This is a genomic window from Aureimonas sp. SA4125 (genome assembly GCF_019973775.1).
GTDB lineage: Bacteria > Pseudomonadota > Alphaproteobacteria > Rhizobiales > Rhizobiaceae > Plantimonas.
On record NZ_AP025032.1, the window covers coordinates 4,378,307 to 4,422,500 of the forward strand.

The following is a 44,194-nucleotide window of genomic DNA, read 5'->3' on the forward strand; positions in this document are numbered from 1 at the left end:
GACGTCGACGCTAGTATCGGCGTTCGGTGCTCCAGACTTGTCGGTCTTGTCGCCACTCATCGAGCGCCTGCCGATCTCGTCAAAACGCGTGCGGGCGGCTGCCGCCAGCAAGTCCGCGATGCGCCGCGCGTCTGCCGCGGGACGGGCCCCGATGCCGAGCCGCACGAGCGGAGAGCCGCGCCCACCGCCGAGCGTCTTTGGAATGCGGATCTGGAAAAGATAGCTCGTCCCGGTCCGGACGAGATGAGGCCCCGCCCCGCGGGGACGGTCGCCCGTCCGATTCGATCCGGCGCTGGCGACCTCTGCGGGATGGTCCGCGAACGATACACCACGCGATACACGGGACGATACACCACCCAATTCACGGTCGAAACTTTCCATTCCCAGACACCCGCTTGGGGCGCTCCGAGCCTAGAATACCGGAAAACATGGGGTTTGGAATTGGCGGAGTGTGCCAGTCAACTGGCGGAGAAGGGGGGATTCGAACCCCCGATACGGTTGCCCGTATGCCGCATTTCGAGTGCGGTGCATTCGACCACTCTGCCACCTCTCCGGGGCGGACCATATCGTGGAAAGTGCGGGGCATGTCCAGACGTTTCGTGTGTCGGAGCATGCCTTTTTTGGCGGCGGCGATGAGATCGGGGCTCTGGGAAGGCTGGAAATGGCGGCGGGTCGGGTGGACCGTCGCCATGGAAGCACCCCGGAGACAGCCGCGCCTGGGACATGGCCGGCATTCGGATCCTCTGCGCGCAGGCTGCGAGCGACACGCGGTTACACCCTGCAACTGACCCGCAGGAACCGGCGGCCGAGCCGCGCCAGCTTGACGCAGCGGGACGCCTGGGCTATGGACGCGCCCGATGGGAACAGCCTCGCTGTGCCCGTTCTGGCCGCCCCGATGACGCCTGGCGTCGACGGTTTCGCCATTCAGCCGAAAAACAACAAGAAGACGGCCCGGGAAATTCCGAGAGTCGGTCTAAGAAGGAATGACCATGTTCGCAGTGATCAAGACAGGCGGCAAGCAGTACCGCGTCGTCGCCAACGACGAATTCGAGATCGAGCGCCTGCCCGGCGAAGCCGGCGACAGCCTGACCTTCACCGAGGTGCTGATGCTCGGCACGACGATCGGCGCGCCCTTCGTGGCCGGCGCCAGCGTCACCGCCGAGATCGTCGAGCAGACCCGCGGCCCGAAGGTGATCTCGTTCAAGAAGCGTCGCCGGCAGAATTCCAAGCGCACCCGCGGCCACCGCCAGGACCTGACGCTGATTCGCATCGGCGAGATCCTCGGCGAGGGCCAGACAGCCTCGGAAAAGCCGGCAAAGGCCGCCAAGGTCGAGAAGACCGAGGCCGAAGTCGCCGAAGACAAGGCTGCGGCGAAGGCCGCCAAGGACGAGGCGAAGGCCGCCAAGGCGGAAGCCAAGGCCGAGGCGCCGACGAAGAAGGCACCGGCCAAGCCGCGCGCCAAGAAGACCGAGACCGTCGCCGACGCCGAATAGCGCCGCCGTCACGGCGCCCCGCACGTCGCCGGAAAGCCGGCAGCGTCGGAAAGGCCGGCAGAGCGAATTGGGTGGGGTTGCCGATAGGCCGAGACATTTCGGCCGGCATCCTGCTAAAATGTTAGAGATTGAGAGAGCCGAAGCGTCCGTTGGGATGGCGAGGCTCCAGGAGAGAACATCATGGCTCATAAGAAAGCAGGCGGCTCGTCCCGCAACGGTCGCGACTCGGCCGGTCAGCGCCTCGGCGTGAAGAAGTCGGGCGGCCAGGCCGTCATCCCGGGCAACATCATCGTGCGCCAGCGCGGCACCCAGTGGCACCCGGGCGCCAATGTCGGCATGGGCAAGGATCACACCATCTTCGCCGTCATCGAGGGCACCGTGAATTTCCAGACCAAGGCCGGCGGTCGCGCCTTTATTTCCGTACTGCCGAAGGCCATCGCAGCAGAGTGACCGGCGCATCGAAGCACCGGTGTCCCAACGACCCGGTGCTTTGAGACCGACCGCCATGGTCACCGTTTCGAAGCGCGATCAGGGGAGATGGGCCGCCATCTCCCCTTTTTCGTTGTCGAGGACGGATGTCATGGACCAGGACTTCAGCAGTCTGCTCGAAGACCCGCTTGAGCCCATAGCCACGCGGCGGCTGCTTCTGCGGCGACCGGTGGCCGAGGATGCGCCCGCGATGGCGCGGCTTGCCAACGATCCGGGCGTGGCATTGATGCTGGCACGCCTGCCGCATCCCTATACCATCGATCATGCCCGGCATTTCCTGGCGACGGTCGACCGGGAACTCGTCTTCGCCGTGACCGACGCGAAGGGCCGCTTTCTCGGCATGTGTGGCCTCCGGCCCATGGTCCGGCCGCGCACGGTCGATCTCGGCTACTGGCTCGGCCGGCCGCATTGGGGCAAGGGCATTGCCACCGAGGCGGCGCAGGCGGTGATAGACCTTGCCTTCACCCGGGCCGAGATCGACTGCGTGCATGCCAATTGCCGGGCGATCAACGGCGCTTCCCGCCGGGTGCTGGAGAAATGCGGTTTCCAGCAGCGCGGCACCAGCACCTTCGTCTCGGTGGCCGCGGGCCGCGTCGCGGCCGAGGATTTTCATCTCGACCGCCGCGCCTGGGCGGCCTTGAAGGCTTGGGGCCGTTCGGCATGACAGAGACAACCTCGAAACGAGCCGGCCGACGACGGACGTTGGGCGCCGTGCGGCTGGCAATTCAAGGAATCGCGCTCATGGCGCTGACCGCCTGCACCGGACCGGTGCCCGCGCCGGATGGTCCGTTCGCGCTGGAGGCGTTTTTCGCGGGCGCGAGCAGGAGTGAGGGCGAGGTCCGTACAGCGCTCGTGCTGACGGAGAGGATCACCGCGAGTTTTGCAGGCGCTTCGACGGAAAACGGTCTCGAACTCGACGAGATCTTCCATTTCCCGCAAGGTGATCGGCTGCAGCGCTGGTCTCTTCGGGCAGGTGCGGGCGGGACGTATGCCGGCACGGTCCGCACGGCGGGCGACGACGGCGAACTGCGCGCGCCGGCAAACGTCACGGGCTACAAGACCGCTGACGGCGCGGTGCTCGACTATGACGGCTACGCCCCCGGCGGCAGCGACAGGCTCCTGCACTTTCGCCACTGGATGACGACGCAAGGGGATGGGACGGTTCTCAACCGCGTGCGGATCTCCAAGTTCGGCCTGCCGATCGCCGGCGCCCGCGTCGTCTTCTCGAAGGTCCCGCCGACCGGTTGACCGCCGGCGGATCGGTGCCCGCGACACTTTCACAAGGGCAGGCCTTCGCGTCCCGCCTCGTCTTCACTACAATAGCCCCGTTCAAGACGGCAGCGGCGACCCTTCGCCCGCCCGGACGGCCAGGAAGCCAAGCCATGAAGTTCCTCGACCAGGCCAAGGTCTACATCAAGTCCGGCGACGGCGGCGCCGGCGCCATCTCCTTTCGCCGCGAGAAGTTCATCGAGTTCGGTGGGCCGGACGGCGGCGACGGGGGACGCGGCGGGGACGTCTTCATCGAGGCGGTATCGGGGCTGAACACGCTCATCGACTATCGCTACCAGCAGCATTTCCGGGCCAAGACCGGCACCCATGGCATGGGCCGCAACCGCACCGGCGCCAAGGGCGCGGACGTGACGCTGAAGGTCCCGGCCGGAACCCAGGTCTATGCCGAGGACAACGAGACGCTGCTCTGCGACCTCTCCCAGATCGGCCAGCGCGTGCGTATCGCCGCGGGCGGCAATGGCGGCTTCGGCAACGACTATTTCAAGACGTCGGTCAACCAGTCGCCCTACCGCGCCAATCCCGGCCTCGAGGGTGAGGAACTGACGATCTGGCTGCGGCTGAAGCTCATCGCCGATGCCGGCGTCGTCGGCCTGCCGAATGCCGGCAAGTCGACCTTTCTCGCCTCCGTCACCGCGGCGCGGCCGAAGATCGCCGACTATCCCTTCACGACGCTGCATCCCAATCTCGGCGTCGCCACCGTCGACGGGGCGGAATTCGTCATCGCCGATATTCCGGGCCTCATCGAGGGCGCGCATGAGGGCGTTGGCATCGGCGACCGCTTTCTCGGCCATGTCGAGCGCACGCGCGTCCTCCTGCACCTCGTCTCGGCGACCGAAGAGGACGTCGCCTATGCCTACAGGACCGTGCGCGCCGAGCTTCACGCCTATGACGAGAGCCTGACGGACAAGCCCGAGATCCTGGCGCTGTCGAAGATCGACACTTTGTCGGAAGAGGAACTGGCCGAGAAGCTGAAAATACTCGGCAAGGCGAGCGGCAAGCGACCGCTGGCGATCTCCGCGGTCAGCCGTGCCGGCATGACACCCGTCCTGCGCCAGCTCAGACGCGAGATCCTTGGCATTACCGGCGAGGAGGAGGAGGCGCCCTCCCCCGATCGTTGGGCTGCCTTGCCCGATTCCTACAGCGAGCGGCAGGACCGCGAATGACCGCTGGCAAGACGCTCACGGGCGCCAGGCGGATCGTCGTCAAGATCGGCTCGGCCCTTCTCGTCGACCGCAAGACCGGCCTCAGGCGCGACTGGCTCGAGGGCTTCGTCGCCGATGTCGCGCGGCTGGCCGCGTCAGGCCACGAGATGCTGATCGTTTCGTCCGGAGCGATCGCGCTCGGCCGGAAGATCCTGAAGCTGCCGGACGGCGCGCTGAAGCTCGAGGAGAGCCAGGCGGCGGCGGCCGTCGGCCAGATCGCGCTGTCGCGCGCCTATGCCGAAAGCCTTGGCACCCATGACCTCGAAGCCGGGCAGATCCTCCTGACGCTCGGCGACACCGAGGAGCGGCGGCGCTATCTCAATGCCCGCGCGACGATCGCAACGCTGCTGCAGTTCGGCGCGGTGCCGGTGATCAACGAGAACGACACGGTGGCCACCACCGAGATCCGCTATGGCGACAACGACCGGCTGGCGGCACGCGTCGCCACGATGATGTCGGCGGACCTCCTCGTGCTCCTGTCGGATATCGACGGGCTCTACACCGCTCCCCCGGCGCAGGATCCGCGCGCGGCGCATATCCCGCTGGTCGAGCGCATCACCCCCGAGATCGAGGCGATGGCGGGTGCGGCAGCGTCCGAATATTCGCGCGGCGGCATGCGCACCAAGATCGACGCGGGCAAGATCGCGACGGCGGCGGGCGCGGCGATGATCATCACCGCCGGCGACCGGATCGGGCCGCTCGGCGCGATCGAGCGCGGCGAGCGGGCGACGCTGTTCCGGCCGACGGCCAATCCGGTGATGGCGCGCAAGCGCTGGATCGCCGGCCATCTCAATGCCGCCGGACGTCTCGTCGTCGACGCCGGCGCCGTCACGGCGCTGTCGGCGGGCAAGAGCCTGCTGCCGGCGGGGGTCGTCGCGGTGCATGGCGAGTTCGGCCGCGGTGACACCATCGTCGTCGCCGCCGAGGATGGGCGCGAGATCGCCCGCGGCCTCGTCGCCTACGACGCGGCCGAAGCAAGGCTGGTGGCGGGCCTGCGTTCCCAGGCGATCGAGGCGGCGCTCGGCTATGCCGCCCGCGCCGCGATGATCCACCGCGACGACCTGGTGATGGAACGGCATTTTCGCGATGCCGGCGAACTGGCCTGAACGACAGGTTTTGAAAGGAAAATCATGCTGGACAAGGTTGCGCTTTGCCGGACTGAAGACGTGGCCGTCCTGATGCAGGCGATCGGCACCCGTGCCCGCAAGGCCGCGCGGGTTCTGGCCCTGGCGCCGACGGCGCAGAAGAACGCCGCGCTGGAAGCCATGGCGGTTGCCGTGACGGAGGAGAGCGCTTCGATCCTTGCCGCGAACGCCTTGGACGTCGCCGATGCGAAGGCCGCTGGACTGACGCCCGCCCTCATCGACCGCCTGACGCTTGATCCCTCCCGTATTGCGGCGATGGCCGCCGCGCTCCGGGAGGTCGCTGCGCTCGCCGATCCCGTCGGCGCGGCGATCGCCGCCTGGGATCGTCCGAACGGCCTGCAGATTTCCCGCGTGCGCACGCCGCTCGGCGTCGTCGGCGTCATCTACGAGAGCCGGCCGAACGTCACCGCCGATGCCGGGGCGCTGTGCCTGAAGGCCGGCAATGCCGTGATCCTGCGCGGCGGCTCGGATTCGGCCCGTTCGTCCGCGGCGATCCACCAGGCGCTCGTCACCGGCCTGCAGCAGGCCGGCCTGCCCGAGGACGCGATCCAACGCGTGCCGACCACCGACCGGGCCGCCGTCGGGGAGATGCTGCAAGGCCTTGGCGGCAGCATCGACGTGATCGTGCCCCGCGGCGGCCGCTCGCTGGTCGAACGCGTGCAGCGCGAGGCCCGCGTGCCGGTCTTTGCCCATCTCGAGGGGCTCAACCACGTCTACATCGACGGCGCGGCGGATCTCGCGATGGCCATCGACGTCACCGTCAATTCCAAGATGCGCCGGACCGGCGTCTGCGGCTCGGCGGAAACGCTGCTCGTGGACCGCAAGGCAGCGGCGACCCATCTCGCGCCTGTTCTCGACGCGCTTGGCCGGGCCGGCTGCGAGATCCGGGGCACCGCCGAGGTCACGGCGCTCTATCCCCTGGCGAGCCTGGCGAGCCCGGAGGATTTCGACACCGAATATCTCGATGCGATCATTTCGGTCGCCCTCGTCGACGGCGTCGAAGGCGCCATCGGCTTCATCGCGCAGCACTCCTCGCACCATACCGAGGCGATCGTCACCGACGATGCCGAGGCCGCCGCGCGTTTTCTCTCGGGCATCGACTCGGCGATCCTCCTCCACAATGCCTCGACCCAGTTCGCCGACGGCGGCGAATTCGGCATGGGTGCGGAGATCGGCATCGCCACGGGCAAGATGCATGCGCGCGGGCCGGTCGGGGTCGAGCAGTTGACGAGCTTCAACTACCGCGTCACCGGCACCGGTCAGACCCGCCCGTGACACTCCATGTCGCCCAGGACCGTCGCGACAGCGTGGCGACGACGGTTCGGGGTGTGGCGGCGGCCGACCTCCGGTTGCCGCATACCGAAAGCGGCATGACCGTCGGCCTGTTTGGCGGGTCCTTCGATCCGCCGCATGCCGGTCATCTGCTTGTCGCCGAAACGGCGCTGCGGCGCCTGCAGCTCGACCGTCTCTGGTGGATGGTCACCCCCGGCAACCCGCTGAAGCGGCACGAGCGCGCGCACTCGCTGGGCGAGCGCATCGCCGCCTCGCGGCGGATTGCCCGCGATCCGCACATCGACGTCACCGCCTTCGAGGTCGCTCACCGGATCCGCTACACCGCCGACACGCTGGCGCTGGTGCGCCGGCGTCGGCCGGACGTCAATTTCGTCTGGATCATGGGCGCCGACAGCCTTGCGAGCTTCCACCGCTGGCAGGACTGGCGCGGCATTGCCCGGACGATGCCGATCGCCGTCGTCGACCGGCCGGGCGCGACGCTGTCGATCCTGTCCTCGCCCATGGCCAAGACCTTCGCGCGATTCCGCCTCGGCGAGGAAAATGCTTCCGCCCTGCCCTTCCGCAAGGCTCCCGCATGGGTGTTCCTGCATGGTCCACGCTCCCCCCTTTCGTCCACCGCCCTGCGGTCGGGAGGGGGCATTGCGGACCGCCGGTCTTGAAACCGACACCGATGACTGCCACTGTTAACCCACGGGCAGGACATGATGTCCTCTCCCCGTTTCGAAAAGGAAGAACGACACTGAGAACTGCCCTGGATTCGGAAGACGCCCTGTTGAGCGCTGCTTCCGAGGGTGCCCCGAGCGATCCGTCGCCGCAGCGCGCCGCCATCGACGTCGTCATCTCGAGTCTCGAGGACTCGAAAGGCGAAGAAATCCTGACCATCGATCTCAAGGGAAAGTCGGCCCTGGCCGATTACCTCGTCATCGTTTCCGGCCGCTCCAACCGTCATGTCTCCGCCGTCGCCGAGCACGTCCTCTCCGATCTCAAGGAGGGCGGGCATGGCTCGTGCAAGGTCGAGGGCCTGCAGAACGGCGACTGGGTCCTGATCGATGCGGGCGACATCATCGTCCACATCTTCCGCCCCGAGGTTCGCGCCTTCTACAATCTCGAAAAGATGTGGTCGGTGGGCGGTGACGCCGGAGACGCGACGGTCCATTGATCGGACACAGCCGCGTCTTGCCGGCCATGGCGATGCGCGACGGGAACCGGTGATGGCAGACGGACGTGACAGGACTCGGCCAGTGGAAGCACGCGGCCGATGCGCCTGACGGTTGCGGCGATCGGCCGGATGAAATCCGGCCCCGAACGCGAACTGGCCGACCGCTATATCGGCCGCCTCGGCAAGAGCGGCGGCCCCCTTGGGCTCGATTTTGCCGGGCTCAGCGAATATCCGGAATCGCGCGCCGGCACCGTCGCCGAACGCAAGCGCGACGAAGCGGTGCGGCTGGTCGCAGGCCTTGCCGACAAGACCGTGCTCGTCGTCCTCGACGAGACCGGCAAGACACTGTCTTCGGAAGGCTTTGCCGCGGAGCTGGCGCAGCTTCGGGACGAAGGCGTGCGCGACCTGGCTCTCCTCATCGGCGGACCGGACGGTCTCGACCCGGAGCTTCGCGCACGGGCGCGTCTCGTCCTGTCGCTCGGGCGCATGACCTTCCCCCATCAGATCGCCCGCATGCTCCTCGCCGAGCAGATCTATCGCGCCACCACCATTCTCTCCGGCCATCCCTACCACCGGGCTTGAACCGAGCTGCCGGCCGCCTGGAACCGACTGACGGCGAACGCGAAGGCTGGCTGCGGGCAAGGCCACGCAAATTGTCCGGCTGACGACGCGCTTCCCTGCCGTGTCATGAAAGGGGCCCCATTCCGCGCCAAGCATGCTGGAACGGCTCCTGGCTTGCGGCATCATGGTCGCCGACAGGCTGGCCGGCTTGTGGCATGCTGCGGCTGACGGACCGATCCGGCTTTGCATGGTTGATGCATTGTTAAGATGCCCGCTCTATTCTCGGCGCGAGGTCCCGCGCGACTGCAAAGACCATCACTGTCCCAGAGGCGATCTTGCAAAACAGAGCCCCGACGAAACGAGTGACACGCGGCGCGGAGCGGATGCGCGCCCTCAGTCTTGCCCTCGCCGCCGGCCTCCCCCTCTGGATCGCTTTGCCCGTGCACGCGGAGACGCCGCCGGCGCCCCCCGCGGCCAGCGACGATTCCGTCAGCCGCGTCCTCATCCTCGAAAACGAGCGCCAGAAGACCGCGGCCGAGCTCGCCAGCCTGACGAGCCAGATTTCGCTGACCGAGGAAAACGTCACGGCCCTCGACGCGGAAATCGCGGCCCTGGCACAGGATCGCGACAAGATCCGCACCGCGATGATCGCGGCTGCCGCAGCGCAAAAGAGCGTCGAGAAGGACATCGCTGCGACCGAGGGACGCATCGATGCGCTCGCCGGCGACGAAGCGGGGCTGAAGGCCTCCCTGCGCAAGCGCCGGGGCCTTCTCGCCGAGGTGCTGGCCGCCCTCGAGCGCATGGGCCGCAAGCCACCACCCGCGCTGCTCGTGCGTCCAGACGATGCCCTCGGCTCGGTCAGGAGCGCGATCCTCCTTGGCGCCGTTGTGCCGAAGATCCGCAGCGAGACGGAAAAGCTGGCCGGCGATCTCGAGCAGCTGGCCGCCGTCAAGCGCGAGATCGGCTTGGAGAAGGCGGCCTTCGTCGCCAGCATGACCCGGCAGAAGCAGGAGGAGGCGCGACTGGCGCGGCTGTTCCAGGAAAAGCAGCGGCTGGAGACCGACAGCCGCGACCGACGCCTTGCCGACGCCGCCCGCGCCAGCGAGCTCGCCGCGCGCGCCACCAGCCTTCAGGATCTCATCGCCTCGCTCGAAGCCGAGGCCGAGAGCGCTCGCATCGCGGAGGCCGCCGCCCTGCGGCTTGCCGAGGAACAGCGCCAGCAAGCGGCCCTGCGTGACGCCGAGAACGCACGCCGCATGGCCGAGGTGGCCGCCGCGCGGGAGAAGGCGCTTCTCCTGGCGCAGGAGGCGCCCAAGGGCCCGGACGAGCGCGGCTCGGCGCCGGGCGCCACGGCGCCCGCGCCGGTGGTCGTCGCCGCCCTGCCGCCGGCGGTTCCAGAACCCGAAGCCGCCAAGACATACGATCTTGCCTCACTTCGGCGTGAGATGACCTCGATAGAACCCGCCGCCCCATTTTCGACAATGAAGGGTCGTCTCACCATACCTGTATCCGGGCGGCTGCAGGTCGGTTACGGCGCAAGTGATGGCATAGGGCGGCCGTCGGCGGGTCTTGCCTTCGCGACGCGCGCGGGCGACGTCGTGACGGCTCCGGCAGACGGTAGGGTCCTGTATTCAGGGCCGTTCCGCTCCTATGGGCAGCTCTTGATACTTGACGGCGGCGACGGCTATCATGTTGTGTTGGCGGGCATGAGCCAGATCGACGTCGGGGTCGGTCAGTTCGTGTTGGCAGGAGAGCCGGTGGCGGTGATGGGCGCACGTCGGCTGGCGAGCGCCGTTGCGGCCGACTTCGATGCATCTGCCCCGACGCTTTACGTAGAATTTCGCAAGGACGGGACACCGGTGGATCCGGCTCCTTGGTGGTCGGAAGAACCTTCTGGAAGGACGAGGAATGATTCGTAAGCTCTCGATACTCTTCGCCGGTGCGCTCATGGGTGCCACGGCGATGACCGTCTTTGTCGGGCAGCAGTCCGGCGTCGCGAACGCCGCGGGCTCCGACACCTATCGGCAGCTGGCGATCTTCGGCGACGTCTTCGAGCGGGTTCGGGCTCAGTATGTCGACGTTCCCGACGACCAGAAGCTGGTCGAGACCGCGATCAACGGCATGCTGACCCAGCTCGACCCGCATTCGAGCTACATGAACGCCAAGGAAGCGGCCGACATGCGCACCGAGACGCGCGGCCAGTTCGGTGGGCTCGGCATCGAGGTCACCATGGAGGACGAGCTCGTCAAGGTCGTCTCGCCCTTCGAGGGCACGCCCGCGGACAAGGCCGGCGTCCTCGCCGGCGATCTGATCGCCGAGATCAACGGCGAGCAGGTGCGTGGCCTGACGCTGTCGCAGGCCGTCGAGAAGATGAAGGGCGACATCGGCACCTCGGTGAACCTGACCATCGTGCGGGAAGGCGCGACCAAGCCGATCCGCCTCTCGATCAAGCGCGACGAGATCAAGGTCCCCTCGGTCCGCCACTCCGTCGAGAACGACGTCGGCTACATCAAGCTCCTGAAGTTCAACGAGCAGACGACGGTCGGCATGGAAGAGGCGATCGCCGATATCGAGGAGAAGATCCCGGCCGACAAGCTGAAGGGCTTCATCCTCGATCTCCGCCGCAATCCGGGCGGCCTGCTCGACGAGGCGGTCAGCGTCTCCGACGCCTTCCTCGACAATGGCGAGATCGTTTCGACCAGAGGCCGCAATCCCGAGGAGACGCGCCGCTACAACGCCCGGACCGGCGACGACATCGGCGGCAAGCCGCTGGTCGTTCTCGTCAACGGCGGTTCGGCCTCGGCCTCCGAGATCGTCGCCGGCGCCCTGCAGGACCAGCGTCGCGCCACGGTCGTCGGCTCGCGTTCGTTCGGCAAGGGTTCCGTCCAGACCATCATTCCGCTTGGCGCCAATGGTGCCCTGCGACTGACGACGGCGCTCTATTACACCCCGTCCGGCCGCTCGATCCAGGGCCGTGGCATCGACCCGGACATCGGCGTCGAGCAGCCACTGCCGGACGACATCAAGAAGCAGATGGGTCTCGACGCCGATGACGAGGTGACGCGCGGCGAATCCTCCCTGCGCGGCCACATCACCGGCAACGAGGAAAACGAGGAAGGGTCGGGTTCGCTCGATTACGTCCCGCCGGAGCAGAAGGACGACCTGCAGATGCAGTACGCCCTCGACCTTCTGCGCGGCGTCAAGACCGATGCCGCCTTCCCGCCCAAGGCCGACAAGCGCGCGGCCAAGTAAGCTATCGCTTGCATGCAAGGCCCCGACACTGTTGCAGTGCCGGGGCCTTTTCGTGCACAGACGTCCGGTGCCCGTCCGCCCGAGCCCCGGTCCAGCCCCGAGCGATACAACGCCATGATGCTCGATGATCTCGCCCGGCCACTCGGCCGCGATCTCAAACGACCGGTCAAGCCGCCCCGCCGACGCGGTGAGCGGATCGTCGCCGTCGCTGCCCTCGTGGCCATCCTCGGCGGCTCGCTGGCAACGGCCCTGTCGAAACCTCCGCTTCGCCATGCCGACGTCTTTGCCGAGGCCGAGGCCAAGCGCATGGCGGCACTCGCGGCGGAAGCCGCCGCGCCCGCGCCGCTCCGTCCGCTGCCGCCGACCGCCCGCGTCCAGTCAGCACCGCTCGTCGATCCCTCGCTGCCGACCGTCACCTATCCGCCCGGCGAGACCGGACGGGCCGGGCAGCTCGTCACCGTCAGCGATCCGTCATCGCGGCGCCAGGCCCCGACCCTTGCCCATATCCCCGACGACGCGCTCATCGAGCCCGGCCGGGACGGGTCGCTGCCGATCCGTGGCGCGGACGGCCGTCGACCCTTCGACGTCTATTCCATCCAACCGTCGAGCAGCGTCGGGACGCGCGTCGCGATCGTCGTCGGCGGCCTCGGCATCAGCCAGACCGGAACACAGGCGGCCATCCGCAAGCTGCCCCCCAGCGTGACACTCGGCCTTTCCCCCGCCGGCAACAGCCTCGACCGCTGGATGCAGGATGCGCGGCGGAATGGTCATGAACTCGTGCTGCAGGTTCCGATGGAGCCCTTCGGCTATCCCCAGACCTCGCCCGGCGAACACACGCTGACGGCAGAAGACGCGGCCGCCGGGAGCTTCTCGGCGCTCGACTGGTCGCTCGGGCGGGTCACCAACTATGTCGGCGTCATGAACTACATGGGCGCCCGCCTCACCGCCGATCCCGCGGCGCTGAGGCCCCTGGCGAGCGAACTCGCGCGCCGGGGCCTGATGTTCCTCGACGACGCCAGTTCTGCCCGGAGCGTCGCCCGCGACGTCGCGCGCGAGACCGGCACCGTCTTCGCCGCTGCCGACGTCCTTCTCGACGCCAGCCAGGACAAGGCATCGATCGAGGCGGAGCTGGCGACGCTCGAGCGCGTCGCGCGGGCCAATGGCAGCGCGATCGGTGTCGCCTCCGCCTTCGACGTCTCGGTGGCGGCGATCGCCGATTGGGTCAAGGCGGCCGAGGCACGCGGCGTCAAGGTGGTTCCGATCTCCGCCCTCGCGAGCGATCCCGAAAACCGCTGAGCCTTGCAGCCACCCCTCCTTCACCGATAAACCGGGTTGAGGTTTGCGCCGGGCCTTTCGGGAGATCTGCCGAAAACGCCCGAAGCGCCAAGTCCCGGTTTGCCGCGTCGGATACTGCAAAAAACCGGATCCCCCTTTTCGCCCGGCGCTCAACGGAGAATGCAAGATGACCAAGCGTGACGCGACGGACCTGCCCTATCGCCCCTGCGTCGGCATCATGGTGCTGAACGCCGAGGGCCGCGTTTGGGTCGGGCGCCGGCTCGTCGAGGAAAAGGGCGAGATGGAGGGCGCGACGGCCCTCTGGCAGATGCCGCAGGGCGGGATCGACCGGGACGAAGACCCGCTCGCCGCAGCCCATCGCGAACTCTACGAGGAAACCGGCATGCGCTCCGTCCAGCTTCTCGGCCAATCCGCCGGCTGGATCGACTACGACCTTCCCCCGCACCTCGTTGGGATCGCGCTCAAGGGAAAGTATCGCGGCCAGACCCAGAAATGGTTCGCCTTCCGCTTCGAGGGAGACGAGAGCGAGATCGCCATCAACCCGCCACCCGGAGGCCATTCGGCCGAATTCGAAGCCTGGGACTGGAAGTCGATGGACGACGTGTTGACGCTCGTCGTGCCGTTCAAGCGCAGGGTCTATGATCAGGTCGTCACCGAGTTTCGGAAGTTCGAGGCGGCCTGATCCAGAGAGCGCCATTCTTCTCCCCTCCATGGAGTAGGTGGACGCGCAGCGGCCGGAAGAGGGCGACGACCTGTCCCCCTCACCGCCCTGCCGGGCACTTCTCCCCGGTGAGGAGAAGAAGCAGCTCATGCCTCGCGCCGGGGAGATGAATCAGCTTCCGGATACGCACAAAAAAGCCGGCTCGCGCCGGCTTCCGTCGTCTCCGCAGTGGCCTTGACCGGCGCCTACATCCCCAGCGCCGAACGGGCATCCCGCAGCGCCGACAGCTGCTGCTCCGCGCGCGAGCGCGTTTCCGGCGTCTTGGCGTCGGCGACGTCTTCCTCGGCGTCCTTGATCTGACGATCGAGTTCGGCGGGATTCATCTCCTCGACCGGCACGGCATGCTCGGCGAGAACGATCATCGCGGCATTCGTGATGTCGGCGAAACCGCCGCGAACATAGAAGCGGCGGTCGATGCCCCCGGCGGTCGTCACCACGACGACGCCCGGCTTCAGCGTGCTCATCACAGGCGAATGACCCGCCATCACCGTCATGTAGCCGTCGGTGCCGGGCGCGAGGATCGCGGTCGCCGCTTCCGACACCAGCAGGCGCTCGGGGGACACGAGCTCGAACTGAAAACTATCCGCCATGGTCAGCCTGCTGGTTGAGCGCGCCCTCGAAATGGGTGAGCGCCGTGTCGAACTTGTCGCGGCAGCCGGGATTGCAGAAACCGACCACCGCGCCCTTGTAGAGCGTCAGGGAATCCGGCGAAACCGGCTTTCCCGACCAGGGGCACACATCGTTGACGGCGTCTTCGATGCGGTGCCCTTGCGTCATCGTCAGGCGGCGTCGGCGGCGAGCTTCTTCGCCTTCTCGATGGCCATCTCGATCGAGCCGACCATGTAGAAGGCGGCTTCCGGCAGGTGATCGTACTCGCCGTTGACCAGGCCCTTGAAGCTCTTGATCGTGTCCTCGAGCGGCACCAGCTGGCCCGGCGCGCCGGTGAAGATCTGCGCGACGAAGAAGGGTTGGCTGAGGAAGCGCTCGACCTTGCGGGCGCGCGCCACCGTCAGCTTGTCCTCTTCCGACAGCTCGTCCATGCCGAGAATGGCGATGATGTCCTGCAGCGACTTGTAGCGCTGCAGCGTCTCCTGCACCTGGCGGGCAACGGTGTAGTGCTCCTCGCCGAGGATCATCGGAGACAGCATGCGCGAGGTCGAATCCAGCGGATCCACCGCGGGGTAGATGCCCTTCTCCGAAATCGCGCGCGACAGAACCGTCGTCGCATCGAGATGCGCGAACGAGGTTGCCGGCGCCGGGTCGGTCAGATCGTCGGCAGGCACGTAGATCGCCTGCACCGAGGTGATCGAGCCCTTGGTCGTCGTCGTGATGCGCTCCTGCATCTGGCCCATGTCGGTCGCCAGCGTCGGCTGGTAGCCCACCGCGGACGGAATACGGCCGAGCAGAGCGGACACTTCCGAGCCGGCCTGCGTGAAGCGGAAGATGTTGTCGACGAAGAACAGAACGTCCTGGCCCTGGTCGCGGAAATGCTCGGCGATGGTGAGGCCGGTCAAAGCGACGCGGGCACGGGCGCCCGGCGGCTCGTTCATCTGGCCGTAGACGAGGGCCGCCTTGGAACCTTCGGTGGAGCCGCCGTTCTCATGCGGGTCCTTGTTCACGCCGGACTCGATCATCTCGTAATAGAGATCGTTGCCCTCGCGGGTACGCTCGCCGACGCCGGCGAACACCGAGTAACCGCCATGGGCACGGGCGATGTTGTTGATCAGTTCCTGGATCAGAACGGTCTTGCCGACGCCGGCGCCGCCGAACAGGCCGATCTTGCCGCCGCGGGCGTAGGGGGCGAGCAGGTCGATGACCTTGATGCCGGTGACCAGGATCTGGCTCTCTGGCGACTGGTCGATATAGGGAGGCGCCGGCTGGTGGATGCCGCGCTTCTGCGAGAAGGCGATCGGGCCGACGTCGTCGATCGGCTCGCCGATGACGTTCATGATGCGACCGAGCGTGCCGTCGCCGACCGGAACCTGGATCGGCTCGCCGGTGTCGATCACGGGCTGGCCGCGCACGAGGCCCTCGGTCAGATCCATGGCGATCGTGCGCACGGTGTTCTCGCCGAGGTGCTGCGCGACCTCGAGCACGAGCCGGTTGCCGTTGTTCGTCGTCTCCAGCGCGTTCAGGATCGCCGGGAGCGGTCCGTCGAACGACACGTCGACGACGGCGCCGATGACCTGCGCGACGCGGCCGGTCGCCTGTCCATTGATGTCAGCCATATCCGGCCTCCTTCTTCAATAAAGGGTCGTCAGAGCGCTTCGGCGCCCGCGATGATTTCGATCAGTTCGGTCGTGATCTTGGCCTGCCGCTGACGGTTGTAGACGAGGGTCAGGGCCTTGATCATGTCGCCGGCATTGCGCGTGGCGTTGTCCATCGCGGTCATCCGCGCGCCTTGCTCGGAAGCGGCGTTTTCGAGCAGCGCCCGAAAAATCTGGACCTTGATGTTGCGCGGCAGAAGGTCGGCGAGGATGCCGGCCGGATCCGGCTCGTACTCGTAGACACCGCCGCCGGACGCGACCTGTTCGGCCTCGCCCTCGACAGCTGACGGAATGATGCGCTTGGCCGTCGGCACCTGGCTGATAACGTTCTGGAATTCCGAGAAGAAGATCGTGCAGACGTCGAACTCGCCGGCCTCGAACATCCCCATGACCTTGTCGCCGATGGCCTCGGCATTGGCGAAGCCGATCTGCTTGACGTCACGCAGCTCGATCCGGTCGACGATGCGGCTGCCGAGGTCCCGGCGCATGGCGTCGTAGCCCTTCTTGCCGACGGACAGGATCTTGACCGTCTTGCCCTGGCTTTCCAGCTCGCGCGCATGCTGGCGCACCAGCCGCACGATCTGGGCGTTGAAGCCGCCTGCAAGCCCGCGATCCGACGCGAACACGACGAGGAGGTGCGTGTCCTCCTTGCCGGTTCCCGTCATCAGCAGCGGCGCGTCGCCTTCCATGGCGCTCGCGATATTGGCCATGACCGCCGTGATCCGCTCCGAATAGGGGCGGGCAGCCTCGGCGGCCTCCTGGGCGCGACGAAGCTTCGCCGCCGCGACCATCTGCATGGCCTTGGTGATCTTCTGCGTTGCCTTGACGGAGGCGATGCGATTTCGCAGATCCTTGAGCGAAGCCATGGTCTGGAACTGTCTCCCGCTTTTTCTTTATCGCCTCAGGCGAAGCTTTTGGCGAACTGGTCGAGCGCCGACTTCAGCTTCGTGCGGGTATCGTCGGTGATCTGCTTGTCGTCGCGGATGGCGTCGAGGATCGCCTTGTTCTCGCCGCGCATGCAGGCAAGCAGGCCCTGTTCGAACGGGCCGACATCGGAGACCTTCAGCTTGTCGAGATAGCCCTGCGTTCCCGCGAAGATCACGACAACCTGCTCTTCCGTCTTCAGCGGCGAGAACTGCGGCTGCTTCAGGAGTTCGGTCAGGCGCGCGCCGCGATTGAGGAGGCGCTGCGTCGAGGCGTCGAGATCGGAACCAAACTGCGCGAAGGCCGCCATCTCGCGGTACTGCGCGAGCTCGCCCTTGATCGATCCGGCGACCTGTTTCATCGCCTTGATCTGCGCGGAGGATCCGACGCGGGAGACGGAGAGGCCGACGTTCACCGCCGGGCGGATGCCCTGGTAGAACAGGTTGGTCTCGAGGAAGATCTGGCCGTCGGTGATCGAGATCACATTGGTCGGGATGTAGGCGGACACGTCGTTCGCCTGCGTCTCGATGACCGGCAGGGCCGTCAGCGAGCCCGCGCCATTGGCCTCGTTCAGCTTGGCGGCGCGCTCGAGCAGGCGCGAATGCAGGTAGAAGACGTCGCCCGGATAGGCTTCGCGGCCCGGCGGACGGCGCAGGAGCAGCGACATCTGACGGTAGGCGACGGCCTGCTTCGACAGATCGTCATAGCCGATCACGGCATGCATGCCGTTGTCGCGGAAATACTCGCCCATGGCGCAGCCGGCAAACGGCGCGATGTACTGCATCGGCGCCGGATCGGAGGCGGTCGCCGCGATGACGATCGAATACTGCATGGCGCCGCGCTCTTCGAGCACGCGCACGAACTGGGCGACGGTCGAGCGCTTCTGGCCGATGGCGACGTAGACGCAGTAGAGGCGATCCTTTTCCGGACCGGTGTCGTGACCCGACTTCTGGTTCAGGAAGGTGTCGAGGAGAATGGCGGTCTTGCCGGTCTGGCGATCGCCGATGACCAGCTCGCGCTGGCCGCGGCCGACCGGGATGAGCGCGTCGATGGCCTTGAGGCCCGTCGACATCGGCTCGTGCACCGACTTGCGCGGCATGATGCCGGGCGCCTTGACGTCGACGCGGCGGCGCTCGGTGTGCTCGATCGGGCCCTTGCCGTCGATCGGATTGCCGAGACCGTCGACGACGCGGCCGAGAAGGCCCATGCCGACCGGCACATCGACGATCGCGCCGGTGCGCTTGACGATGTCGCCTTCCTTGATGTCGCGGTCGGAGCCGAACAAGACGACGCCGACATTGTCGGATTCGAGGTTCAGCGCCATGCCGCGCACGCCGCCGGGGAACTCGACCATCTCGCCGGCCTGGCAATTGTCGAGACCGTAGACGCGGGCGATGCCGTCGCCGACCGACAGAACCTGGCCGACTTCCGAGACTTCCGCCTCGTTGCCAAAATTCTTGATCTGGTTTTTCAGGATTGCGGAAATTTCCGCGGCGCGGATGTCCATCAGCCGACCTCTTTCAGCGCAAGCTTAAGCGAATTGAGTTTTGTGCGAAGCGAGGTATCGACCTGTCGCGAGCCGATCTTGACGATCAGGCCTCCGAGGATGGACGGATCGACGCTCTCATGCATGGTGACTGTCTTGCCGGCGTACTGGCCCAGCGCCTCGGCCAGCTCACGCCGCTGCGTGTCGCCGAGCGCATGCGCGCTGATCACCGAGGCATCGACCTCGCCGCGATGCTCGGCGGCCTTCGTGCGGAAACTGCGCACGATGCCGGGAAGCACGAACAGGCGGCGGTTGGTGGCGATGACCTTGAGGAAATTGGCCGTCAGCGGGCTGGCCCCGACGGACTGGACGATGGCGGACATCGCCGCCAGCTGCTCTGCCGAGGTAAAGGCCGGGCTCTCGACCAGACGGCGGAAGTCCGCATTCTCGTCGATAAGGGCCTGGAACTGGTTCAGCTCGGACTCGACAGTGTCGATCGAGCCTTCCTCGCGAGCAAGCTCGAAGAGGGACAGAGCGTAGCGTTCTGCGACTCCCGAGACGGGAGAGGATGATGTTGCCACGGACGACCGCTTCTCTTCCATATTGTTCAGCCCGTCGACCCAATCGCCCTAGCGAAAGCGCCTTAGAGACCTGAAACCGTTAGATTATTTCCGCCAGACCATCTCATTCGAGGCCGATCACATGCGGGAGGCAAGGACCCTCTAGCATAGCGGTTTGCCATCGACAACGCCGGAACGGCTTTGCCGGCGCGAGTTTCGCCGCTTTTTCCGGCACCGCGGGACGATCGGCGGGCAAGGCGGGGTTCCGCATTGGCGGCTCAGCTCGCGACGAGGCCGAAAGCCGCCGCCAGCGGCATGGCCGCCAGGGCCAGTGCGAGAGAGAGCAGCAGCCAGTGATAGACGGTCGAGGCCTTGTCGGAGAGGATCGCGACGAAGCGGCCGAAGGCGGCGAAGAGCCAGGCGGCGCCCAGCACCATCTGCACCATCGGCTGGTCGAAGAGGAGAAGCGACATCACGCCGGTGCCGAGCATGAAGCCGCCGATCGTCGAGCGGGCCTCGGCGACGGCGTCCGGCCGGTTCGGATGCACGGCCAGCCGCAGCGCCCGCAGGGCGACGCCCGGCATGAACAGGGCGAACAGGCCGATCAACGCCGTCACCGCCGCGGCGGCAAAGGCCAGCGTGTCGGCATTCGTCTGTGGCAGGGAGAATTCCATCTTCTGTGTTCCTCGTCGGCGCGGTCGCTCGGATCGCCGCTGACTAGACGCCGCGTCGAGCACGGTAAAGCCTCGAGACACTGATCGGCGTCCGCGACAGTCGGCGGAGGTGCTGCAATAGGCCGCAGCGCTACAGAAAGCTCTGCGGGTCGATGTCGACCTGCACCTGCACGGAGCCCCGCGGCGGGGGCGCGGCGGCGATCATGGCGCGCAGAAAGGCCTGCAGCGGTGCCCGCCGTCCGCCCTGGCACAGCAGGCGAAAGCGGTAGCGCCCCCGCAGCACGGCGAGCGGCGCTTCGGCCGGGCCCAGCACCTCGATCTCGCCATCCTCCCCTGCCGCGCGCCTGAGGGCCCGCCCGTGGTCCTCGGCCTCCTTGCGCGTGTCTGCCGAGATGATGATGCTGGCGAGCCGTCCGAAAGGTGGCAGGCCGGCGCGCTCGCGCTCGCCGATCTCGCGCTCGTAGAATCGCTCCGAGGCACCCGAGGCGATCGCCTGCATCACCGGATGCTCCGGCTGGTAGGTCTGGATCAGGCCGCGGCTGGCCCGCCCGCTGCGGCCCGCGCGGCCGGTCACCTGGTGCAGCAGCTGGAAGGTGCGCTCGGCGGCGCGGGGATCGCCGTTGGACAGGCCGAGATCGGCGTCGACCGCGCCGACAAGCGTCATCAGCGGAAAATGATGGCCTTTGGCGACGAGCTGCGTGCCGATGATGATGTCGGCCTCGCCACCGGCAATGGCGTCGAGCTCGCGCCTCAGCCGCCGCGGTCCCCCGGCGAGATCGGAAGAGAGGAGGATCGTGCGCGCCTCGGGAAAGGCGACGAGCATTTCCTCGGCGATTCGCTCGACGCCCGGGCCGCAGGCGACGAGATGATCGAGCGTGCCGCATTCCGGGCACGAATCCGGCCGGGGCCTGTTGAAGCCGCAGTGATGACACTGCAGCTGGCCTCGCAGCCGGTGGTCGACGAGCCAGGCCGAGCAGTCCGGGCACTGGAAGCGGTGGCCGCAGGAACGGCAGAGCGTCAGCGGCGCATAGCCACGGCGGTTGAGGAAGAGGAGCGCCTGCTCGCCGCGGGCCACCGTCTCGTGGATCGCCGTCAGCAGCACGGGCGAGATGAATTTTCCCCGCGCCGGCGGATGGCGGCGCATGTCGACCAGCGTCAGCGTCGGCAGCGCGGCCTCGCGAAAACGCGCCGCCAGCTGCACATGGCCGTAGCGCTGGCTGCTGGCGTTGACGCGGCTCTCGATCGAGGGCGTCGCGGAGGCGAGAATCGCCGGGAAACCCCCGATCGAGGCGCGCACCACGGCCATGTCGCGGGCGTGGTAGAAAGTGCGCTCCTCCTGCTTGTAGGCGGGGTCGTGCTCCTCGTCGACGATGATGAGACCAAGATTCTGAAAGGGCAGGAACAGCGAGGAACGCGCGCCGGCGACGACCTTCACCCGCCCCTCCGCCACCTGCCGCCAGACCTTCTCGCGCATGCGCGGCGTGACGTCGGAATGCCATTCCGCCGGCGGCGCACCGAAACGCTGGTGGAAACGGTCGATGAAGCTCTGCGTCAGCGCGATCTCGGGCAGGAGGATCAGCACCTGCCGGCCCATCTCCAGCGCCTTCGCCACCGCCTCGAAATAGACCTCCGTCTTTCCCGAACCGGTGACGCCCTCCAGCAAGGTGACGGCAAAGCTCTCGGCCGTCACCGCCGCGACGAGCGCGCGCGCCGCCTCGGCCTGCTCCGCGTTGAGTTCGGCGCGGCCGAAGGCGATGTCCGGCTCGGCGACCGCGGGCGGCGGCGGCAGGCGCACGGGCGCGAAAGCCCCGAGCTTGACGAGGCCCTCGACCACCGAGACGGAGACCCCGGCCGCGTGCGCAAGCCCCGAGCGGGACCAGGCCGGCGCCTCCTCGGCAACCGCCATCACCCGCTCGCGCGCGCCCGTCATCCGCTGCGGCAGGCTGCCGGTCGCGGCAAATCCCTCGATCCAGGGCTCGGGATCGAAGGCGACGGGCGCGCGAAGGGCCATCCGCGCGACGAGGCCGGGGGGCGAGAGCGTGTAGTCGGCGACCCAGTCGATGAAGCGGCGCATCGGTGCATCGAGCGGCGGGCAATCGAAGACATGGGTGATGGCTTTGAGCTTCTTCGGATCGACCGAATCGGTGCCCGCCTCGTCCCAGACGATGCCGGCCACCTGGCGAGGCCCCAGCGGCACCTGCACGATCGAACCCGGCGCGACCTCCATCCCGTCCGGCACGAGATAGGAATAGGGCCGCTCCGTCGGCAGCGGCACCAGCACCGGCACGGTCCTTGCTGGAAAAAGTTGGCCGATGGCGGAGGACATGGTCGAGATGGCAAGGGACCTGGCTTGCCGCAACGGGGGCGGCGGGGAACACTGGGGCAGGCCCGGTCTTACGACCCGGGACGACCGACGAACAGATGAAAAAGGAGCGGGTTGGATGGCACAGGCGAAAGTGGCGATCATCGTCGGCGGCGGCAGCGGCATCGGCGCGGGCGCGGCGCGCAGGCTTGCCGCCGAGGGTTTCGAGGTGGCGATCCTCTCATCCTCCGGCAAGGGCGCGGCGCTGGCCACCGAACTCGGCGGCCTCGGCATGACCGGCTCGAATCTCGAGACCGGCGACCTCGCTCGCCTCGTCGATGCCACGCTCGCACGCTGGGGCCGGATCGATGCCGTCGTCAACAGCGCCGGCCACGGGCCGAAGGGAGAGCTCCTTTCGATCAGCGACGAGGACTGGCACACGGGCCTCGACTTCTACCTTCTCAACGTCATCCGGATGGCCCGTCTGGTGACGCCAGCCATGCAGGCCCAGAAGTCCGGGGCGATCGTCAACATCTCGACCTATGCGACCTTCGAGCCCGAGCCGGCCTTTCCCACCTCGGGCGTCTTTCGCGCCGGGCTCGCCGCCTTTTCAAAGCTCTATGCCGACCAGTATGCCGGTGACGGCATAAGGATGAACAATGTCCTTCCCGGCTTCATCGACAGCCTGCCGGAAAAGGAGGATCGCCGGAAACGCATCCCGATGGGGCGATACGGCACGGTCGGGGAAGTCGCCGACCTCGTCGCCTTCCTCGCGTCGGACCGTGCGCGCTACATCACCGGACAGAACATCCGCATCGATGGCGGCATCACCCGCTCCGTGTAGCGTGAGGCCGCGAAGGTTGCTAAGGGAACGTCGACACTGCGGATGAGAGTTCCGCGCTGCTCGAAGGGAGCTGAACAATGAAATTCTTCGTGGACACGGCCGATATCGGCGAAATCCGGGAAATGAACGAGGCGGGGCTGATCGACGGGGTGACGACCAATCCCTCGCTGATCCTGAAGGCCAATCGCCCGATGCGGGACGTGATCGCCGAGATCTGCGAGTCGGTCGAGGGCCCCGTCTCCGCCGAGGTGACGGCGCTCACCGCCGAGGAGATGATCCGCGAGGGCAAGCTGCTCGCCGCCATCGCCAGCAATGTCTGCATCAAGCTGCCGCTGACGCTCGACGGCCTCAAGGCCTGCAAGGCCCTGACCGACGAGGGCTTCGAGACGAACGTCACGCTCTGCTTCTCGGCGACGCAGGCACTCCTCGCCGCCAAGGCCGGTGCGACCTACGTGTCGCCCTTCATCGGCCGGCTCGACGACATCAACATCAACGGCATGGAGCTGATCGCCGACATCCGGCGCATCTTCGACAACTACGATTTCGAGACGCAGATCCTCGCCGCCTCGATCCGCACCCTCAATCATGTCCGCGAGGCCGCGCTGATCGGCGCCGACGTCGCCACCGTGCCGACCTCGACGCTCCGCGCTTTGGTCAAGCACCCGCTGACCGACAAGGGCCTCGAGACCTTCCTGTCCGACTGGAAGAAGTCGGGGCAGACCATCGCCTGATTTGAGCCTTTGCCAGATCGAACCCCTGCCACACAGGCAGGCGGCGGAAAGAGCACTTTAGAGAAAGAGGCGGCCGGCGACGGTCGCCTTTTTTGTTGGTGCCCGGCGCTCAGTTGCGGGCATAGAGCTTCTGGTAGCGATCGATAAACCGCTGGTCGAGAAAGTGCTTCAGGCCAAGGGCTGCCCGTCCGCCGCACCAGAATGCCGCCCGCATCGCCAGTCCCCGCCCGTCGGCAAGGTCGAGGATCGACAGGGCATGGCGCTGCGGCCGGTAGGTTTCGAGCGGCGAGCCGGCGAGCGTGGCGAGGAGGTTGCGCGCAAGCACGGGCGCGGCGCGCACGCCGTAGACACCGAGTTTCGGCAGGTCGTGCCCCTCGATCGCGGCACAGTCGCCGGCCGCAAAGATCCGGGGATCGTCGATCGATTGCAGCGTCTCGCCAACGCGCAAGCCGGCTTTGCTCGAAGCAATTCCAAGATTGTGGACGACGGGATCGGCTTCGAGCCCAGTCGCCAGAACAAGGTGGTCGAAGGGGACGAGAGCGCCCGAAGACAGGGTCAGGACGCCCGCCTCGGCCGATGCGCCCGCCTCGACCGAGGCAACGGACTGACCCAGATGCACGAGCCCGCCCCGCTTCGCCAGACTGTCGAGCGCCGCCGCCTGCACGCCGCGCGGCGCGGCAGGCACGAGGGTTGCTGCCGCCGAGACCAGCGTCACGGCGATCGGCCGCCCGGCGGCGCGCCTGAGATGAAGGAGGTTGCCGGCCAGTTCGCAGCCCGTCGCTCCGCCGCCGATAATGGCGACCCGCACCGGTCCGCCCTGCGCCGCGAGCTGCTGGCGCAGACTTGCCAGGGCGGCGATCGGTTTTGCCCCCTGTCCGGCTTCGAGCCCTCCGGGCGGGCGAACGGTGCTGCCGATGTTGAAGGACAGGAGATCGAAGCCGAGCCGCTCCCCCGAAGCCAGAAGGATCGCCGAGGCCGCACGGTCGAGCCCGACGACCCGATCGGCGACGAGGCGGATGCCACAGGCGGCGGCCAGACGCGGTGTATCGATGACCGCATGCGCTTCGCCGAAACGGCCGCCCAGAAGACCGCTGCCGCGCCCGGAATACCAGAACCGCCCGGGATCGACGAGCACCAACTCGGCCCCCACTGCCGAAAAGGCGCGGGCGGATCGCACGACTTCAAGATGGGCGTGACCACATCCTGCAAGGACGACGCGGGTCATCGGCAGGCACAGCGGCAAATGCGCGGTCGTCCGATTGTGACGGCCGGGCCTGGCGTGCCGCTCGGCGTGCCGGGCGCCTGCGAGGGCTCAGCCATCTCCGTCCCTCCCACTCCGGATACGAAAAAGGGCGACGCTCGCGCGCCGCCCTCTGATGCCACCCGTCCACCCGATCAGGTCGAATGACCGGCGTCCTCGACCTGGAAATGGCTTTCCAGGAAATACAGGCCGGTGCTGATGCCGCGGCCGACTTCCGTCAACAGATCCGCCGTCAGGTCATCGCCGGCCTCGTCGGCCTCCTCAATACCCTCGATCAGCGCCTTGCCCCAGGCAGCGTAGGAGTCGGACAGCCGACGCAGGTGATCCTCGGACTTCACGATGTCGAGCGGATAGGGTTCGAGGACGGTGTTGGCGGAGGCAGCCTGAACCGTCCCCTGCGCCTGGCCGCCCATACCCGTCATCCGCTCGGCGATGAGGTCGACGAAGACCTCGGTCGCCTCGTGCAGCTCGTCGAAGAGCTTGTGCACGGCGATGAAGTTCATGCCCTTGACGTTCCAGTGCGCCTGCTTGCACTGATAGGACAGGTCGATCGCCGTTCCCAGATGCTTCTGCAGCAATTGCACCATGGCGCCGCGAACGTTTTCCTTCTGCGGGTTCTTGCTGGGATGAAGCGTGGCGGTGGCCGACTTTGCCATGGGTGAGTCCTTTCGATGACGGGAAACCAGCGGCCTATCCCGCTGTATATCTCGCAACTAGAACCGCCAGCGGCGTAGACGGTTCCGTGATCGCGGCGTGATGCAGCACCGTCGCTCGGCCATGGACCCGGCGGCCAGCGTCCTGTCAGACCCGGCGTTCGACCATCATCTTCTTGATCTCGGCAATCGCCTTGGCCGGGTTGAGACCCTTTGGACAGGATTGCGTGCAGTTCATGATGGTGTGGCAGCGGTAGAGCCGGAACGGGTCCTCCAACTCGTCGAGCCGGGCGCCGGTCGCCTCGTCGCGCGAATCGATCAGCCAGCGATAGGCCTGCAGGAGTACGGCGGGGCCGAGATAGCGTTCGCCGTTCCACCAGTAGGAAGGGCAGGACGTCTGACAGCAGAAGCACAGGATGCACTCGTAGAGGCCGTCGAGCTTGGCGCGGTCGTCGTGGCTCTGACGCCATTCCTTCTGCGGCTCGGGCGTCTCGGTCTGCAGCCAGGGTTCGATCGAGCGCAATTGCGCATAGGGCACCGAAAGATCCGGCACGAGATCCTTGATGACCGGCATGTGCGGTAACGGGTAGACCTTGATCGCCCCCTTCACCTCATCCATGCCCTTGGTGCAGGCCAGCGTGTTGGATCCGTCGATGTTCATCGCGCAGGAGCCGCAGATGCCCTCGCGGCAAGAGCGACGCAGTGTCAGCGTCGCGTCGACCTTGTTCTTGATCCACAGGAGCGCGTCGAGGACCATCGGCCCGCAATCGTCCATGTCGACATAAAAGGTATCGAGCCGTGGGTTCTCGCCATCGTCGGGCGACCAGCGGTAGATGCCGAACTCGCGCACATTCGTGGCGTTCGCCGGCTTCGGCCAGACCTTGCCACCGGCAATGCGCGAATTTTTCGGAAGCGTGAGCTCGACCATGGAGATACCCGGTGCCTGTTTGGAATCGGTCGAAACATAGCCAGGTGCACCGCAAAATACCAGTCGCGAATACGCCGCACCCCTTGACCTACCGGGGTTTGCCAGTTTGCACCTGCGAAACGTTTGAAACGGGGCGGCAGGCACGACGCGCCTCCCGCCCATGCTCCGGTTGTCCGTCCGGACCGGAGCGGGGCGCTGCCTACTGCGCCGGCTTTTCGGGCGCGGGCGACGGCGCCACGGGCGTCGCGGCCGGTGGGAAGGCGGGAGCAGGCTTGCTGGCGTCGAAGGTGCCGGTCGCGCAGGCTGCCGAGGTCGCATCCAGAAAGGCGAAGATGACCTGCTGGTCGACCTGCCCCACGCGGCGGTCGGCAAGCATCCTGTCGGCCACAGGGGGCGACACGACGGTCGCGATCATATAGTCGCGCTGCGGATCCGACAGGCGGGTCAGTGCCTCGGTGGCGAGGCACCTGCAGGCCGGCGGTGACATCTCCTTCATCTGGACGGCGCACAGGCCGCTGATCAATTCGATCTGGCCCTCCTTGTCGCCAACACGCGGAATATCGAACTGCTTTTCCGTGACCGCGCCCGGCGTCACGGGAGCCGCGGCGGGCGGTGCCACAGGTGTCGCGCCGGACTGGGCCGAAGCTGGCGCGGCCAGGAGGCTCGCGGCAAAGAGAGCCGGCAGGCCGATACGGATGATTGTATGCATGAAACTCATTCTCCCAAGGAAATCGCGCGACCGTTTCGGGGCCGCTTGTCGGTGTCCCGCCGGGAACCTAGCGTCCGCGGCCTTCCATGGCGAGACTTTGCGTCACCGAATGCCATTTGCGCACAGTGCCCTTCGCAATCCTGTCCAAAGCCGGCAAAATGTGCGCATGCATCATGCTCGCCAGAGATACCAATTCTCAGCAAGGTGCTGATAGGTATCACCTGGCTTCCCTGCTTCGTAAGGATTAAGGACAATCGAGTCCTCAGCGAAACGAACCAATTGGTAACGCCCTCCCCCTAAGGTGGTCGCGTGGTAGTCAGACGGGAACTTTCGGTGACGCGGCCATCCCTCAGCCTGAGATCTCGCCAGCTGCCCTTCTGGCTTCGAACGTGTACGGCGATGATCGTCCTGCTCATCGTCGCATGTGCGTACTGGGTCGAGTTGAGTGCCAAGGAACAGGCGTTGCGCAATGCGGGCGCGCAGGCGGAAACGCTGGCGAAGTCGCTGGCGCATCAGGCCGGCGACACTTTCCAGATGGCCGACCTCGCCCTCATTTCGCTTTCCCGGCTCATCGGCGAGAACGTCCCGACCCGCAATAAGCTGCAGGCGGTCCAGGCCGACATGGCCGAACTCCTGCTGCGTGTTCCCCGCATTCGTGCGCTCGACTATGCCGAGCGGTCGTGTCCGTCAACGTGGTGGAAATTGAGTGTAGCTGAAGCGGCTCCGTTTCAGGCGACTTCGGTGGAAATCTGTTCGGGTTTTGCAGTGTTGCCCATGGCCATGAGGTCGGCCATGGGTTCGGTCTGCATGTAGCGGTTCTGGATCTGCCATTCGTCGTTGGCCTCGAGAAGGACGGCGCCGATGAGCCGGATGATGGATCCCTCGTTCGGGAAGATTCCGACGACGTCGGCACGCCGCTTCACCTCCTTGTTCAGGCGCTCCAGGGAATTCGTCGAATGGATCCGGGTCCGGTGCTGACTGGGAAAATCCATGTGCGCCAGCACGTCGGTCTCGCTGTTGTCGATGAAGGCCCCGAGCTTTGGACACTTTCCCCGAAGCTGGTCGGCGACGTGGCGCAGCGCCTGGCTGGCGCTAGCACGATCGGGCTGGGCGAAGGCTTGGCGCAGCGCGGCCGCCGCCATGCTCTGCTGCGCCTTCGGGACATACGACAGGGCGTTGCGCATCCAATGCACCCGGCAGCGCTGCCAGGAGGCGCTGAACACCCGGCGAATGGCGGCTTTCAGCCCTTCGTGAGCATCCGAGATCACGAGCTTCACGCCGGACAGGCCGCGGCGCACGAGGCTCTTGAGGAAGCTCGACCAAAACGTCTCCGCTTCCGAGGGGCCGATGTGAAGGCCGACGATCTCGCGCTTGCCGTCCGTGTTCACGGCCACGGCGATTATGGCGGCGACCGAAACGATGCGTCCACCCTCGCGCTGCTTCAGGTAGGTCGCATCCAGCCAGAGGTAGGGCCAGTCGCCAGTGAGAGGACGGTCGAGGAAGCCGCCGACGCGTTCGTCGATGTCTTTGCACAGCTTCGATACGGTGCTCTTGCCGATCCCCGACAGCCCCATGGCCTGTACCAGATCGTCGACCCGCCGGGTGGAAACGCCGCTGATCCAAGCTTCCTGAATGACGGCAACCAAGGCCTTCTCCGAGAGCTTTCTCGGCTCCAGGAACGGCGGGAAGTAGCTGCCCTGCCGAAGCTTGGGTATCCGAAGCTGCAACGAGCCGAGCCGCGTGTCGAGCGAGCGGTCGCGGTAGCCATTGCGATAAGTCGCCCGTTCCTGCGTCCGTTCGTGGCGCCCGGCGCCGATCATGCCTTCAACGTCGACCTCCATAAGGAGCTGCATCACGCTCTCGGCTATCGTTCTCAGGAAATCGCCGTCCCCGGCTTTCGCAAAAAGCTCGGCAAGCGGTAGTCTGTCCTCGGTCATCGGGTTCTCCGGTCAGGTTGAAGTCTCGCAACTCCACCTTAGCCGCCCTATCCGGTGACCGCCTCAGCCACACCTTTCAATGTCGGAATTTCCACCACGAGCGCGGACACTACCATGCCGAGCAGTCCGGCTGGCTGCTGGCGACGTCCTCGCCGGCGACGGCCGGCCGCAACATCTCCCGGACCGAACTCTTCAAGAAGATCCGGAAGGCAGACGATCGCGCGCTCGTCATCGGCAATCCGGTGCGTGACCCTGAGACCGGCAGGTGGGACATCGTCGTCGGTCATCGCGTCACGCGGCCCGACGGCAGTTTCGGTGGCATCCTGTCGGCGGCGATCGACGCGTCGTATTTTTCCAACGTCTATGCGACGCTTGCCGGCAGCCAGGGCGGGCATGCCGCGCTGATGTCCCGGGACGGCACGGTCCTTTCACGCTATCCCTTCCTCGCCGACAGGATCGGCACCAAGATTATGGTCTCTCCCAACATCGAGGCCGTCTCCCGGGGAGAATTTTCCGAAAGCATCCGCTCTCCCTCGCCGGTCACCGGCGAAGATCGCCTCCAGGCCTTCTCCGTGGTCGCCGACCAACCGATATACGTCGTCTTCACACTGTCGGTGGATCAGATCCTCGCGTCCTGGCGCAGCGACCTGATGATGCGCCTGCCGATCCTCTTTTGCGTCATCTGCATCGTCGGCGGCGCCGGGCTCCAACTGTCACGCCAGGCCGATCGGCGGCAGGTGGTCGAAGCCGGGCTCGTCGAGCTGTCGCGGACGGACGCGCTGACCGGATTGTTCAATCGCCGCGACTTCAACGAGACCATGCCGCAGTTCTGGACACGCTGCCGTGAAGCCGGGCGCCCGCTGTCGTTGCTGATGATCGACGTCGACTGCTTCAAGCCTTTCAACGACACCTATGGCCATCAGGCAGGCGACACCTGTCTGCAACTCGTCTCCATGGCGGTGCAGCAATGCGTCAGCTCGACCAACGAGCGGGTCATCCGCTACGGCGGCGAGGAGATTGCCGTCATTCTTCCCGATGCCCCGGAGGCCCGTGCCCACAAGCTCGCCGAGGCGATCCGGCGGGCAGTCATAGGTCTGGCGATCCAGCACGAGACCTCGACGGTGACCGACGTCGTCACCGTCAGCATCGGCGCCGCGACCGAAACCTGGAGTTGCCTGCCACGCCAGTCGCCGGGCGAGCTCATCGACGACGCCGACCGGGCGCTCTACCGCGCCAAGATCGGTGGCCGCAACCGGGTTGTGTCGAACGACCAGACAGGGTTCGACGAACTTCCTCCCAAGGCTTCGCTGCGGGTCATCGCCACCGTCTGAGCCTCAGTCGCCCTCGCCTCCGCCCTTGTCCTGGCGATCGCCGCGGGCGACGATCGTCAACGCGGCATCCGGCAGCGGCCGCTGCAGGGCAGAGGCTTCGCTCCAGTCCGCCCGCATCCAGACGTCCATTTCCTCCGGCGTCGTCAGGATCACCGGCATCGCCTTGGGGTGGATGGGGCCGACAACCCCGTTCGGCTCCGAGGTGAGGAAGCCGAACAGCGCGTGCTCTCCCTCCACCGGCGCGGATTTCGGCCCGCGGGTCCCGTGCCAGGTCGTCCACAGACCGGCAAAGACCATCAGTGGCCGGCCGGCGTCGCCGGAGAACCAGGTCGGCGTCTTGCGCGGCTTGGTATCCTCGTATTCGCAGAACGAGGTGAACGGCACCAGGCACCGGCTCTGTGGCCCGAGCCAGCGCCGCCAGTGAGGGCTGCGCGTGTTGCGGATATTGGTGATCGGCGCGCCGCCGAACTGCGGGGGTCCGGGCATGCCCCAACGCATCATCGCGAGCGTCCGCTCCCCCCCGATGGTCGCGACGACCGGCGCGGGATAATCCGGAAAGATCCCGGGCATGACGGGCAGATTGCCGGTCGTGTCACGCATGGCCCGCGTGAAGGCGAGGATCGCCGCCTGGCCCTTGGTCAACGAATAGAGATTGCACATCGCTCACGCTCCGAGGGCGGGCGGCACCGTGCCGCGGAAGAGTTATCAGGCCAAGGCTGGCACTTGGCCTTCCACAGGCCTATAGGAGGAGCAGAAACCCCTTGAAAGATTTTTCCCATGGCTTTGCCCCGCATGACGGCAGAGAGCCGCGCTCTGCTTATCAAGCTCGTCCGTGCTCCCGCCGAACTTCCCGATACCGGCCTCATTCCTGACCTGCGCCAGCTCGGCTTCGTCGAGCGTCTCGACACCCGCTGGTACCCGACCCGCGCCGGCAAGGATTACCTGAAATCCCAGCGCTAGGGGCCGGCGTGCTTTTGCACGCGCAGACATCTCCCTGACTTTTCTACCCAGACATCGGCCCGAAGATCGCTCTCGATTTTCGGGCCGATGGCGTTGCTGCGAAAAGTTGCCACCCGAAGCGCCCGGCGGAACAGGCCGGACCCGGTTTCGCACCATCCGGCGCAGCGAACCTGACGCACGCTCACATCCGCGCGAGGCGTACGTCCGGGTGATGTTCATGACTTGTTCTTATCGCACGACTCGCGCGATAAGCGCCCATGGTCGATTCCCTCGGTGAAGCGCATGATCTCGGATGGACGCTGTGGGTCGCCTGCGCCCATGGCAATCGCGACGGTCTGAAATCGATCCGCGAATGCCGCCAGCGCTACCGGATCGACATGTCCACGCTTCTGTGGACACGCGGGCGTGCCTGTCCGCTCGCGCGGCTGGAGGCTCTGATGCGCTGCCCGCGCTGCGGCAGCCGCACCGTGCGCGTCAGTTTCGTGCCGCCGTCCGGGCGGCGGCACGCGGGCTGAGGGCGCCGCGGCGCCCTGCCATATTTGTCAGTACACCCGCTTCTTCGGCTGGATGTAGTCGATCTCGTTCGACAGCGTGTAGGTGTGCACCGGCCGGTCGTCGAGAGACACCGTCTTGGCCGCCACATCGCAGAACGACAGCGTGTGCTTCATCCAGTTCGCGTCGTCGCGGTCCGGAAAATCCTCGCGGGCGTGCGCTCCGCGCGATTCCTGCCGGGCGAGAGCTGAGTCCATGGTGACCACGGCCTGGGCGATCAGGTTGTCGTATTCCATCGTCTCGACGAGATCGGTGTTCCAGATCAGCGAGCGGTCGGTCGTCTTCACGTCGTCCGAGGCCTGCCAGACCTGATGGATCTTCTGATGCCCCTCTTCCAGGATCTCACCGGTACGGAAGACGGCGCAGTTGGACTGCATGGTCTGCTGCATGCGGTCGCGCAGTTCCGCCGTCGAGGTCGAGCCCTTGGCGTAGCGGAAATGGTCGAGGCGCGTCAGCGAGTTCTCGCCGGCATTGGCGGGCAGCGGCGCATGGCCCTCACCGACTGTCACCGTATCGATGCAGCGCAGCCCCGCCGCGCGGCCGAAGACGACGAGATCGATCAGCGAATTCGAGCCGAGCCGGTTGGCGCCGTGCACGGACACGCAGGCCGCCTCGCCGACGGCCATCAGGCCGGGCACGACGGTGTCGGCATTGCCATCCTTCTTCGTCAGCACCTCGCCGTGATAGTTCGTCGGAATGCCGCCCATGTTGTAATGGACCGTCGGCAGCACCGGGATCGGCTCCCGGGTGACGTCGACGCCGGCAAAAATCTTCGCCGATTCCGAAATGCCGGGCAGGCGCTCGTGCAGGATCGCCGGGTCGAGATGGTCGAGATGCAGGAAGATGTGGTCGTTCTTCTTGCCGACGCCGCGACCGTCGCGGATTTCCATCGTCATGGCGCGGGAGACCACGTCGCGTGACGCGAGATCCTTCGCGGACGGAGCATAGCGCTCCATGAAACGCTCGCCTTCGGAATTGGTGAGATAGCCGCCCTCGCCGCGCGCGCCCTCGGTGATGAGGCAACCGGCGCCGTAGATGCCGGTCGGGTGGAACTGCACGAACTCCATGTCCTGCAGCGGCAGGCCGGCGCGCAGCACCATGGCGTTGCCGTCGCCGGTGCAGGTATGGGCCGAGGTCGCCGAGAAATAGGCCCGGCCATAGCCGCCGGTGGCCAGGATGGTCTTCTTGGCGCGGAAGCGGTGCAGCGTGCCGTCGTCGAGGCAGAGCGCCACGACGCCGCGGCAGGCGCCCTCCTCGTCCATGATGAGGTCGATCGCGAAATACTCGATGAAGAATTCCGAGGAATAGCGCAGCGACTGGCCATAGAGCGTGTGGAGGATGGCGTGGCCGGTCCGGTCGGCGGCGGCGCAGGTGCGCTGCGCGGCCGGGCCGTTGCCGAAATCGGTGGTCATGCCGCCGAAGGGGCGCTGGTAGATCCGGCCGTCCTCGGTGCGCGAGAAGGGCACGCCGAAATGCTCGAGTTCGTAGACGGCGGCCGGTGCCTCGCGCACCAGATATTCGATCGCGTCCTGATCGCCCAGCCAGTCCGACCCCTTGACGGTGTCGTACATGTGCCAGCGCCAGTCGTCCTTGCCCATGTTGCCGAGCGAGGCGGCGACGCCCCCCTGCGCCGCGACGGTGTGCGAGCGCGTCGGAAAGACCTTCGTGATGCAGGCGGTCTTCAGCCCGGCCTGGGCCGCGCCCAGCGTCGCGCGAAGACCCGCGCCGCCGGCGCCGACGACGACGACGTCGAAGGTATGGTCGGTGAATTCATAGGCCTTGCCATTGATCCCGGCGGCACCGCGATGCGGCTGCCCTTCGGGCGCGGGGGCGTTCTTGTGGGTCTCGGCCATGGCTCAGGCTCCAAAGCTCAGTTTCGCGATCGCAAAGAGGCTCGCGCCTGCGACGAGGACCGCAAAGAAGGTGTTGAGGATCTGCAGCGGCACGCGCGACGGGCCGTGGACATAGTCCTCGAGGATCGTCTGCATGCCGAGGCGCATGTGGACCGCGACGGAGATCACCACCAGCGCCATGATCAGCCCGACCAGCGGGTTGCCGAAGGCGAGGCGCACGTCGACATAGGCCTTGTCGTGCAGGGTGACGAGCAGCACCACGAAGGCGGTGATCAGGATGGCATTGGCGATGCCGGTCAGGCGCTGCAGCCAGAAATGGCCGGTGCCTTCCTTGGCGGAGCCGAGGCCGCGAACGCGGCCGAGATCGGTGCGCATTTTCATCAGGACCTCCTAGACGATGACGACCACGATCCACAGGATCGCGGTGAGGGTCAGGGAGCCGGCAAGGGTCGCCAGCGCCAGCTGCGTCGAGGTCTCCTTGTCGAGACCGTGCCCGGTGTCCCAGATGAAATGGCGGATGCCGCCGCACATGTGGTGCAGGAGCGCCCAGCTGTAGCCGAAGAGAAGGATGCGGCCGAGGATCGATCCGAAGAACCAGGAGGCGGTGGCGAAGGCTTCCGGACCGCTCGCGGCGGCGATCAGCCACCAGACGACGAGCAGCGTGCCGACATAGAGCGCCGCGCCCGTGATGCGGTGCAGGATCGACATCGCCATGGTCGGGCGGAATCGGTAGATCGAAAGATGCGGCGATAGCGGCCGCGCGGATTTCAGCTCGGACAACGGTGCCTCCTGTCCCTGGTATGTCTCCGCCCCACACCGCACGGGGCGACAGGACCGACGAACTTGCCTGACGTAAGGCGTATCGCAACTGCGAAAGCAAGACCCATTCTAAGGAACGAGCCGGCCTCCGGGGGCCTAATCGATTAGCGCGACTTTTTGACCTGCCGCCCCGCGCGGGGACCGCCTGCCCATCTCGGCCCCGCCCCCGTGCCGCTGACGATGTGCCCGGGGAATGGCAGGGAGCGATCAGCGATCGATAAAGCGAATCACATAGCTCGCCCAGTCCGCCGGCTCGGCGATGCGCTGGTAGAGCTGACTGCCGTTTTCGGGATTGCGCGGCGCGTGCAGCACGAGTTTCGACCAGCCGCGCGCATCCGACTCCTCGGCAAGAAGATCGACCATCGCCCGGGCAATGCCCTTGCGGCGCTGGCGCTGCTCGACGAAAATGTGATCGGCGAGGCCCGAGCGCATGCCCGTCCAGGGATCGGGCAGATCGTAGAAGATCAGGAAGCCGACGAGCTCTCCCCCCAGCCGCGCGCCGAGGACCTCCGCCGTTCGATCCTGCAGGAGCTGCTCGGCATAGACCTTGTCCGGTGCCCCCGGCGCCCCGCGAAACACCGCCTGGTTATAGGCGGCGAGCAGAGGCGCGAGATCGCGCGCATCCTTCAGGCGCAGAAGCTGGATGTCGATATCGGGCTGCGGGACCGGTTCCATGGCTTGGATGTCGCGCGGAACGGGGTGGGGGTCAAGGGAGAGGGCTCGACGCCGATGCGCGTTTCTCCCCACCAGGGTGGGGACAGCCGGCAGGCCAGAGGTAGGTGAGACCCGTCCTGACGCGGGTTCCCTCATCCGGTCCTTCGGGCCATCTTCCCCCCGGAGGGGAGAAGAACCGGCCGAGCCTGGGGGTCGGCGCTACTCCCAATCCCGGACATCGACGAAGCGCCCGGCGATCGCCGCCGCCGCCGCCATCGCCGGCGAGACCAGATGCGTCCGGCCCTTGAAGCCCTGCCGGCCCTCGAAGTTGCGGTTCGAGGTCGAGGCGCAGCGCTCCTCGGGAGCGAGGCGGTCCTCGTTCATGCCAAGGCACATCGAGCAGCCCGGCTCGCGCCAGTCGAAACCGGCGGCGATGAAGATCTTGTCGAGCCCTTCCGCCTCCGCCTGGCCCTTCACCAGGCCCGAGCCCGGCACGATCATCGCCGAGACGCTGCCTGCGACGGTGCGGCCCTCGACGATCTTGGCGACGGCCCGGAGATCCTCGATCCGGCCGTTCGTGCAGGAGCCGATGAAGACCCGGTCGACGGCGATGTCGGTCATTCTCGTGCCCGGCGTCAGGCCCATATATTCCAGCGCCCGCTGCTTGGACGCGCGCTTGTTCTCGTCCTCGATGACCGCGGGATCGGGCACGACGCCGTCGACGGCGACGACGTCCTCGGGCGAGGAGCCCCAGGAGACGATTGGCGGCAGGGCCGCGGCATCGAGCCGGACGACGCGGTCGAAATGCGCGCCCTCATCGGATTTCAGCGTCCGCCAGTAGGCCAGCGCCTTCTCGAAATTCTCGCCCTTCGGGGCGCGCGGACGCCCTTCGACATAGGCGAAGGTGGTCTCGTCCGGGGCGATCAGGCCGGCACGGGCCCCCGCCTCGATCGACATGTTGCAGATCGTCATCCGCCCTTCCATCGACAGCGCGCGAATGGCCTCGCCGGCATATTCGATGACGTAGCCGGTGCCGCCGGCAGTGCCGATCTCGCCGATGATGGCGAGGATGATGTCCTTGGCGGTGACGCCCGGCGGCAGCGTTCCGTTCACCTCGACCAGCATGTTCTTCGCCTTCGCCTGGATCAGCGTCTGCGTTGCCAGCACGTGCTCGACCTCGGACGTGCCGATGCCGTGCGCCAGGGCGCCGAAGGCACCGTGCGTCGAGGTGTGGCTGTCGCCGCAGACGATGGTCATGCCCGGAAGCGTGAAACCCTGCTCGGGCCCGATGATGTGGACGATGCCCTGGCGCCGGTCGGCCTGGTCGAAATATTCGATGCCGAAATCGGCGGCGTTCTTCGCCAACGTCTCGACCTGCAGCCGGCTCTCCGGATTCTTGATGCCCAGCGTCCGGTCAGGCGCGGTCGAGACATTGTGGTCGACGACAGCCAGCGTCTTCTCGGGATGGCGGACCTTTCGCCCGGCGACGCGCAGTCCCTCGAAGGCCTGCGGACTGGTCACCTCGTGCACGAGGTGGCGGTCGATATACATCAGCGCGCCGCCGTCGCGCTCGTCGACGAGGTGCTCGTCCCAGATCTTGTCGTAGAGTGTGCGGGGTTGGGTCATGGATCGTGTCCTGGCAGCCGGCATGTCCGGAATCGGGGATGGGCGAATACGGGTCGCGGACCGCGAAGCGGCGCGCAGCGTTTCAGCCGAGAAAGCCCCTGCCCTGGATCAAACGGTAGAAAAATCGCCCGGGCAGCCGCGTCCGATCGTCGAGCGGGCTGAAGCCCAGCGTCGTCGGCAAACGGGTGGTCGTGGCGAGAGACGGCGTCATGTCGCCAAAATAGCAGCCCGGGACAGGCCGTTCAATGAGGCAGCGCGAAGCATTGTTCGGCGGCGGCGCCCTCCGCATGTCTCCAACGCCGCTTCGCCGACGACCGCAATCCGTGGCCGGCGTATGATTATCACCACGCCGTGACAATCCCTTGATAAGGTTCGCTTTCTCCTGCCTTTGCATCCGCATGCGTAGCCAGCACCGCGCAATGCGCGGAACGGCCCTCAAGACCAGCGCTTGTTTCTGCGAAAACCTGAAACGGAGCAGACTCATGTTTATGCGAATCGACAAGCTACAGGCCGAGTTGCCCGCACCGAAGCGCGCGGACCCGAATGCCGCCGCGGCATTGCAGGAACTGCTCGGCGGCAAGTACGGGGAGATGTCGACCCTCGGCAACTACATGTTCCAGAGCTTCAACTTCCGGTCGAAGGAAAAGCTGAAGCCGTTCTACAGCCTCGTCGCCTCGATCACCGCCGAGGAGCTCGGCCATGTCGAGCTGGTCTCCAACGGCGTCGCCATGCTCAACAACGGCCCGGACAAGCCGCACGGCGACGAGGGCGACGGCGGCGACATTTCCGGCGCGCCTTTCGAGGACATGAAGGATATCCGCCTCGCCGCGGCCTTCCTCTCCGGCGGCGGCGGCGCGATGCCGGTCAATTCCAACGGCGCACCCTGGAACAACGATTTCATCACCACCACGGGCAATGTCGTCGTCGATCTCCTGCACAACTTCCATCTCGAATGCGGCGCACGCCTCCACAAGCTGCGCGTCTACGAGACGCTGACCGATCCGACCGGCCGCGAGGTCTGCGGCTATCTCCTCGTCCGCGGCTCGGTTCACGCCCACGCCTATGCGCTGGCGCTGGAAAAGATTACCGGCGTCAAGATCAAGGATTTCCTGCCGACGCCGAACATCGACCTGTCGAAGATCCCGGAATGCCAGAAATATCTCGACGAGGGCTCGCATCGCCGGCTCTACACCTTCAGCCCGAACGACTACAAGGAGATGGCCGGCATCTGGGGCAATGGCGAAGTCGCCCTGCCAAACGATCCCCCCGGCGAACTGGAAGTCGTCGAAGGCCATCCGGACGGCGGCAAGATCCACCAGCTGACCGGCGTTCCCTCGGCCTTCACGCCGGACTACGCGCCGGAAGAAATGTTCGAGATCGCCTCGAAGCTCTACAAGAAGTCGCGCTGACCGCTGACGGTTGCCGTTGACGCGGCTCATCGGAACAGGCGCCCCTTCCGGAGAGGGCGGCGCCCGTTCCGTTTGGGCCCTCTTCCGCGACTGGAACAATCGGGCCGCGATCGGATACGCCGGCTTATCTAGTGCCGAAGACGTCCCACGGATCTCCCGACCATAAAAAAAGCGGCCCGAAGGCCGCTTTTCCAAAAATCATGCCGGAAGGCCGATTTACTCGGACGCGGCTTCCTTGGCAGCGGCTTCCGCCGCTTCCTTCGAAGCCAGCTCCGCGGCGGCGGCAGCGTCGAGCGCGGCCTGACGCGTCGCAGCCTTCTCGGCCTCGGCCTTGGCCTTTTCGCCGATCACCACCTGGCGGGCGTCGTCGTTCAGCTTGCGGGCGCGAACATTCGTCGCCTCGACGATACGGGCCGACTTGCCGCGGCGATCGCGCAGGTAATAGAGCTTGGCCCGCCGGACACGGCCACGGCGCACGACCTCGACGCCCTCGACCATCGGCGAGTACATCGGGAAGACGCGCTCGACGCCCTCGCCGTAGGAGATCTTGCGAACGGTGAAGTTCTCCTGGATGCCGGCGCCGGAGCGGGCGATGCACACGCCTTCATAGGCCTGCACGCGGGTACGGGTGCCCTCGGTCACGCGCACGTTGACGCGCAGCGTATCGCCGGGGGAAAAAGTGGGGAAAGTCCGAACAGCCCCGATGCGGGCGATTTCGGCAGCGTTCAGTTCCGAAATGATATCCATGGCGCGAGCCTCTCTTCGTTTCATGCCGGCTCCGCCGGTCATGGCCGTCTGTACGGTCAAGTTATTCTGAGGAACAGGGTCGCCTTACACCGATCCCGCGGGATTGTCGAGACGGCACGGACGGAATCAGTCGAGACTTCGGGTTGTGAAGGCGGAAGGCCTCGATTATGGCTCGGGGGTCGGGAAGTCCGACCGCCCTGCGCCCACCCGAAGGCCTCTCCATGACCCTCCTGTCCGTCGCCCTCCTGTTCCTGGCAGGATTCTTTTCCGGCGCGATCAATGCGGTCGCCGGTGGGGGCACCTTCATCTCCTTCGGCGCGCTGACGCTGCTCGGCATGCCGCCGATCACGGCCAACGCCACCTCCTCGATTGCGCAGTTTCCGGGCTACGTCACCTCGACGCTGGCTTACTGGAGCGACATCCGGCGGATGTGGCGGAGCGCGCTCGTGCTGGCTCTCGTCTCGGTCGTCGGCTCGGGCCTCGGCGCGCTGGTCCTGTTGTCGCTCGACAATCCCCAGTTCGAGGCCCTGGTGCCCTGGCTCCTTCTCGGCGCGACGGCGATCTTTGCCGCCGGTCCCTGGCTGAAGCCGAAGCCACGGCCCGGCACCGAGCCCACCAGCGCATCGCCCGTCGCCGGCCCCATCGCGCAGTTCGTCACGGCGATCTATGGCGGTTTCTTCGGCGCCGGCATGGGCATCATGATGCTGGCGACGCTCGGCCTCACGCAGGCCGGCGACTACCATCGCCTGAACGCTCTCAAAAACCTGCTCGCCATCGTCATCGCCGCCGTGGCGATCGTCGTCTTCATCGCCGGCGACGCGATCAGCTGGCCCGGCGCCCTCGCAATGATCCCCGGCGTCGCGCTCGGCGGCTATGCCGGCGTCTGGGCCGCCAAGCGTGTTCCCCAGACCGTGGTGCGCGGCATCGTCATCGCCGTCGGCCTGTTTCTTGCCGGCTACTATTTCATCAAGAGCTGAGAAAGACAGGGCTCTCCGCTTCAGTCTCTGCCGCCCCGCAGAAGATCCGGCCGCCGCTCTCTCGTCAGGCGTTCCGCCTCGGCCCGGCGCCACCGCTCGACCGCCCCATGGTCGCCCGACGTCAGCACGGCCGGGATCGGGCGCCCCTCCCACTCCGCCGGACGGGTATAGTGGGGATGCTCCAGCATCCCGGTCTCGAAGCTTTCGGTCTCGCCGGACTGGGCATTGCCCATGACGCCCGGCAACAGACGGATCACCGCGTCGAGGAGCACCAGGGCGGCGATCTCGCCGCCCGAAAGCACGTAATCGCCGACCGACACCTCGGTAAGGCCGCGGCCCTCGATCACCCGCTCGTCGACGCCCTCGAAGCGACCGCAGACGATCAACACGCCCTCTCCTTCGCTGATCCGGCGCACGACGGCCTGATCGAGCGGCCGCCCGCGCGGGCTCATCAGGAGGCGCGGCCGCCTGTCTCCCGCGGGCGACGCGTGGTCGATCGCCCGGGCCAGCACGTCGGCCCTCAGCACCATGCCAGCGCCACCGCCGGACGGCGTGTCGTCGACCATGCGGTGGCGCCCTTCGGCAAAGTCGCGGATCTGCACCGTCTCGATCGCGGCATCCCCCCGTTCCAGCGCGCGTCCCGCCAGCGACAGGCCGAGCGGCCCCGGAAACATCTCGGGATAGAGGGTCAGAACGCTGGCACGAAAGCTCATGGCCGGCCCTTGGGCTCTTTATCCACATCGCCCCGATTCACATCGCCCTGCGCCTCGCCGACGGAGGGATTACCATCGAACGTTTCGCCATCGGGCGCGGAGCCGAAAGCCCCGTCGAGGCCGCCCCCTCCGCCTTCGCCACCCAGATCGTCGTCGTCGTCATCTACCGAGACCAGTCCCGCCGCCAGCGGCTCGACCAGCATCACGCCGTGTTCCATGTCGATCTCCGGCACGGCCGCCTCTGAAAACGGGATCATCACGGTCGCGCCCCGGGCCGGGCGAATCTCGATCACCTCGCCGGCACCGAAATCGTGGAAGGCGATCACCACGCCCACCGTCTCGCCGGCCACCGTCACGGCGTCGAGGCCGATGAGATCGGCCTGGTAGAATTCGTCCGGGTCGTCCTCCGGCAGTGCCGACCGGTCGACAAAGAGCTCTGTGCCGTTCAGTCGCTCCGCCTGGTCGCGGTCGGTCACCTCGGCGATCGACACGACGACGACGTTCTTCTGGATACGCGCCGAGCGCGGCGTGTAGGCATTGCCCTTGGCGTCGAACAGCGGGCCATAGGCCCTGATGTCGCGGGGATCCTCGGTGAAGGATTTCACCCTCACCTCCCCCTTGATGCCGTGGGCCCCGCCGATGACGCCGAGGAGAATGGGATTTTCGGGGGCTTTGGGCAAAGGGATCACCGGGAAGAGAAGCATTGGCAAGGGGTCTGGAAGGAAGCGGCGCTAAGGTCAAGCCGTCTGGCGCTGGCCATCGTGCGCCGGAGTGCAGACCTCCCTGCGAGAACCGCAACACCCGCACCGCGCCGGTTCGCTCTCACGCGGACGAAGGCCACCGCACGCGCCCCAGACGGCGCTCCGGCCGCGGCAAAGTCGGGGATTTTGGCCTGACGCGGATTGGAATGATGTTTTTGGGGGTTGACTATGTGTTGGGAACGCAAACAGCCCCGTCGCGGGTTCGACGGGGCTGTTTGGTTTGTGTTTTGTTGGGTATGTGATGAGATTTCTTGTCATTTGCAGACCTGGCGGCGACCGACTTTCCCGCGTCTTGAGACGAAGTATCATGGGCGCTGGAGCGTTTCACGGCCGAGTTCGGAATGGGATCGGGTGCAGCCGCTCCGCTAGAACCACCAGGTCAGCGAATGGCAAGATGAAGCTGGAGTTTGTTTCAGGGGGCTCACGCCAGCCGGGTAAAGACCCGGCCGTCTCCGCTGGGGCGGGCCAGTTGGCCCGACGCCCGGTCGGGCTACCAAGGGGCGCCCCTTTCGGGAAAGCCGCGGTAGTAGCTGAGTTCTGGAAGGCCTCTGCAGGGAGGCCGTTTGGATTGGAATGAGAACCGTCTCTTTTCAGCGGCAACAGGCTGGCCGCCCGTAGGACGACCGTCCGTCGGATTGCCATGGCAATCCGCGCCAGCGCAGACGACTTGTCCGTGACAAGTCGGCGTGAGCGCCTCGAGACAAACCAATGTTCACACCCCTTTGGGGGTGAACATTGGCGAATGGGAATGATCAAGCCGATCGGGCGATTAGTACCGGTAAGCTTCAAGCATTACTGCTCGTCCACACCCGGCCTATCAACGTGGTGGTCTACCACGGCCCTGATAGGGAGCACTCGTTTTGAGGTTAGTTTCCCGCTTAGATGCCTTCAGCGGTTATCTAGTCCGTACATAGCTACCCTGCACTGCGGCTGGCGCCACAACAGGTCCACCAGAGGTACGTCCATCCCGGTCCTCTCGTACTAGGGACAGATCCTCTCAATACTCCTACACCCACGGCAGATAGGGACCGAACTGTCTCACGACGTTCTGAACCCAACTCACGTACCGCTTTAAATGGCGAACAGCCATACCCTTGGGACCTGCTCCAGCCCCAGGATGCGATGAGTCGACATCGAGGTGCCAAACAACCCCGTCGATATGGACTCTTGGGGGTCATCAGCCTGTTATCCCCGGCGTACCTTTTATCCGTTGAGCGATGGCCCTTCCACGCGGGACCACCGGATCACTATGACCGACTTTCGTCTCTGCTCGACATGTACGTCTCGCAGTCAGGCGGGCTTATGCCATTGCACTCGACGACCGATTTCCGACCGGTCTGAGCCCACCATCGCGCGCCTCCGTTACTCTTTGGGAGGCGACCGCCCCAGTCAAACTACCCACCATACACTGTCCCGGATCCGGATAACGGACCGCGGTTAGACATCCATGACGATAAGGGTGGTATTTCAAGGATGGCTCCACACGAGCTGGCGCCCATGCTTCAAAGCCTACCACCTATCCTACACATGCCGACACGAATGCCAGTGTAAAGCTATAGTAAAGGTGCACGGGGTCTTTCCGTCTGACCGCAGGAACCCCGCATCTTCACGGGGAATTCAATTTCACTGAGTCTATGCTGGAGACAGCGGGGAAGTCGTTACGCCATTCGTGCAGGTCGGAACTTACCCGACAAGGAATTTCGCTACCTTAGGACCGTTATAGTTACGGCCGCCGTTTACTGGGGCTTCATTTCAGAGCTTGCACCCCTCCACTTAACCTTCCAGCACCGGGCAGGCGTCAGACCCTATACGTCGTCTTGCGACTTCGCAGAGCCCTGTGTTTTTGGTAAACAGTCGCTACCCCCTGGTCTGTGCCACCCCCACCCACTTGCGTACATGGGGGTCACGCTTCTTCCGAAGTTACGCGTGCAATTTGCCGAGTTCCTTCAGCATAGTTCTCTCAAGCGCCTTGGTATACTCTACCAGTCCACCTGTGTCGGTTTAGGGTACGGTCTATACGGTGGGGCTATTTCCTGGAACCGCTTCACCGCAGGATCAATCCAATAAGACCCTACGATACACGCGATCCGTCACTCTCCACCAGGCCCACGATTATTAACGTGGTTCCCATCGACTACGCCTTTCGGCCTCGCCTTAGGGGCCGGCTAACCCTGCTCAGATTAACTTTAAGCAGGAACCCTTGGACTTTCGGCGAGGGTGTCTCTCACACCCTTTATCGTTACTCATGTCAGCATTCTCACTTCCCATACCTCCAGCAGCCCTCACGGGTCCGCCTTCACAGGCCTAGGGAACGCTCCGCTACCACTGACGAATTCCGTAGAATTCTGTCAATCCACAGCTTCGGTGCATGGCTTTAGCCCCGTTACATTTTCGGCGCAAAGACCCTTAATTAGACCAGTGAGCTGTTACGCTTTCTTTAAATGATGGCTGCTTCTAAGCCAACATCCTGGTTGTTTTGGGATCTTCACATCCTTTCCCACTTAGCCATGACTTGGGGACCTTAGATGGTGGTCAGGGTTGTTTCCCTCTCCACGACGGACGTTAGCACCCGCCGTGTGTCTGCCGACTAGTACTCCCCGGTATTCGGAGTTTGA

General features: G+C 66.1%; 45 protein-coding genes, 1 tRNA gene, 2 rRNA genes and 1 pseudogene (2 of these 49 cut by a window edge). 22 read left to right on the plus strand and 27 right to left on the minus strand.

Annotated elements, in window-relative coordinates:
- Together Sa4125_RS20640 and Sa4125_RS20645 are read right to left on the minus strand one after the other, a co-directional pair.
- Positions 1-381, minus strand: partial view of a hypothetical protein gene (locus Sa4125_RS20640; protein ID WP_224001186.1) — the start only. Its footprint begins 1,563 nt before the window's first position; 381 of the gene's 1,944 nt are visible here — the first part of the coding sequence; its start codon is at positions 379-381; the stop codon falls past the left edge of the window.
- 82 nt (positions 382-463) lie between these two features.
- Positions 464-553: transfer RNA gene (locus tag Sa4125_RS20645), tRNA-Ser, on the minus strand.
- A 436-nt stretch (positions 554-989) separates the two neighbouring features.
- On the opposite strand from Sa4125_RS20645, the gene rplU reads away from it, so the two are divergent.
- The 14 genes from rplU to Sa4125_RS20715 all read left to right on the plus strand — a co-directional run bounded on the left by rplU (position 990) and on the right by Sa4125_RS20715 (position 13,862).
- Positions 990-1,493 carry a 50S ribosomal protein L21 gene (gene rplU, locus Sa4125_RS20650; protein WP_224001188.1) on the plus strand — a complete coding sequence of 168 codons (504 nt, stop codon included), beginning with the start codon at positions 990-992 and terminating at the stop codon, positions 1,491-1,493.
- 180 nt (positions 1,494-1,673) lie between these two features.
- A complete protein-coding gene (rpmA, locus tag Sa4125_RS20655; protein WP_224001190.1) occupies positions 1,674-1,943 on the plus strand; it encodes a 50S ribosomal protein L27 in 270 nt (89 codons plus the stop codon).
- A 130-nt stretch (positions 1,944-2,073) separates the two neighbouring features.
- Positions 2,074-2,646 (plus strand): GNAT family N-acetyltransferase, encoded by a 573-nt coding sequence (locus Sa4125_RS20660; protein WP_224001192.1) that lies wholly within the window; start codon positions 2,074-2,076, stop codon positions 2,644-2,646.
- A 77-nt stretch (positions 2,647-2,723) separates the two neighbouring features.
- A complete protein-coding gene (locus Sa4125_RS20665) occupies positions 2,724-3,230 on the plus strand; it encodes a DUF3833 family protein (protein WP_224001194.1) in 507 nt (168 codons plus the stop codon).
- Between the two features lie 134 nt (positions 3,231-3,364).
- A complete protein-coding gene (obgE, locus tag Sa4125_RS20670; protein ID WP_224001196.1) occupies positions 3,365-4,435 on the plus strand; it encodes a GTPase ObgE in 1,071 nt (356 codons plus the stop codon).
- Positions 4,432-5,580, plus strand: a complete 1,149-nt coding sequence (gene proB, locus Sa4125_RS20675; RefSeq protein WP_224001198.1) for a glutamate 5-kinase — start codon at positions 4,432-4,434, stop codon at positions 5,578-5,580. Before obgE ends, proB begins: the two co-directional genes overlap by 4 nt.
- Positions 5,581-5,604: 24 nt before the next feature.
- Complete coding sequence (locus tag Sa4125_RS20680; RefSeq protein WP_224001200.1) at positions 5,605-6,894, plus strand: glutamate-5-semialdehyde dehydrogenase; 1,290 nt, start codon at positions 5,605-5,607, stop codon at positions 6,892-6,894.
- A gap of 53 nt (positions 6,895-6,947) precedes the next feature.
- Complete coding sequence (locus Sa4125_RS20685) at positions 6,948-7,571, plus strand: nicotinate-nucleotide adenylyltransferase (protein ID WP_224008085.1); 624 nt, start codon at positions 6,948-6,950, stop codon at positions 7,569-7,571.
- 110 nt (positions 7,572-7,681) lie between these two features.
- Positions 7,682-8,071, plus strand: a complete 390-nt coding sequence (gene rsfS / locus Sa4125_RS20690) for a ribosome silencing factor (protein ID WP_224008088.1) — start codon at positions 7,682-7,684, stop codon at positions 8,069-8,071.
- 99 nt (positions 8,072-8,170) lie between these two features.
- Entirely contained in the window at positions 8,171-8,653 is a 483-nt protein-coding gene (rlmH, locus tag Sa4125_RS20695; RefSeq protein ID WP_224001202.1) for a 23S rRNA (pseudouridine(1915)-N(3))-methyltransferase RlmH, read from the plus strand.
- A 341-nt stretch (positions 8,654-8,994) separates the two neighbouring features.
- The gene (locus Sa4125_RS20700; protein ID WP_224001204.1) at positions 8,995-10,551 is read left to right on the plus strand and encodes a peptidoglycan DD-metalloendopeptidase family protein; all 1,557 of its coding nucleotides are present in this window, start codon (positions 8,995-8,997) and stop codon (positions 10,549-10,551) included.
- The gene (locus Sa4125_RS20705) at positions 10,541-11,884 is read left to right on the plus strand and encodes a S41 family peptidase (protein WP_224001206.1); all 1,344 of its coding nucleotides are present in this window, start codon (positions 10,541-10,543) and stop codon (positions 11,882-11,884) included. Before Sa4125_RS20700 ends, Sa4125_RS20705 begins: the two co-directional genes overlap by 11 nt.
- Before the next feature lie 114 nt (positions 11,885-11,998).
- A complete protein-coding gene (locus tag Sa4125_RS20710; protein ID WP_224001208.1) occupies positions 11,999-13,180 on the plus strand; it encodes a divergent polysaccharide deacetylase family protein in 1,182 nt (393 codons plus the stop codon).
- A gap of 166 nt (positions 13,181-13,346) precedes the next feature.
- A complete protein-coding gene (locus Sa4125_RS20715; protein ID WP_224001210.1) occupies positions 13,347-13,862 on the plus strand; it encodes an RNA pyrophosphohydrolase in 516 nt (171 codons plus the stop codon).
- A 224-nt stretch (positions 13,863-14,086) separates the two neighbouring features.
- Here the strand turns inward: Sa4125_RS20715 and Sa4125_RS20720 are convergent, their stop codons facing one another.
- The 8 genes from Sa4125_RS20720 to Sa4125_RS20755 all read right to left on the minus strand — a co-directional run bounded on the left by Sa4125_RS20720 (position 14,087) and on the right by Sa4125_RS20755 (position 22,138).
- Complete coding sequence (locus Sa4125_RS20720) at positions 14,087-14,491, minus strand: F0F1 ATP synthase subunit epsilon (RefSeq protein ID WP_224001212.1); 405 nt, start codon at positions 14,489-14,491, stop codon at positions 14,087-14,089.
- Positions 14,481-14,678 carry a glutathione S-transferase gene (locus Sa4125_RS20725; RefSeq protein ID WP_224001214.1) on the minus strand — a complete coding sequence of 66 codons (198 nt, stop codon included), beginning with the start codon at positions 14,676-14,678 and terminating at the stop codon, positions 14,481-14,483. The genes Sa4125_RS20720 and Sa4125_RS20725 overlap by 11 nt, the downstream gene beginning before the upstream one ends.
- Positions 14,679-14,680: 2 nt before the next feature.
- Positions 14,681-16,129 carry a F0F1 ATP synthase subunit beta gene (atpD, locus tag Sa4125_RS20730; RefSeq protein ID WP_224001216.1) on the minus strand — a complete coding sequence of 483 codons (1,449 nt, stop codon included), beginning with the start codon at positions 16,127-16,129 and terminating at the stop codon, positions 14,681-14,683.
- Between the two features lie 29 nt (positions 16,130-16,158).
- Complete coding sequence (locus tag Sa4125_RS20735) at positions 16,159-17,034, minus strand: F0F1 ATP synthase subunit gamma (RefSeq protein WP_224001224.1); 876 nt, start codon at positions 17,032-17,034, stop codon at positions 16,159-16,161.
- 35 nt (positions 17,035-17,069) lie between these two features.
- The gene (gene atpA, locus Sa4125_RS20740) at positions 17,070-18,599 is read right to left on the minus strand and encodes a F0F1 ATP synthase subunit alpha (protein ID WP_224001226.1); all 1,530 of its coding nucleotides are present in this window, start codon (positions 18,597-18,599) and stop codon (positions 17,070-17,072) included.
- Entirely contained in the window at positions 18,599-19,159 is a 561-nt protein-coding gene (locus Sa4125_RS20745) for a F0F1 ATP synthase subunit delta (protein ID WP_224001228.1), read from the minus strand. Before Sa4125_RS20745 ends, atpA begins: the two co-directional genes overlap by 1 nt.
- 257 nt (positions 19,160-19,416) lie before the next feature.
- Entirely contained in the window at positions 19,417-19,812 is a 396-nt protein-coding gene (locus Sa4125_RS20750) for a DUF4345 domain-containing protein (protein WP_224001230.1), read from the minus strand.
- 130 nt (positions 19,813-19,942) lie between these two features.
- Positions 19,943-22,138, minus strand: a complete 2,196-nt coding sequence (locus tag Sa4125_RS20755; protein WP_224001232.1) for a primosomal protein N' — start codon at positions 22,136-22,138, stop codon at positions 19,943-19,945.
- A gap of 115 nt (positions 22,139-22,253) precedes the next feature.
- Between Sa4125_RS20755 and Sa4125_RS20760 the strand changes: the two genes are divergently transcribed.
- Together Sa4125_RS20760 and fsa are read left to right on the plus strand one after the other, a co-directional pair.
- Positions 22,254-22,958, plus strand: coding sequence for an SDR family oxidoreductase (locus tag Sa4125_RS20760; protein WP_224001234.1), 705 nt, complete (start codon positions 22,254-22,256; stop codon positions 22,956-22,958).
- 77 nt (positions 22,959-23,035) lie between these two features.
- Positions 23,036-23,689, plus strand: coding sequence for a fructose-6-phosphate aldolase (gene fsa / locus Sa4125_RS20765; protein WP_224001236.1), 654 nt, complete (start codon positions 23,036-23,038; stop codon positions 23,687-23,689).
- A 109-nt stretch (positions 23,690-23,798) separates the two neighbouring features.
- Here the strand turns inward: fsa and Sa4125_RS20770 are convergent, their stop codons facing one another.
- The 4 genes from Sa4125_RS20770 to Sa4125_RS20785 form a co-directional block, all read right to left on the minus strand.
- Positions 23,799-24,914, minus strand: coding sequence for an FAD-dependent oxidoreductase (locus tag Sa4125_RS20770; RefSeq protein ID WP_224001238.1), 1,116 nt, complete (start codon positions 24,912-24,914; stop codon positions 23,799-23,801).
- Between the two features lie 170 nt (positions 24,915-25,084).
- Positions 25,085-25,606, minus strand: a complete 522-nt coding sequence (gene dps / locus Sa4125_RS20775; RefSeq protein ID WP_224001240.1) for a DNA starvation/stationary phase protection protein Dps — start codon at positions 25,604-25,606, stop codon at positions 25,085-25,087.
- A 145-nt stretch (positions 25,607-25,751) separates the two neighbouring features.
- Positions 25,752-26,531, minus strand: a complete 780-nt coding sequence (locus Sa4125_RS20780) for a succinate dehydrogenase iron-sulfur subunit (protein ID WP_224001242.1) — start codon at positions 26,529-26,531, stop codon at positions 25,752-25,754.
- Positions 26,532-26,730: 199 nt separating this feature from the next.
- The gene (locus Sa4125_RS20785) at positions 26,731-27,240 is read right to left on the minus strand and encodes a hypothetical protein (RefSeq protein WP_224001244.1); all 510 of its coding nucleotides are present in this window, start codon (positions 27,238-27,240) and stop codon (positions 26,731-26,733) included.
- A 399-nt stretch (positions 27,241-27,639) separates the two neighbouring features.
- Here Sa4125_RS20785 and Sa4125_RS20790 point away from each other — a divergent pair, with 399 nt between their 5' ends.
- A complete protein-coding gene (locus tag Sa4125_RS20790; RefSeq protein WP_224001246.1) occupies positions 27,640-28,053 on the plus strand; it encodes a hypothetical protein in 414 nt (137 codons plus the stop codon).
- On the opposite strand, the gene Sa4125_RS20795 is transcribed toward Sa4125_RS20790, so the two are convergent.
- Positions 27,969-29,177 carry an IS256 family transposase gene (locus tag Sa4125_RS20795; RefSeq protein WP_223998301.1) on the minus strand — a complete coding sequence of 403 codons (1,209 nt, stop codon included), beginning with the start codon at positions 29,175-29,177 and terminating at the stop codon, positions 27,969-27,971. The two genes, Sa4125_RS20790 and Sa4125_RS20795, sit on opposite strands and share 85 nt — an antisense overlap.
- Positions 29,178-29,194: 17 nt before the next feature.
- On the opposite strand from Sa4125_RS20795, the gene Sa4125_RS20800 reads away from it, so the two are divergent.
- Positions 29,195-30,508 (plus strand): GGDEF domain-containing protein, encoded by a 1,314-nt coding sequence (locus tag Sa4125_RS20800; RefSeq protein WP_224001248.1) that lies wholly within the window; start codon positions 29,195-29,197, stop codon positions 30,506-30,508.
- 3 nt (positions 30,509-30,511) lie between these two features.
- On the opposite strand, the gene Sa4125_RS20805 is transcribed toward Sa4125_RS20800, so the two are convergent.
- Positions 30,512-31,168, minus strand: a complete 657-nt coding sequence (locus Sa4125_RS20805; protein ID WP_224001250.1) for an SOS response-associated peptidase family protein — start codon at positions 31,166-31,168, stop codon at positions 30,512-30,514.
- Between the two features lie 117 nt (positions 31,169-31,285).
- On the opposite strand from Sa4125_RS20805, the gene Sa4125_RS20810 reads away from it, so the two are divergent.
- The gene (locus Sa4125_RS20810; RefSeq protein WP_224001252.1) at positions 31,286-31,468 is read left to right on the plus strand and encodes a hypothetical protein; all 183 of its coding nucleotides are present in this window, start codon (positions 31,286-31,288) and stop codon (positions 31,466-31,468) included.
- Between the two features lie 257 nt (positions 31,469-31,725).
- A complete protein-coding gene (locus Sa4125_RS20815; protein ID WP_224001254.1) occupies positions 31,726-31,983 on the plus strand; it encodes a hypothetical protein in 258 nt (85 codons plus the stop codon).
- A gap of 27 nt (positions 31,984-32,010) precedes the next feature.
- Here the strand turns inward: Sa4125_RS20815 and sdhA are convergent, their stop codons facing one another.
- The 6 genes from sdhA to Sa4125_RS24250 all read right to left on the minus strand — a co-directional run bounded on the left by sdhA (position 32,011) and on the right by Sa4125_RS24250 (position 37,183).
- Positions 32,011-33,873 carry a succinate dehydrogenase flavoprotein subunit gene (sdhA, locus tag Sa4125_RS20820; RefSeq protein ID WP_224001256.1) on the minus strand — a complete coding sequence of 621 codons (1,863 nt, stop codon included), beginning with the start codon at positions 33,871-33,873 and terminating at the stop codon, positions 32,011-32,013.
- 3 nt (positions 33,874-33,876) lie between these two features.
- Positions 33,877-34,254 (minus strand): succinate dehydrogenase, hydrophobic membrane anchor protein, encoded by a 378-nt coding sequence (gene sdhD, locus Sa4125_RS20825; RefSeq protein ID WP_224001258.1) that lies wholly within the window; start codon positions 34,252-34,254, stop codon positions 33,877-33,879.
- 9 nt (positions 34,255-34,263) lie between these two features.
- On the minus strand, positions 34,264-34,653 hold the full coding sequence (sdhC, locus tag Sa4125_RS20830) for a succinate dehydrogenase, cytochrome b556 subunit (protein ID WP_224001260.1): 390 nt from the start codon (positions 34,651-34,653) through the stop codon (positions 34,264-34,266).
- 246 nt (positions 34,654-34,899) lie between these two features.
- Positions 34,900-35,367 carry a GNAT family N-acetyltransferase gene (locus Sa4125_RS20835; RefSeq protein WP_224001263.1) on the minus strand — a complete coding sequence of 156 codons (468 nt, stop codon included), beginning with the start codon at positions 35,365-35,367 and terminating at the stop codon, positions 34,900-34,902.
- 198 nt (positions 35,368-35,565) lie between these two features.
- Positions 35,566-36,972 (minus strand): 3-isopropylmalate dehydratase large subunit, encoded by a 1,407-nt coding sequence (gene leuC, locus Sa4125_RS20840; RefSeq protein WP_224001265.1) that lies wholly within the window; start codon positions 36,970-36,972, stop codon positions 35,566-35,568.
- Positions 36,973-37,054: 82 nt separating this feature from the next.
- Entirely contained in the window at positions 37,055-37,183 is a 129-nt protein-coding gene (locus Sa4125_RS24250; RefSeq protein WP_267461345.1) for a hypothetical protein, read from the minus strand.
- A 271-nt stretch (positions 37,184-37,454) separates the two neighbouring features.
- Between Sa4125_RS24250 and Sa4125_RS20845 the strand changes: the two genes are divergently transcribed.
- Positions 37,455-38,381, plus strand: a complete 927-nt coding sequence (locus tag Sa4125_RS20845) for a manganese catalase family protein (protein ID WP_224001267.1) — start codon at positions 37,455-37,457, stop codon at positions 38,379-38,381.
- A gap of 216 nt (positions 38,382-38,597) precedes the next feature.
- Here the strand turns inward: Sa4125_RS20845 and rplS are convergent, their stop codons facing one another.
- Positions 38,598-39,128 (minus strand): 50S ribosomal protein L19, encoded by a 531-nt coding sequence (gene rplS / locus Sa4125_RS20850; protein WP_224001269.1) that lies wholly within the window; start codon positions 39,126-39,128, stop codon positions 38,598-38,600.
- Between the two features lie 221 nt (positions 39,129-39,349).
- Here rplS and Sa4125_RS20855 point away from each other — a divergent pair, with 221 nt between their 5' ends.
- Entirely contained in the window at positions 39,350-40,105 is a 756-nt protein-coding gene (locus tag Sa4125_RS20855) for a sulfite exporter TauE/SafE family protein (RefSeq protein WP_224001271.1), read from the plus strand.
- Positions 40,106-40,125: 20 nt separating this feature from the next.
- Here Sa4125_RS20855 and trmD read toward each other — a convergent pair whose 3' ends face one another.
- The 4 genes and pseudogenes from trmD to Sa4125_RS20875 all read right to left on the minus strand — a co-directional run.
- Positions 40,126-40,818, minus strand: a complete 693-nt coding sequence (gene trmD / locus Sa4125_RS20860) for a tRNA (guanosine(37)-N1)-methyltransferase TrmD (protein WP_224001273.1) — start codon at positions 40,816-40,818, stop codon at positions 40,126-40,128.
- Positions 40,819-40,964: 146 nt separating this feature from the next.
- Positions 40,965-41,498: pseudogene (rimM, locus tag Sa4125_RS20865) on the minus strand (ribosome maturation factor RimM); the annotation flags it as partial.
- 345 nt (positions 41,499-41,843) lie between these two features.
- Positions 41,844-41,958: ribosomal RNA gene (gene rrf, locus Sa4125_RS20870) — 5S ribosomal RNA — on the minus strand.
- 369 nt (positions 41,959-42,327) lie between these two features.
- Positions 42,328-44,194: ribosomal RNA gene (locus Sa4125_RS20875) — 23S ribosomal RNA — on the minus strand (it continues 962 nt past the right edge of the window).

Excerpts from the sequence above, each read along its gene's own strand:
- Sa4125_RS20795 (WP_223998301.1), bottom strand. The coding sequence starts at position 29,177 with ATGACCGAGGACAGACTACCGCTTGCCGAGCTTTTTGCGAAAGCCGGG.
- dps (WP_224001240.1), bottom strand. The coding sequence starts at position 25,606 with ATGGCAAAGTCGGCCACCGCCACGCTTCATCCCAGCAAGAACCCGCAG.
- Sa4125_RS20755 (WP_224001232.1), bottom strand. The coding sequence starts at position 22,138 with ATGTCCTCCGCCATCGGCCAACTTTTTCCAGCAAGGACCGTGCCGGTG.
- rpmA (WP_224001190.1), top strand. The coding sequence starts at position 1,674 with ATGGCTCATAAGAAAGCAGGCGGCTCGTCCCGCAACGGTCGCGACTCG.
- Sa4125_RS20785 (WP_224001244.1), bottom strand. The coding sequence starts at position 27,240 with ATGCATACAATCATCCGTATCGGCCTGCCGGCTCTCTTTGCCGCGAGC.
- rlmH (WP_224001202.1), top strand. The coding sequence starts at position 8,171 with ATGCGCCTGACGGTTGCGGCGATCGGCCGGATGAAATCCGGCCCCGAA.
- Sa4125_RS20680 (WP_224001200.1), top strand. The coding sequence starts at position 5,605 with ATGCTGGACAAGGTTGCGCTTTGCCGGACTGAAGACGTGGCCGTCCTG.
- atpA (WP_224001226.1), bottom strand. The coding sequence starts at position 18,599 with ATGGACATCCGCGCCGCGGAAATTTCCGCAATCCTGAAAAACCAGATC.
- Sa4125_RS20815 (WP_224001254.1), top strand. The coding sequence starts at position 31,726 with ATGGTCGATTCCCTCGGTGAAGCGCATGATCTCGGATGGACGCTGTGG.
- Sa4125_RS20660 (WP_224001192.1), top strand. The coding sequence starts at position 2,074 with ATGGACCAGGACTTCAGCAGTCTGCTCGAAGACCCGCTTGAGCCCATA.
- Sa4125_RS20845 (WP_224001267.1), top strand. The coding sequence starts at position 37,455 with ATGTTTATGCGAATCGACAAGCTACAGGCCGAGTTGCCCGCACCGAAG.
- Sa4125_RS20715 (WP_224001210.1), top strand. The coding sequence starts at position 13,347 with ATGACCAAGCGTGACGCGACGGACCTGCCCTATCGCCCCTGCGTCGGC.
- Sa4125_RS20760 (WP_224001234.1), top strand. The coding sequence starts at position 22,254 with ATGGCACAGGCGAAAGTGGCGATCATCGTCGGCGGCGGCAGCGGCATC.
- proB (WP_224001198.1), top strand. The coding sequence starts at position 4,432 with ATGACCGCTGGCAAGACGCTCACGGGCGCCAGGCGGATCGTCGTCAAG.
- Sa4125_RS20725 (WP_224001214.1), bottom strand. The coding sequence starts at position 14,678 with ATGACGCAAGGGCACCGCATCGAAGACGCCGTCAACGATGTGTGCCCC.
- Sa4125_RS20750 (WP_224001230.1), bottom strand. The coding sequence starts at position 19,812 with ATGGAATTCTCCCTGCCACAGACGAATGCCGACACGCTGGCCTTTGCC.
- Sa4125_RS20665 (WP_224001194.1), top strand. The coding sequence starts at position 2,724 with ATGGCGCTGACCGCCTGCACCGGACCGGTGCCCGCGCCGGATGGTCCG.
- sdhD (WP_224001258.1), bottom strand. The coding sequence starts at position 34,254 with ATGAAAATGCGCACCGATCTCGGCCGCGTTCGCGGCCTCGGCTCCGCC.
- Sa4125_RS20705 (WP_224001206.1), top strand. The coding sequence starts at position 10,541 with ATGATTCGTAAGCTCTCGATACTCTTCGCCGGTGCGCTCATGGGTGCC.
- Sa4125_RS20735 (WP_224001224.1), bottom strand. The coding sequence starts at position 17,034 with ATGGCTTCGCTCAAGGATCTGCGAAATCGCATCGCCTCCGTCAAGGCA.
- trmD (WP_224001273.1), bottom strand. The coding sequence starts at position 40,818 with ATGAGCTTTCGTGCCAGCGTTCTGACCCTCTATCCCGAGATGTTTCCG.
- Sa4125_RS20855 (WP_224001271.1), top strand. The coding sequence starts at position 39,350 with ATGACCCTCCTGTCCGTCGCCCTCCTGTTCCTGGCAGGATTCTTTTCC.
- Sa4125_RS20720 (WP_224001212.1), bottom strand. The coding sequence starts at position 14,491 with ATGGCGGATAGTTTTCAGTTCGAGCTCGTGTCCCCCGAGCGCCTGCTG.
- Sa4125_RS20710 (WP_224001208.1), top strand. The coding sequence starts at position 11,999 with ATGATGCTCGATGATCTCGCCCGGCCACTCGGCCGCGATCTCAAACGA.
- Sa4125_RS20805 (WP_224001250.1), bottom strand. The coding sequence starts at position 31,168 with ATGTGCAATCTCTATTCGTTGACCAAGGGCCAGGCGGCGATCCTCGCC.
- obgE (WP_224001196.1), top strand. The coding sequence starts at position 3,365 with ATGAAGTTCCTCGACCAGGCCAAGGTCTACATCAAGTCCGGCGACGGC.
- rplS (WP_224001269.1), bottom strand. The coding sequence starts at position 39,128 with ATGGATATCATTTCGGAACTGAACGCTGCCGAAATCGCCCGCATCGGG.
- Sa4125_RS20780 (WP_224001242.1), bottom strand. The coding sequence starts at position 26,531 with ATGGTCGAGCTCACGCTTCCGAAAAATTCGCGCATTGCCGGTGGCAAG.
- Sa4125_RS20790 (WP_224001246.1), top strand. The coding sequence starts at position 27,640 with ATGATCGTCCTGCTCATCGTCGCATGTGCGTACTGGGTCGAGTTGAGT.
- rplU (WP_224001188.1), top strand. The coding sequence starts at position 990 with ATGTTCGCAGTGATCAAGACAGGCGGCAAGCAGTACCGCGTCGTCGCC.
- leuC (WP_224001265.1), bottom strand. The coding sequence starts at position 36,972 with ATGACCCAACCCCGCACACTCTACGACAAGATCTGGGACGAGCACCTC.
- atpD (WP_224001216.1), bottom strand. The coding sequence starts at position 16,129 with ATGGCTGACATCAATGGACAGGCGACCGGCCGCGTCGCGCAGGTCATC.
- Sa4125_RS20835 (WP_224001263.1), bottom strand. The coding sequence starts at position 35,367 with ATGGAACCGGTCCCGCAGCCCGATATCGACATCCAGCTTCTGCGCCTG.
- Sa4125_RS20810 (WP_224001252.1), top strand. The coding sequence starts at position 31,286 with ATGGCTTTGCCCCGCATGACGGCAGAGAGCCGCGCTCTGCTTATCAAG.
- fsa (WP_224001236.1), top strand. The coding sequence starts at position 23,036 with ATGAAATTCTTCGTGGACACGGCCGATATCGGCGAAATCCGGGAAATG.
- sdhA (WP_224001256.1), bottom strand. The coding sequence starts at position 33,873 with ATGGCCGAGACCCACAAGAACGCCCCCGCGCCCGAAGGGCAGCCGCAT.
- Sa4125_RS20770 (WP_224001238.1), bottom strand. The coding sequence starts at position 24,914 with ATGACCCGCGTCGTCCTTGCAGGATGTGGTCACGCCCATCTTGAAGTC.
- Sa4125_RS24250 (WP_267461345.1), bottom strand. The coding sequence starts at position 37,183 with ATGACGCCGTCTCTCGCCACGACCACCCGTTTGCCGACGACGCTGGGC.